At 66.1% G+C, this 56,149-nt stretch carries 54 protein-coding genes (2 of these 54 only partly in view); 26 read left to right on the top strand and 28 right to left on the bottom strand.

Annotated elements, in window-relative coordinates; all coding sequences use genetic code 11:
• Positions 1–542: the start of a U32 family peptidase gene (locus ASD94_RS03365; RefSeq protein WP_056638605.1), read on the bottom strand. The gene continues 1,471 nt to the left of window position 1, outside the view; 542 of the gene's 2,013 nt are visible here — the first part of the coding sequence; its start codon is at positions 540–542; the stop codon falls past the left edge of the window.
• A gap of 203 nt (positions 543–745) precedes the next feature.
• On the opposite strand from ASD94_RS03365, the gene ASD94_RS03370 reads away from it, so the two are divergent.
• The 4 genes from ASD94_RS03370 (at position 746) to ASD94_RS03385 (ending at position 4,807) form a co-directional block, all read left to right on the top strand.
• Complete coding sequence (locus tag ASD94_RS03370) at positions 746–1,900, top strand: branched-chain amino acid ABC transporter substrate-binding protein (RefSeq protein WP_056638608.1); 1,155 nt, start codon at positions 746–748, stop codon at positions 1,898–1,900.
• Between the two features lie 134 nt (positions 1,901–2,034).
• Positions 2,035–2,304: a hypothetical protein gene (locus tag ASD94_RS03375; protein ID WP_056638611.1), complete on the top strand. Its 270-nt coding sequence runs from the start codon at positions 2,035–2,037 to the stop codon at positions 2,302–2,304.
• 45 nt (positions 2,305–2,349) lie between these two features.
• Complete coding sequence (gene tadA, locus ASD94_RS03380) at positions 2,350–3,741, top strand: tRNA adenosine(34) deaminase TadA (protein WP_056638615.1); 1,392 nt, start codon at positions 2,350–2,352, stop codon at positions 3,739–3,741.
• A gap of 82 nt (positions 3,742–3,823) precedes the next feature.
• Entirely contained in the window at positions 3,824–4,807 is a 984-nt protein-coding gene (locus ASD94_RS03385) for an LD-carboxypeptidase (protein ID WP_056638617.1), read from the top strand.
• A gap of 70 nt (positions 4,808–4,877) precedes the next feature.
• Here ASD94_RS03385 and ASD94_RS03390 read toward each other — a convergent pair whose 3' ends face one another.
• Positions 4,878–5,237 carry a hypothetical protein gene (locus ASD94_RS03390; RefSeq protein ID WP_056638620.1) on the bottom strand — a complete coding sequence of 120 codons (360 nt, stop codon included), beginning with the start codon at positions 5,235–5,237 and terminating at the stop codon, positions 4,878–4,880.
• A 427-nt stretch (positions 5,238–5,664) separates the two neighbouring features.
• Between ASD94_RS03390 and ASD94_RS03395 the strand changes: the two genes are divergently transcribed.
• A complete protein-coding gene (locus tag ASD94_RS03395; RefSeq protein WP_056638623.1) occupies positions 5,665–6,594 on the top strand; it encodes an adenylate/guanylate cyclase domain-containing protein in 930 nt (309 codons plus the stop codon).
• A 108-nt stretch (positions 6,595–6,702) separates the two neighbouring features.
• Complete coding sequence (locus ASD94_RS03400; protein WP_056638626.1) at positions 6,703–9,255, top strand: penicillin acylase family protein; 2,553 nt, start codon at positions 6,703–6,705, stop codon at positions 9,253–9,255.
• Between the two features lie 311 nt (positions 9,256–9,566).
• Here the strand turns inward: ASD94_RS03400 and ASD94_RS03405 are convergent, their stop codons facing one another.
• Complete coding sequence (locus ASD94_RS03405) at positions 9,567–10,196, bottom strand: hypothetical protein (protein ID WP_056638629.1); 630 nt, start codon at positions 10,194–10,196, stop codon at positions 9,567–9,569.
• 197 nt (positions 10,197–10,393) lie between these two features.
• On the opposite strand from ASD94_RS03405, the gene ASD94_RS03410 reads away from it, so the two are divergent.
• Positions 10,394–11,131: a hypothetical protein gene (locus tag ASD94_RS03410; protein WP_056638633.1), complete on the top strand. Its 738-nt coding sequence runs from the start codon at positions 10,394–10,396 to the stop codon at positions 11,129–11,131.
• 5 nt (positions 11,132–11,136) lie between these two features.
• Here the strand turns inward: ASD94_RS03410 and ASD94_RS03415 are convergent, their stop codons facing one another.
• From ASD94_RS03415 to ASD94_RS03435, 5 genes are all read right to left on the bottom strand, one after another.
• Complete coding sequence (locus tag ASD94_RS03415; protein ID WP_056638636.1) at positions 11,137–12,411, bottom strand: acyl-CoA dehydrogenase family protein; 1,275 nt, start codon at positions 12,409–12,411, stop codon at positions 11,137–11,139.
• A 54-nt stretch (positions 12,412–12,465) separates the two neighbouring features.
• Entirely contained in the window at positions 12,466–13,551 is a 1,086-nt protein-coding gene (locus ASD94_RS03420) for a phosphotransferase (RefSeq protein WP_056638639.1), read from the bottom strand.
• Positions 13,552–13,595: 44 nt separating this feature from the next.
• A complete protein-coding gene (locus ASD94_RS03425; protein WP_015013747.1) occupies positions 13,596–14,315 on the bottom strand; it encodes a Crp/Fnr family transcriptional regulator in 720 nt (239 codons plus the stop codon).
• Positions 14,316–14,498: 183 nt separating this feature from the next.
• The gene (locus ASD94_RS03430; protein WP_056638643.1) at positions 14,499–15,278 is read right to left on the bottom strand and encodes an oxepin-CoA hydrolase, alternative type; all 780 of its coding nucleotides are present in this window, start codon (positions 15,276–15,278) and stop codon (positions 14,499–14,501) included.
• A 35-nt stretch (positions 15,279–15,313) separates the two neighbouring features.
• Positions 15,314–16,837 carry a 3-hydroxyacyl-CoA dehydrogenase gene (locus ASD94_RS03435; RefSeq protein ID WP_056638646.1) on the bottom strand — a complete coding sequence of 508 codons (1,524 nt, stop codon included), beginning with the start codon at positions 16,835–16,837 and terminating at the stop codon, positions 15,314–15,316.
• A 165-nt stretch (positions 16,838–17,002) separates the two neighbouring features.
• On the opposite strand from ASD94_RS03435, the gene ASD94_RS03440 reads away from it, so the two are divergent.
• On the top strand, positions 17,003–19,129 hold the full coding sequence (locus ASD94_RS03440) for a hypothetical protein (protein ID WP_235510554.1): 2,127 nt from the start codon (positions 17,003–17,005) through the stop codon (positions 19,127–19,129).
• A 110-nt stretch (positions 19,130–19,239) separates the two neighbouring features.
• Here the strand turns inward: ASD94_RS03440 and ASD94_RS03445 are convergent, their stop codons facing one another.
• The 4 genes from ASD94_RS03445 to ASD94_RS03460 are packed head-to-tail and all read right to left on the bottom strand — an operon-like array spanning position 19,240 to position 22,287.
• On the bottom strand, positions 19,240–20,136 hold the full coding sequence (locus ASD94_RS03445; RefSeq protein ID WP_056638654.1) for a thiamine phosphate synthase: 897 nt from the start codon (positions 20,134–20,136) through the stop codon (positions 19,240–19,242).
• Positions 20,129–20,938, bottom strand: coding sequence for a thiazole synthase (locus ASD94_RS03450; protein ID WP_056638656.1), 810 nt, complete (start codon positions 20,936–20,938; stop codon positions 20,129–20,131). Before ASD94_RS03450 ends, ASD94_RS03445 begins: the two co-directional genes overlap by 8 nt.
• A gap of 21 nt (positions 20,939–20,959) precedes the next feature.
• Positions 20,960–21,157, bottom strand: a complete 198-nt coding sequence (gene thiS, locus ASD94_RS03455) for a sulfur carrier protein ThiS (protein ID WP_056638659.1) — start codon at positions 21,155–21,157, stop codon at positions 20,960–20,962.
• Positions 21,154–22,287: an FAD-dependent oxidoreductase gene (locus tag ASD94_RS03460; protein WP_056638662.1), complete on the bottom strand. Its 1,134-nt coding sequence runs from the start codon at positions 22,285–22,287 to the stop codon at positions 21,154–21,156. The genes thiS and ASD94_RS03460 overlap by 4 nt, the downstream gene beginning before the upstream one ends.
• A 276-nt stretch (positions 22,288–22,563) precedes the next feature.
• On the opposite strand from ASD94_RS03460, the gene thiD reads away from it, so the two are divergent.
• A complete protein-coding gene (gene thiD, locus ASD94_RS03465; RefSeq protein ID WP_056638666.1) occupies positions 22,564–23,415 on the top strand; it encodes a bifunctional hydroxymethylpyrimidine kinase/phosphomethylpyrimidine kinase in 852 nt (283 codons plus the stop codon).
• A gap of 78 nt (positions 23,416–23,493) precedes the next feature.
• On the opposite strand, the gene ASD94_RS03470 is transcribed toward thiD, so the two are convergent.
• Positions 23,494–24,780 carry a cytosine permease gene (locus tag ASD94_RS03470; RefSeq protein ID WP_056638669.1) on the bottom strand — a complete coding sequence of 429 codons (1,287 nt, stop codon included), beginning with the start codon at positions 24,778–24,780 and terminating at the stop codon, positions 23,494–23,496.
• Positions 24,781–25,254: 474 nt separating this feature from the next.
• Positions 25,255–25,965: a TetR/AcrR family transcriptional regulator gene (locus ASD94_RS03475; protein WP_082576733.1), complete on the bottom strand. Its 711-nt coding sequence runs from the start codon at positions 25,963–25,965 to the stop codon at positions 25,255–25,257.
• Between the two features lie 107 nt (positions 25,966–26,072).
• Here ASD94_RS03475 and ASD94_RS03480 point away from each other — a divergent pair, with 107 nt between their 5' ends.
• Complete coding sequence (locus ASD94_RS03480; protein WP_056638674.1) at positions 26,073–27,131, top strand: NAD(P)H-binding protein; 1,059 nt, start codon at positions 26,073–26,075, stop codon at positions 27,129–27,131.
• Here ASD94_RS03480 and ASD94_RS03485 read toward each other — a convergent pair.
• From ASD94_RS03485 to ASD94_RS03540, 12 genes are all read right to left on the bottom strand, one after another.
• Entirely contained in the window at positions 27,098–27,979 is an 882-nt protein-coding gene (locus tag ASD94_RS03485; protein ID WP_056638678.1) for a helix-turn-helix domain-containing protein, read from the bottom strand. The genes ASD94_RS03480 and ASD94_RS03485 overlap by 34 nt on opposite strands.
• Before the next feature lie 15 nt (positions 27,980–27,994).
• Positions 27,995–28,354 (bottom strand): nuclear transport factor 2 family protein, encoded by a 360-nt coding sequence (locus ASD94_RS03490; protein ID WP_056638681.1) that lies wholly within the window; start codon positions 28,352–28,354, stop codon positions 27,995–27,997.
• Positions 28,355–28,478: 124 nt separating this feature from the next.
• Positions 28,479–29,531: an NAD(P)/FAD-dependent oxidoreductase gene (locus ASD94_RS03495; RefSeq protein WP_056638801.1), complete on the bottom strand. Its 1,053-nt coding sequence runs from the start codon at positions 29,529–29,531 to the stop codon at positions 28,479–28,481.
• 46 nt (positions 29,532–29,577) lie between these two features.
• Positions 29,578–29,907: a ferredoxin FdxA gene (gene fdxA, locus ASD94_RS03500; protein WP_056638683.1), complete on the bottom strand. Its 330-nt coding sequence runs from the start codon at positions 29,905–29,907 to the stop codon at positions 29,578–29,580.
• A gap of 114 nt (positions 29,908–30,021) precedes the next feature.
• Positions 30,022–31,398 (bottom strand): sulfate adenylyltransferase subunit 1, encoded by a 1,377-nt coding sequence (locus ASD94_RS03505; protein WP_056638686.1) that lies wholly within the window; start codon positions 31,396–31,398, stop codon positions 30,022–30,024.
• The gene (gene cysD / locus ASD94_RS03510; protein ID WP_056638688.1) at positions 31,398–32,363 is read right to left on the bottom strand and encodes a sulfate adenylyltransferase subunit CysD; all 966 of its coding nucleotides are present in this window, start codon (positions 32,361–32,363) and stop codon (positions 31,398–31,400) included. Before cysD ends, ASD94_RS03505 begins: the two co-directional genes overlap by 1 nt.
• Positions 32,364–32,382: 19 nt before the next feature.
• Entirely contained in the window at positions 32,383–33,033 is a 651-nt protein-coding gene (locus ASD94_RS03515) for a phosphoadenosine phosphosulfate reductase family protein (protein WP_369818022.1), read from the bottom strand.
• Positions 33,033–33,413, bottom strand: coding sequence for a DUF934 domain-containing protein (locus ASD94_RS03520; protein WP_056638695.1), 381 nt, complete (start codon positions 33,411–33,413; stop codon positions 33,033–33,035). The genes ASD94_RS03515 and ASD94_RS03520 overlap by 1 nt, the downstream gene beginning before the upstream one ends.
• 13 nt (positions 33,414–33,426) lie before the next feature.
• Positions 33,427–35,265, bottom strand: a complete 1,839-nt coding sequence (locus tag ASD94_RS03525; RefSeq protein ID WP_056638698.1) for a nitrite/sulfite reductase — start codon at positions 35,263–35,265, stop codon at positions 33,427–33,429.
• Between the two features lie 10 nt (positions 35,266–35,275).
• Entirely contained in the window at positions 35,276–36,079 is an 804-nt protein-coding gene (locus tag ASD94_RS03530; protein WP_056638701.1) for a sulfite exporter TauE/SafE family protein, read from the bottom strand.
• Positions 36,080–36,217: 138 nt separating this feature from the next.
• Positions 36,218–38,185 (bottom strand): FAD-dependent 5-carboxymethylaminomethyl-2-thiouridine(34) oxidoreductase MnmC, encoded by a 1,968-nt coding sequence (gene mnmC / locus ASD94_RS03535; protein ID WP_056638703.1) that lies wholly within the window; start codon positions 38,183–38,185, stop codon positions 36,218–36,220.
• Between the two features lie 332 nt (positions 38,186–38,517).
• Positions 38,518–38,790: an oxidative damage protection protein gene (locus ASD94_RS03540; RefSeq protein ID WP_056638705.1), complete on the bottom strand. Its 273-nt coding sequence runs from the start codon at positions 38,788–38,790 to the stop codon at positions 38,518–38,520.
• A gap of 168 nt (positions 38,791–38,958) precedes the next feature.
• Between ASD94_RS03540 and ASD94_RS03545 the strand changes: the two genes are divergently transcribed.
• The 13 genes from ASD94_RS03545 to ASD94_RS03605 all read left to right on the top strand — a co-directional run bounded on the left by ASD94_RS03545 (position 38,959) and on the right by ASD94_RS03605 (position 51,036).
• Positions 38,959–39,981, top strand: coding sequence for a sulfate ABC transporter substrate-binding protein (locus tag ASD94_RS03545; RefSeq protein ID WP_056638708.1), 1,023 nt, complete (start codon positions 38,959–38,961; stop codon positions 39,979–39,981).
• Positions 39,982–40,165: 184 nt separating this feature from the next.
• On the top strand, positions 40,166–40,756 hold the full coding sequence (gene ssuE / locus ASD94_RS03550; protein ID WP_056638710.1) for an NADPH-dependent FMN reductase: 591 nt from the start codon (positions 40,166–40,168) through the stop codon (positions 40,754–40,756).
• Positions 40,757–40,917: 161 nt separating this feature from the next.
• A complete protein-coding gene (locus tag ASD94_RS03555) occupies positions 40,918–41,892 on the top strand; it encodes a sulfonate ABC transporter substrate-binding protein (protein WP_056638713.1) in 975 nt (324 codons plus the stop codon).
• Positions 41,893–41,925: 33 nt separating this feature from the next.
• Positions 41,926–42,945, top strand: coding sequence for a sulfonate ABC transporter substrate-binding protein (locus ASD94_RS03560; RefSeq protein ID WP_056638714.1), 1,020 nt, complete (start codon positions 41,926–41,928; stop codon positions 42,943–42,945).
• A 47-nt stretch (positions 42,946–42,992) separates the two neighbouring features.
• Entirely contained in the window at positions 42,993–44,156 is a 1,164-nt protein-coding gene (gene ssuD, locus ASD94_RS03565) for an FMNH2-dependent alkanesulfonate monooxygenase (protein ID WP_056638804.1), read from the top strand.
• A 37-nt stretch (positions 44,157–44,193) separates the two neighbouring features.
• Positions 44,194–45,057 carry an aliphatic sulfonate ABC transporter permease SsuC gene (gene ssuC, locus ASD94_RS03570; RefSeq protein WP_056638717.1) on the top strand — a complete coding sequence of 288 codons (864 nt, stop codon included), beginning with the start codon at positions 44,194–44,196 and terminating at the stop codon, positions 45,055–45,057.
• Between the two features lie 198 nt (positions 45,058–45,255).
• The gene (locus tag ASD94_RS03575) at positions 45,256–46,071 is read left to right on the top strand and encodes an ATP-binding cassette domain-containing protein (protein ID WP_056638720.1); all 816 of its coding nucleotides are present in this window, start codon (positions 45,256–45,258) and stop codon (positions 46,069–46,071) included.
• Between the two features lie 68 nt (positions 46,072–46,139).
• A complete protein-coding gene (locus tag ASD94_RS03580) occupies positions 46,140–46,355 on the top strand; it encodes a molybdopterin-binding protein (RefSeq protein WP_015013774.1) in 216 nt (71 codons plus the stop codon).
• A gap of 218 nt (positions 46,356–46,573) precedes the next feature.
• The gene (locus ASD94_RS03585) at positions 46,574–47,182 is read left to right on the top strand and encodes a TetR/AcrR family transcriptional regulator (RefSeq protein WP_056638723.1); all 609 of its coding nucleotides are present in this window, start codon (positions 46,574–46,576) and stop codon (positions 47,180–47,182) included.
• Positions 47,183–47,339: 157 nt separating this feature from the next.
• A complete protein-coding gene (locus ASD94_RS03590; RefSeq protein WP_056638726.1) occupies positions 47,340–48,341 on the top strand; it encodes an NADP-dependent oxidoreductase in 1,002 nt (333 codons plus the stop codon).
• Positions 48,342–48,451: 110 nt separating this feature from the next.
• Positions 48,452–49,159: an SDR family oxidoreductase gene (locus ASD94_RS03595; protein ID WP_056638729.1), complete on the top strand. Its 708-nt coding sequence runs from the start codon at positions 48,452–48,454 to the stop codon at positions 49,157–49,159.
• Between the two features lie 392 nt (positions 49,160–49,551).
• Positions 49,552–49,956, top strand: coding sequence for a GreA/GreB family elongation factor (locus tag ASD94_RS03600; RefSeq protein ID WP_056638732.1), 405 nt, complete (start codon positions 49,552–49,554; stop codon positions 49,954–49,956).
• 123 nt (positions 49,957–50,079) lie between these two features.
• Complete coding sequence (locus tag ASD94_RS03605) at positions 50,080–51,036, top strand: universal stress protein (protein ID WP_056638806.1); 957 nt, start codon at positions 50,080–50,082, stop codon at positions 51,034–51,036.
• An 18-nt stretch (positions 51,037–51,054) separates the two neighbouring features.
• Here the strand turns inward: ASD94_RS03605 and ASD94_RS03610 are convergent, their stop codons facing one another.
• The gene (locus tag ASD94_RS03610; protein WP_056638735.1) at positions 51,055–52,419 is read right to left on the bottom strand and encodes an LLM class flavin-dependent oxidoreductase; all 1,365 of its coding nucleotides are present in this window, start codon (positions 52,417–52,419) and stop codon (positions 51,055–51,057) included.
• A 155-nt stretch (positions 52,420–52,574) separates the two neighbouring features.
• Positions 52,575–53,432, bottom strand: coding sequence for a TauD/TfdA family dioxygenase (locus tag ASD94_RS03615; RefSeq protein WP_056638738.1), 858 nt, complete (start codon positions 53,430–53,432; stop codon positions 52,575–52,577).
• A 268-nt stretch (positions 53,433–53,700) separates the two neighbouring features.
• On the opposite strand from ASD94_RS03615, the gene ASD94_RS03620 reads away from it, so the two are divergent.
• From ASD94_RS03620 to ASD94_RS03630, 3 genes are all read left to right on the top strand, one after another.
• Positions 53,701–54,807 (top strand): ABC transporter substrate-binding protein, encoded by a 1,107-nt coding sequence (locus tag ASD94_RS03620; RefSeq protein ID WP_056638740.1) that lies wholly within the window; start codon positions 53,701–53,703, stop codon positions 54,805–54,807.
• 283 nt (positions 54,808–55,090) lie between these two features.
• A complete protein-coding gene (locus ASD94_RS03625; protein WP_156391325.1) occupies positions 55,091–55,975 on the top strand; it encodes an ABC transporter permease in 885 nt (294 codons plus the stop codon).
• Positions 55,976–55,988: 13 nt separating this feature from the next.
• Positions 55,989–56,149, top strand: partial view of an ABC transporter permease gene (locus ASD94_RS03630; protein ID WP_056638743.1) — the 5' end (the start) only. 643 nt of this gene lie beyond the right edge of the window; 161 of the gene's 804 nt are visible here — the first part of the coding sequence; its start codon is at positions 55,989–55,991; its stop codon lies beyond the right edge, outside the window.

The following is a 56,149-nucleotide window of genomic DNA, read 5'->3' on the forward strand; positions in this document are numbered from 1 at the left end:
CCGCTGTAGGCCACGCACAGCGCGCCGTGGATGAAGAACTCGATGTTGGCGCGGCCGGGCGCATCCACCGGGCCCAGCGCCTTGTGGACTGCCGCAATCTGCTGCACCGTGAGCTCGCGCGCCAGCACGATCTGCGACAGGCCTGCGTCCTGCAGAAAGCGGGCCTTTTCGGGCGTGCGGATGTCGGTCTGGGTGCTCGCGTGCAGCTGGATGGGGGGCAGGTCGATTTCGAGCAACCCCATGTCCTGAATGATCAATGCGTCAGCGCCCGCCTCGTACACCTGCCAGGCCATCTGGCGCGCGGCCTCCAGCTCGTCGTCGCGCAGGATGGTGTTGAGCGTGATGAAGATGCGGCTGTTGAAGCGGTGCGCGTGCTTGACCAGGCGCTCGATGTCCCGGATGTCGTTGCCCGCACTGGCCCGTGCACCGAAGGCCGGGCCGCCGATGTAGACGGCGTCGGCGCCGTGGTTGATGGCTTCGATGCCAATGTCTGCGTCGCGCGCGGGCGAGAGCAGTTCGAGCTGGTGGGGCAGGAGGGACATGGGGCGTGATTATCCCAGCCTGTTCCACAAGGCGGCAGGCCCCCGGTTTATTAGCGCGGTTAATGGCGGAGCAAATTACTAAGTTTGCTTAGCAATTGAAGCAAATGGGCGCTGGGGTGGCTACGATGCTAGCTTTGAAGGTTTGTTGTGTACAAGATCGGTGCACAACACGCTGCTTTGACCGACCCAGGAGACTTTGTACCGTGCTGCGCCCCGTTTTCGCTTCCTCGCCTCTGTTCCGAATTTCTGCCCTGACCGCCATCGCGCTGGCCGCCAATCTGGCCTCCGCCCAGGACGTGCAAACCGTCAAGATCGCCCACGCAGGCCCTGTGTCGGGCGGTATTGCCCACATCGGCAAGGACACGGAAAACGGCGTGCGTCTGGCCATTGACGACCTGAACGCCCAGAACCTCGTGATCGGCGGCAAGAAGATCAAGTTTGAAATCGCGGCCGAAGACGACGCGGGCGATCCGCGCCAGGCCACCGCCGTGGCCCAGAAGCTGTGCGACCAGAAGGTGGCCGGCGTGGTGGGCCACCTGCAGTCGGGCACGTCCATCCCTGCATCGGCCATCTATGCCAAGTGCGACCTGCCGCACATCACGGCCTCGGCTTCCAACCCCGACCTGACGAAGCCCGGCCACAAGACCACCTTCCGCCTGATAGCCAACGACAACGCTCTGGGCGCTGCGCTGGCTTTGTTTGGTGCGGACCACCTCAAGCTCAAGAGCGTGGCCATCATCGACGACCGCACGGCTTACGGCCAGGGCGTGGCCTCGGTGTTCAAGGCCACGGCGCTGCAAAAGGGCCTGAAAGTGGTGGCGGAGGAGTTCACCAACGACAAGGCCACCGACTTCATGGCCATCCTCACCTCCATCAAGAACAAGAAGCCCGACGCGATCTTCTACGGCGGCCTGGATGCCCAGGCGGGCCCCATGCTGCGCCAGATGGAGCAGCTGGGCCTGGGCAACGTGAAGTTCTTTGGCGGCGATGCCCTGTGCACCGAGAAGCTGCCCGAGCTGTCGGGCAAGACCCCCGCGCTGAAGAACGTGACCTGCGCCACGGGCGGCGCGTCGGTGGACAAGATGCAGGGCGGCGCTGACTGGAAGAAGCGCTACGACGCCAAGTTCCCCGGCCAGTTCCAGATCTACAGCCCCTACGCCTATGACGCGGCCATGGTGCTGGCCGACGCGATGAAGCGCGCCAACTCGGTGGACCCCAAGGTGTTCGCACCGTTCCTGGCCAAGACCGAATACAAGGGCGTGACCGCCAACATCGCCTTCACCGCCAAGGGTGAGCTGACCACCCCGGCCGTGACCTTGTACACCTTCAAGGACGGCAGCCGCGTGGCGCTGAACTGAGGCTACCCGCCTCCGCTGCTTCAGCGGCTCCCTCCGTTACGGCCGCCCAGTGCGGCCGTTTTTGCGTGCGGGGTTTGGCTTTACAGTCAGGCCCGTAGCGAGCAGGCCATGGGTGCCTGCCAAGGAGCCAAGGTATGCGCGCAATATTTGGATTGGTCGGGCTGGTGGTGATGCTGGCCATCGTGGGGTTGCTGGCCAAGAAGCAGCTGGCGGCCACGCGTGCTCCCCTGCCTGCGTTGCAGACCGCCACCGGCGCAGCAGGGACCGCCTCGACGCCCACGGGCACGGGCACGGTGCGCGAGCAGAGCCAGCAGATGCAGCAGCAGGTCAAGCAGCAGATGGAAGGCCTGATGCAGCAGGCGCGCCCCATGCCTGAAGACGATAAAAATGAGCAAAAGCAGTAGCAAGCGCCCATATTTCATGCCTTGTTAGCTATTAAAAATATAGCAATGAACATTAACCACGATGCGCACTGGATGCGTCTGGCTTTGGCCGAGGCGCAGGCGGCTGCCAGCGCTGGCGAGGTGCCCGTGGGTGCCATCGTGGTCCAGAACGGCCAGGTCATCGCCACCGGCCGCAATGCACCCGTGGAGGGCCACGACCCCACAGCCCACGCCGAAATCGTGGCCCTGCGTGCCGCTGCACAGCGGCTGGGCAATTACCGGCTGGACGGCTGCAGCCTGTACGTCACGCTGGAGCCCTGCGCCATGTGCAGTGGCGCCATGCTGCATGCGCGGCTGGCACGGGTGGTGTATGGCGCGCTGGAGCCCAAGACGGGGGCGGCGGGCTCGGTGCTCAACCTGTTTGGGCATGCCGCCATCAACCACCAGACCGAGGTGGTAGGTGGGGTGCTGGCGGAGGAGTGTGGCCAAGTGCTGAGCGGCTTTTTTGCACAGCGCCGTCGCCAGCAACGCGCCGAGGCACTGGCCCGCCACCCGTTGCGTGACGATGCCCTGCGCACGCCCGATGCGGCGTTTGCCAACCTGCCTGGCTACCCATGGGCTCCCCAGTACGTCAGTGATCTGCCGAGTCTGGCGGGCCTGCGCATGCACTATCTGGACGAGGGCCCGCGCGATGCACCGCGCACCTGGCTGTGCCTGCATGGCAACCCGGCCTGGAGCTATTTGTACCGGCGCATGCTGCCCACCTTTCTCGCGGCAGGTGACCGCGTGGTGGTGCCCGACCTGATCGGCTTTGGCAGAAGCGACAAGCCCAAGAAGGAAGGCGCGCACCAGTTCGAATGGCACCGCCAGGTGTTGCTGGAGCTGATCGAGCGGCTGGATCTGCGCAACCTGGTGCTGGTGGTGCAGGACTGGGGCGGCATCCTGGGCCTCACGCTGCCCATGGCGATGCCTGAGCGGTTTGGCGGCCTGCTGGTGATGAACACGCTGCTGGCCACGGGCGACGCGCCGTTGCCCCCGGGTTTTGTGGACTGGCGCGCGATGTGCCGAGACAAGCCGCTTTACGAAGTGGGGCGCCTGCTATCCCGCGGCAATCCGCACCTCAGCCATGCTGAGTGCGCGGCCTACGATGCGCCTTTCCCCGACAAGGGTTACCGTGCCGCGCTGCGGGCATTTCCCGAACGTGTCCCCGTCGCTTTGGACGATTCCGGGGCGGCGCTGTCGCGTGCAGCCCGCGATTTTTGGCAGCACCAATGGCAAGGCCGCAGCCTGATGGTGGTGGGGGCGCAAGACCCGGTGCTGGGGCTGCCCACCATGCGGGCACTGCAGCACCACATCCGCGGATGCCCCGAGCCGGTGGTGCTGCCCCATGCGGGCCACTTTGTTCAGGAGCATGGCGAGGCCATTGCCGCACGGGCTGTGGAATACTTCAGCCACTGATTTGCCCGCTGGCGCCGTCTGAAAGCATGGGGCGCCGGGCATTCCCCTGTTTACGGAGCAGACCCCATCGGGCCTGAGCGCTTTGCACGATCACCATCACGACCACTCCCAGTGCGACCACGACCACGGTCCCAAGCACATCTACATCTATTCACCCTCCAGCGCAGTGCGCGACAAGGCGGCCTTCAAGCGGGGCATTGCCCGGCTCAAGGCCCAGGGCCATGAGGTGGAGGTGGATGTGGACGCGCTGGCCACGCACACGCGCTTTGCGGGTGACGACGCCACCCGGCTGGCCGCCATCCACCGTGCGGCGGCCAGCGGCGCCGATGTGGCGCTGATCTCGCGCGGGGGCTATGGCCTCACGCGCATCCTGCCGGGCATCCGGTACAAGGCGGTGGCCAAGGCCATCGAAAAAGGCACGCACTTTGTGGGCGTGAGCGACTTCACTGCCTTCCAGTTGGCCGTGCTGGCCAAGACGGGGGCCACCACCTGGGCGGGGCCCTCATTGGGGGCCGATTTTGGGGTGGAGGGCGAGCCCGACGACATCATGGAAGCCTGCTTTGACGACCTGCTGACCGGCCACGGCGAGGGTACGGGCTGGCGCATGCACAAGGAAAAGCCCCATCCCGCCACTGGCAAGCCTGCTGTGCCCAATGTCTATGTGAAGAGTGCCACCCTGTGGGGCGGCAACCTGGCGGTGCTGGCATCGCTGGTGGGTACGCCGTACTTCCCGCAGGTCAAGGGCGGGGTGTTGTTTGTAGAGGATGTGCACGAGCATCCCTACCGCATAGAGCGCATGTTGACCCAGCTGCTGCACGCGGGCGTGCTGGCCCAGCAGAAGGCCGTGGTGCTGGGGCAGTTCACCAACTTCAAGCTGGCGCCGCATGACAAGGGCTACAAGCTGCAGTCGGTGGTGGACTGGCTGCGCACCCAGATCAAGGCGCCCGTGCTGACCAATCTGCCGTTCGGGCATGTCGAGACCAAGGTGCTGCTGCCCGTGGGCGCCACGGTGTCGCTGTCAGTGGAAGAGCGGGACGCGCTGATTTACTGGGGCCACCAGCACTGAGCGCGCAGGTAGAGCGCGGCCGTGTGGCGGGAACAGGGAGCAGGCCCGTCGCGAGCCGCCGCTTCAGGGTTCAGAAATGTGCGCGGGGCGCGTGAGGCATTTGCGGAACACGCAGAGACAGCGGCAACTGGCCCTGGAACATCGGCGTAACCTCGTCCAGCACGGTCTGGGCGACGGCCTGGCCACGCAGGGGAATCAGGGTGTCGAGCAGGTCGCTGCGCAGGTACCACAGCGCCTCGATGTCGCCCGCATAGCGCAGGCGCATGTTCATGCGCGCCACTTCACAGCCGGTGAGTCCCGCTAGGCTTTGCAGCATGGCTCGCCGCACCTCTTCCAGACCCTGGTCGCGCACCCAAGCCGTCGATGACGGCTTGTCACGACCCAGGAGGTCGTGCAGGCTGCTGCGGAGATTGGGTTTGTTCCAGCGCATGGACGGAGAGCGGGGCGATTTTTGTAACAGGGTCGATCAAAGTAAGCGGGAGTGAGGATTGACGCAAGGGTGGCGCTCCTGTTTTTGTATAAAGACAACACGTCTCCTCGGTTTGTTGCGAACTTTTACGCATTCCTCGTGGATGTTTGTCATGGCACCGACCGCGTGTGGCGCATCGGGTGCGCAACGGGCGCGCGCCTTTCATACCTAGCCTGTGCGCCCTGTTTCCCTGCCGAACAGGACCCGTGCGAGATCGTCTGCATCGCACAGTTCTGTTGCGCCTCTCCCTGCACACCCCGCTGCCACAAACGGCGGTGCGCGCGGCCTCCAAAGGCCCTTGTGCAGGGCGGTTGACACTTTGATAGGTGCGTCTTCGTTGAGCTTGCACTAAACTGATTCACATGATGTTACTAATCGGCCATCGTTCATGAGTGTGTTGTCGACGGTGGTCTTCGCAGACATATCGGGCAGCACCTCGTTGTATGAAACGCTGGGCAACGAACGCGCCACCGAGGCCGTGACCCAGGTCACCCAGTGGATCAGTGACACCATCGAGGCACATGCTGGCCGGGTGGTCAAGAAGCTGGGCGATGGCGTGTTGTGTGTTTTTGGCGATGCGGCTACGGCCGTGACCGCCACCACCCAGATGCTGCGCCAGCACCAGGTGCGTCTGGACCGTTGGCCTCAGCCGCTGCGCATGGACATCCGCGTGGGCGTAGCCAGCGGCGAGGTGGTGGACGTGGATGGCGACTGCTATGGCGACGCGGTCAATGTGGCCTCCCGCCTGTGTGAACGGGCGGGCCCCGCCGAAATCTGGGCTACCGAGACAGCGGTGCTGCTGGCAGGGGCAGCTGCAGACGTTTGGTATCGCAAGCTTGGCCTGATGGAAATCCGTGGCAAGGCCGAGTTGCAGATGCTCTACCAGGTGGAGTGGCGTGAGAACGAAGAGCCCGACTCGCTCACCATGCAGGCGGCACTGGTCAGCAGTTTTGCCCCTGCCGATTCCATCCTGGGGCATATCCAGTTTTCCTGGCACGGTGTGGACATGTCGTTCACGTCGTCGGATGCGCCCGTGCACGTGGGGCGTGCCACCCATGCGCAGCTGTGCATCAACGACCCCCGGGTGTCGCGGCTGCACGCGCGCATCGACTGGCGCAACAGCGGTTTTGTGCTCACCGACATGAGCAGCTTTGGCACCTGGGTGCGATTTGACGGCAGCGACTCCCCCGTGCGGCTGCGCCGCGATGCCTGCATCCTGCATGGCACCGGGCAGATAGCGCTAGGGGTTCCGTTCACCGAGTCCAGTGCCCCGATCATGAACTTTCACGTCGCAGGGACCAGCGTTCATCTGGGCTGAGTCTTCGGCCAACATGCCGGGCTGCCGCCGGTAGGGCCGGTTCTGGCTCGGTGCTCCGGCCCCATTCACTTCCGAACAGACACGAACAACAGGCACGAGAGGCGAGACATGGCGTGGATGAAGCGAACGGCCGTCGGGCTGGTGGTGGCAGCATTGCTGGTCGGTACAGGGGCCGCGGTGTATGTGCAGCGCAGCTTTGCGACGCTGGATGGCAAGCTGGTGGTGAAGGGCCTGCGCCAGGCCGTGCAGGTGCAGCGCGATGGAGCCGATGTCACCCACATCCGCGCGCAGAGCCCGCAAGACGCCTGGTTTGCCATGGGCTATGTGCATGCGCAGGAGCGCACCTGGCAGCTGGAGTTCAACCGCCGCGTGATGCATGGCGAGCTGTCCGAGGTGTTTGGGCCCGCCACGCTGGAGACCGACAAGCTCATGCGCGCGCTGGACATCGCGGGTACGGCCAAGCGGCAGTACGCAGGTCTGCCTTTGTATGCCCGGGAGGCCCTGCAGGCTTACAGCCAGGGCATCCATGCCTTCCACCAGAACCGCCCCCAGGCGCTGCCGCCGGAGTTCCACATCCTGGGCGTTCAGCCCGGTGGGGCCACCGGTGCCGTGTGGGAGCCCGAGGACAGCGTGGGCTGGGCGCTGATGATGGCGTTGGACCTGGGCGGCAACTGGGGCAACGAGTTTGCGCGGCTGTCCATCGCCAAAACGCTGGACACCGAGCGCCTGTGGCAGCTGATGCCGCCTTACCCGGGCGAGCGCCCCGCGGCCTCGGCTGACCTGGCCGCGTTGTACCGACAGCTGGGGGTGTACCGGGTCACCGATGCCAGCGCTTCTGCTGCGCCATCCGCAGCTACAGCGTCGGCGGACCCAGGGGCTGCATCTGCCGCGCTGGGTGAAGGGCCCTTGTCCCGCCAGATCAGTGCCGGCATGCTGGCCTGGGCCGACGAGTTGACCCGCAACGCGGGCACCAACGACGGCAAGGGCAGCAACAACTGGGTGCTGGCGGGCACCCGCACCGTGAGTGGCAAGCCGCTGCTGGCCAACGACCCGCACCTGGGTCTGTCGGCACCCGCCATCTGGTACTTTGCGGGCTTGCAGGCGCCCGCAGGCCAGGCGTCTGACGGCACCCCCATGGGTGCCATCGACGCAGTGGGAGCCACCTTGCCCGGCATGCCCTTTGTGGTGCTGGGCCGCACGGACAAAGTGGCCTGGGGTTTCACCAACACAGGCCCGGACGTGCAGGACCTGTACCTGGAGCAGATCAACCCCGCCGACGCCTCGCAGTACCGCACGCCCGAGGGCTGGGCGCCCTTCACGGTGCGCAATGAAACCATCCGCGTGAAAGGGCAGGCCGATGTTGCCTTGAAGGTGCGCAGCACGCGGCACGGCCCCGTGTTGAGCGACGCGCAGAAGTCGCATGCCGACGTGCTGGACCTCGGCAAATACGTGCTGGCGCTGCGCTGGAGCGCGCTTGATGCCGACAACCAGACGGTGCTGGCGGGCCTGCAGACCAACCAGGCTAAATCGGTGGACGCGCTGTTCGCGGCCCTGTCGCACTACCACTCGCCGATGCAGAACGTGGTGGCGGCCGATGACCAGGGCAACATCCGCTTCAAGGCCGCAGGCCGCGCGCCCGTGCGAGACCCTGCCAACGACATCCGGGGCGTGGCGCCCTCGCCGGGCTGGGACACTCGGTACGACTGGAAGGGCTGGCTGCCGTACGACCAGACGCCGGAGGACAACGGCGCCCGGGGCTGGATAGCCACCGCCAACCAGCGGGTGACTGCGCCCGACTATCCCCACTACCTGACGCAAGACTGGGCCTTGCCCTACCGCTACGAACGCATTGCACAGCTGATCGAGGCGACCGACAAGCACGATGCCGCAAGCATGCAGGCCATCCACCGCGATGTGACTTCGCTGGCCACGCGCAAGCTGCTGCCCTACCTGCAGCAGGCCAGGTCATCGCATCCGCTGGCAGCGGCTGCGCAAGAGCAGCTCCAAGGCTTTGACGGGGTGATGGATGCGGGCAAGGCGGCGCCTCTGGTGTTTGCCGCGTGGACCGACGAGCTGGCGCGTGGCCTGATCGTGCCGCGCATTGGCGAGGCGCGGTTCACCGCCACCTATGGCAAACGCGACTACCGGGCCGCGCTGGAGGGCATTCTGGAGCGCAACGACCCCTGGTGGTGCCAGCCTTCCTCGTGCGCAGAGCAATCGGCCGCAGCCCTGGGCCGTGCGCTCGATCGGCTGCAGGCGGCCTACGGCTCCGACCCTGCGCGATGGCGCTGGGGCGCGGCGCACCCGGCACTCAGCGTGCACCGGCCGTTTGGCAATGTGCCCACGCTGGCCCGCTTTTTTGATGTGAGCGAGCCATCGCATGGCGATTCCTATACGGTCAATGTGGGGCAGTACAACGCGGGCGAAGCCAAGGGTCCGTTTGTGAACCGCCACGCCGCATCGCTGCGCGCGGTGTACGACCTGGCCGACCTGGAGCAGTCGCGCTTCATCTACCAGACCGGGCAAAGTGGCCTGGTGTTTTCACCGCGTTACCGCGATATGAGCAGCACCTGGGTACAGACCGGTTACCGCGCCCTGCAGCGCCAGCCCGCGCGCTGGGCGCATGCGCTGACGCTGACCCCAGCACCCGCCGCGCAGTAACCAGGGCCCGGAGGATCCCCACGGGTTTTGCTGCGCGGATCGGGGCGGCCTGGGGCTGGCTTGCCAAATGCCTGCCTTTGGAATGGGCAGTGGCGGCGGCTCACCGCAATGGCCGTGTGCAGGCGGCGCAGGCAGGTGACCCGTACACGGTCACTTTCACGCGCGCCACCATCCAGGGTTTTCAAGCCTTGCTGCAACGCGCAACGGATCGCGGGGGTTGGGTCTGAGGGGCAGCGATTGCCCGGGCGATGCCAGTTTTGCTGCGCACGGCTTCAAAGCACGGATTTTGAGAAAAATGGGCCGGTAGCGCACTATTCATATGCGCTTGCTGCTCTAAAAAATGTAGCAAAAGGCTCGGTGTCCGGCAGCACGTAAATCACGCCCGGCGCCCGTCCGAACCAGGGGGCGATGAACTGGTCGTAGAACGCTGCGGGCGCATTCACGCAGCCGTAGCTGATGCGCTTGTCACGGGCGCCGGGGCTGGCGAGGCGCTGGGGGCGGCGTTCTGCGGCGTTCACACTGCGCACCCGGTGCAGCGAGACCGCTGTGTCGTAGTCGATCCACACAATGTCTTCGCCCTGCAGGTTGCGCCCCGGCTCGGTCACAAAGCGCCCTGCAGGCGTGGTGCGTTCGTGCGGGCGAATGCGGGACAGAGGCCGGGTGCCGATGCCGGGCGCAGAGCGGTCGCCCGGCGCTGCGCCCAGCAGCACCGGCGCGCTGCCCAGCCATTGGGCCTGGGCCGAGAACACATGGATGCGCGCCGCAGGCTTGTCGATCACGGCAAAGGGCAGGCCCTGGTGATCGGCGGTTGCGGCGACCCAGCGCACCAGCTGGTGCACATGGGCCGAGGCGTCGTCCGGCAGCGCCCGGACGGACAGGGGCATGGCGAGCGCGCAAGCCAGGGCGACGAGGGCCACTCGGCGGTGAAGGGTGAGGTGCATGTCGGTGGTCCAAGGCGATGAACGCAACGCCGGTCGATGCCTTTGGCGTACGCCTACGCCCGTGCTGCTGCAAAGCCGGCTCCGCGGGCAAGGCGAACCACGCTTTTGCAGGCGTTCGGATCGTTTGCCGCAGCGGCCAATGCCCTCAATAATGCCTGCATCCGCGACTTCCGCGAAGCCCAGGGCTTCGAACCGCCATGTTTGATCGTCTCCGTAAAGCACTGCATCTGCCCGGCGGCCCGACCGCCGCACGGCCCGTGTCCAACCAGGAGGTGGTGCGGTGGGCGGCCACCCAGCGCCTGGCGATCGTGCCGCAGGCGGCGGAGGGGCATTTTGACTTGGGCGGCGACTTGAGCGGCCACCCGTGGCGTCTGGAGTGTGGCAATCCCACCCGGGACTATGTGCACGGCCTGGAGTTGCGGGGCCGCGCCGATCTGGGGGTGGACCCCGATGCGGCCGTGATGGTGCTGAACCGCCCCCTGCAGGAGTCCCTGGAGGGCAATGCTTACGACGCCATCACCGACACCCTGCAGACCACGGTGAATGCCAGCCTGCCCGAGGAAATGCGCTGGCTGGCGATGTATGAGGAGGTTGCCTGGCCGGGGCTGCCGGCCTCGTTCCGTCAGCACTTTGCGGTGGTGGCAGAGCGCATAGAGACTGCGCAGCGCTGGATCCACGCGCCGGTGGTCTCTCAGTTGCTCAACATGGTCGAAGGCGAGGGCGGGACAGAGCGGGCGCAGTCGCCGCTGCTGCTGATGCTAGTGCGTGGCAAGGTGTACCTGCGCGTGGAGCACACGCAGCGCAGCCTGGCGGAAATCGCCCAGGCTACGCAGTTGTTGCTGGCGGCCGCGCAGGGAGCGTTGCAGAATCTGCCACCCGCTGCACCCGCTGCACCCGCTGACGCGCAGGCGCAAGGCGCAGCAGGGCCGCAATAGGCGCGTCAGGCGCCGCGTGTGACCGGTACGGCGGCGTCGCGGCCGTAGTTGCCGTACTTGCCCAGCTCCCACTTGGCGATGGCGTTGCGGTGCACTTCGTCCGGGCCGTCGGCAAAGCGCAGGGTGCGTGCACCGGCGTATGCGTAGGCCAGCGGGAAGTCATCGCACATGCCGCCGCCGCCGTGCACCTGCATGGCCCAGTCGATGACCTGGCAGGCCATGCTGGGTGCCACCACCTTGATCATCGCAATCTCCGTCTTGGCGACCTTGTTGCCCGCCACGTCCATCAGCCAGGCAGCCTTGAGGGTGAGCAGGCGGGCCATGTCGATCTTGCAGCGCGCCTCGGCAATGCGCTCTTGCGTTACGGTCTGCTGGGCTACCGTCTTGCCAAAGGCCACACGCGACGATGCGCGCTTGCACATCAGTTCCAGCGCGCGTTCGGCCAGGCCGATCAGGCGCATGCAGTGGTGGATGCGTCCAGGGCCAAGGCGACCTTGGGCGATCTCGAAGCCGCGCCCTTCGCCGAGCAGGATGTTGGAAACGGGCACGCGCACGTTTTCGAAAGTCATCTCGACGTGGCCGTGGGGCGCATCGTCGTAGCCCATCACGTTCAGCGGGCGGACGATGGTGATGCCCTTGGCGTCGGCGGGCACCAGCACCATGCTCTGCTGCGAGTGCTTGGGGGCGTCTGGGTCTGTCTTGCCCATCGTGACGAACACGGCGCAGCGCGGGTCGGCGGCGCCGGAGATCCACCACTTGCGGCCATTGATGACGTACTCGTCGCCTTCCCGCGTGATCCGCGTTTCGATGTTGGTGGCATCGCTCGAAGCCACATCGGGCTCGGTCATCGCAAACGCCGAGCGAATCTTGCCCTCGAGCAGGGGCTTGAGCCAGCGGGCCTTGTTGGCCTCGTCGCCGTAGCGTGCGATGGTTTCCATGTTGCCGGTGTCGGGGGCCGAGCAGTTGAACACCTCGCTGGCCCATTGCACGCGGCCCATGATCTCGGCCAGCGGTGCATATTCCTGGTTGGTGAGACCTGCACCGTCGTAGCCAGAAGCTGCCGCGCTGTCCACCGGCAGAAACAGGTTCCACAACCCGGCGGCCTGGGCCTTGGGCTTGAGATTTTCGATGGTGTTCAACGCGCTCCAGCGCTTGCCTGCGGCGGTGTTGGCGGCCAGCTCATCCTTGTACGCGGACTCGTTCGGATAGATGTGGTCATCCATGAACTGGAGCAGCTTGGCCTGCAGTTCCTTGGTTTTGGGCGAGTAGTCAAAGTCCATGGGTTTCTTCTCCGTTGGTAATCGTGGGGCGGCGCTGAGGATTGCGTCGTGTGTTCAGCCGCGCTGGGCAAACGACCAGGCCAGCTGGGCCATGGGTCGTGCCGTGTCGCCCGAGGCCTTGGCCTGGGCGCTAGAGGCTGTGCCTGCCTCTACCCGCTTGGCAATGCCCTGCAGGATGGCTGCAATGCGGAACATGTTGTAGGCGAGGTAGAAGTTCCAGTCGGCGCGCAAGGCGTCGGGCGTGGCGATGCCGGTGCGCTCGCAGTAGCGGCGGATGTAGGTGTCTTCGTCCGGAATGCCCAGTGCACCCAGGTCCAATCCTGCGATACCGCGCCCGAGCGACGCTGGAATGTGCCAGCTCATGCAGTGGTAGCTGAAGTCCGCCAGGGGGTGGCCCAGGGTGGACAGCTCCCAGTCAAGTACGGCAATCACGCGCGGCTCGGTGGGGTGGAACATCAGGTTGTCCAGGCGGAAGTCGCCGTGCACGATGGACACTTGGCCCTCGTCCCGTGCGCTGGCGGGCATGTTGGCGGGCAGCCATTCCATCAGGCGGTCCATCTCCTCGATGGGTTGCGTGATGGACGCCACGTATTGCTTGCTCCAGCGGCCGATCTGGCGGTCAAAGTAGTTGCCAGGCTTGCCATAGCTGGCCAGGCCCCGGTCTGCAAACTTGACGGTGTGCAGCGCTGCGATCACCCGGTTCATCTCGTTGTAGATGTCGCCGCGCTCGGTGGGCGTCATGCCCGGCAGGGATTGGTCCCACAGCACACGGCCCTGCATGCACTCCATCACGTAGAAAGCGCGGCCGATGACGGATTCGTCCTCGCACAGCACAAACATGCGCGGCACGGGCACGTCGGTGCCGTACAGGCCGCTCATCACCGCGAACTCGCGCTCGATGGCATGGGCCGACGGCAGCAGTTTGGCCACGGGCCCGGGCTTGGCGCGCATGACGTAGCTGGCGCCCGGTGTGATGAGCTTGTAGGTGGGGTTGGACTGCCCGCCCTTGAACATCTCCACTGTCAGCGGGCCCGCAAAGCCCTCCATGTTCCTGGAGAGCCATGCGGTCAGCGCTTCGATGTCAAAGGCGTGCTGATCGGAAACAGGGCGGGTGCCGACGAAATGGTCAAAGTTGCTCATGGAGGCGGATGAAAGTTCGTGCAGTCGGTGATGGGGTTGGTGGCTCAGTTGTCGGCTTCTGCGATGCGCATCAGGGCTTCGCGGTCACGCACCACCAAGCCGCCCGGCTCGATGCGGATCGCGTCTTCGCGCTCCATGGCCTTGAGTTCCTGATTCACGCGTTGGCGTGATGCGCCCAGCAGTTGGGCCAGTTCTTCCTGCGCCAGTTGCAGGCTGATGCGCATCTCGCTGCCGTCCGACAGGCTGGGTACTCCATAGCTGCGCACCAGGTGCACCAACTGTTTTGCCAGGCGTGAGCGCAGTGGCAATGTGTTGAGGTCTTCCACCAGCCCGAACAGTTGGCGAATGCGCCGCGCATGCAGGCGCAGCATGGCCTCGTACAGCTCGGTGTGCACGGCCAGGATCTTGCGGAAGTCGGCCTTGGCCACACACAGGATCGTGGTGTCGCCGTGCGCGTAGGCATCGTGCGTACGCCGGTCCCCGTCGAAGATCGCCACGTCGCCAAACCAGATGCCCGGCTCCACGTACGTCAGCGTGATCTGCTTGCCCGAGATGGAGGTGGAGCTCACCCGCACCGCGCCGCGTGCGCACGCAATCCACTCCTCGGGCGGATCTCCGCGTGCGGCAATCAGGCCGCCGTCCTTGAAGCGTTTGACGTATGCACATCGGAGGATGTCGTGGCGTAGTGAGGGTGAGAGAGAAGAAAACCAGCGACCGGAGTTGATCGCTTCACGTTCTTCGATAGTAAGAATCGGGTCGTCCATGGCCTGTCTTTTGGGTGACTAGAAACAGTCCCATTGTCGCGTCAGGGACCTGCGCAATGCGTCAGGGTTGTCACCTGCGTGTCTGCGAATACGCCAATAAAAAACCCCCGGCGCTGGGTGGCAGCGTGCCGGGGGTTGATGAGCCAGTGAAAGGGGATGCCCGCAGGCATCTTCCGTGCAGCGCTATTCGTAGCGGGGCACGCGCTTTTCCAGGAACGCCGAGATGCCTGCCCCGCCGTTGATGTGGTGCAGGTTTTTCACGAAGTGGTCGCGCTCATGGGCCAGGTGGTGCGTGAGCTGGGCATGGGGGGCTTCGTTCAGCAGTTCCTTGATGCTGGCCAGTGCATTGGGTGCACGGGCATTGAGCTGCTCGGCCAGCGCCAGCGCTGCATCGAGTGCGTTGCCCGCTTCGGCGATGCGGTTGACCAGGCCCAGTGCGTGCAGGCGTTCTGCACCGATGCGGTCACCACACATGAGGATTTCGGTGGCCATCTGGCGCGGCAGGGCCTGGGCCAGGCTCCAGCTGGCACCGCCGTCAGGTGACAAGGCCACATTGCTGTAGGCCATCACAAACACGGCATTGCGGGCTGCCACGATGAAGTCGCAGGCCAGTGCCAGCGAAAAGCCCGCGCCGGCGGCCGCTCCCTCCACCGCTGCAATCACCGGCTTGGGGTAGGTGCGGATGGTCTCGATCCAGTTGTGCAGGCCTTCGATGCTCTGGGCCTGCACCTCGGGTGCTTCCTGGCGGTTGGCCAGCAGTCGCTGCAGATTGCCGCCCGAGCAGAACATGCCATCCGCGCCCGTGATGACCACGCTGCGGATGTCGGGACTGCTTTCGGCTACGCCCAGCGCCTCCACGCCTGCTGCATACATCACCGGGTCGATGGCGTTGCGCCGCTCGGGGTTACGAAGGGTCAGGACCAGGGTCTGGCCCTGGCTGGTGCTCTGGAGTTCTGCGGGCATGGGGGTCTTCCGTGGGGTGCCGTTGGGCTGGGCGATCAGTCTTCTTCGACGTGGCTCAGGCTCAGACCGATGGCGCCACGCCGGCGCAGCCAGGGGCTGGGGCGGTAGCGCGTGTCGCCATACACGGTCTGCATGTTGAACAGCACCTCGAGGATGTTGGTGGGCCCCCAGCGGTCACCCATCGTCAGCGGGCCCATCGGATAACCCAGACCCAGGGTCACCGCGGTTTCCAGGTCCTTGGGGGTGCAGATGCCTTGCTGGCAGATGTCGCTGGCGATGTTGACGATGGTGGCCACCACGCGTTGCGTGACAAAACCGCCGCTGTCGCGGATCACACTCACGGCCTTGCCGTCGCGCGCAAACAGGGCGTGTGCGGCATCGCGGATGTCCACCCGGGTGGCGGGGTTGGTGGCCAGTACGCGTCGCTTGGTGGCAGCGTCGTCGATCAGCATGTCGATTCCGACGGTGCGCGCCGGGTCCAGCCGCTCCACCACCGCGACGGTGGTCACATCAAACCCGAGTGGCGCGACCAAGGTGATGGCTTGGGGGGAGGGGGATTGCCCGGTCTCGATGGTGGCACCCAGGTCCTTGAGCAACTGGTACAGCTCGGCGCGGCGTGCCGCGCGCGGGGACACCCATACGGGGGGAATATCGTTGACCACGGGAACGGGCGCCTCGGCGGGCACCTGTGCCACGCCATCCACATAGCGGTAGAAGCCTTCCCCTGCTTTCTTGCCCACGATGCCTCCCGCCAGCCGTTGGGCCGTGATCACACTGGGGCGAAAACGCGGCTCGTCGTAGTACTGGCGGTAGATGGACTCCATGACCGGGTGAGACACGTCCAGCGCCGTCAGGTCCATCAATTCAAAGGGGCCGAGCTTGAAGCCGACCTGATCACGCAGGATGCGGTCTATGGTGGCGAAGTCGGCCACGCTCTCGCCGACGATGCGCAGGGCCTCGGTTCCAAAGCCGCGCCCCGCGTGATTCACGATAAAGCCGGGGGTGTCCTGGGCCTGTACGGGGGTATGGCCCATTTCCTTGGCATAGGCCGCCAAGGACGTGCAAACGGCCGGATCGGTCTTGAGGCCCGCAATCACCTCCACCACCTTCATGAGCGGAACGGGATTGAAAAAGTGGAACCCCGCCAGACGTTCTGGACGCTTCAGGGCTGCACCAATGGCGGTCACCGACAGGGAGGATGTGTTGGTGGCCAGCACCGCATCGGCGCGGACAACGCCTTCCAGTTCTACGAAGAGGGCTTGCTTGGCGTCCAGCCGTTCCACGATGGCTTCCACCACCAGGTCGCAGGCTGCCAGGTCTGCAGCCGTCTTGACGGGGTGGAGCCTTGCGCCCAGAACGCTGGCCTGCTCAGCCTCAATGCGGCCCTTGGCGACCAGCTTGCTCCACTGCTCCTCCAGGGCGGCCCGGGCGGCGTCGGCCGCGCCCGGGTTGGCGTCCAGCAGAAAGACCTGACTGCCTGCTTGGGCAGCAATTTGAGCGATGCCCCGGCCCATGGCGCCGGTGCCCACGATGGCGATGTTGGGAAACTGAATTTTCATAGCGGCATTATGGCTCTGGCCTTATCTGGGACTTATGTGCAAGAATCCTTCAGACCGAAAACAAAATTAATTGTGAATATCCGTAACACCATTGTTGGGCCAGGATTGTGGGCGCTCGCAGCCGGTGCTTCGGCGCTGTCTCTGGGGAGCGGCAGTGGTACGGTCGTGTTGGGCGCTCCTGTCGATCTGTCGTTCGAGCTGCAACCCGACCCGGGGACGGATGTAGCGTCCTCCTGTGTCACCGCCAAGCTGGTGGCGGGCGACAACGCCATCAGCGACAGCAAGGTGCGTGTGATTCCCCTGCCCGAGGTGCGAGGGCGTCCTTCGGGGGTCCGCGTGCTGGCTTCGGTGTCGCTGGATGAGCCCGTGCTCACCGTCACCCTGTCGGCAGGGTGCAACGGCAAAACCACACGCGGCTACACCTTCCTGTCGGAATTGCCAACGACCGTGACCCGGTCTGCTTCTGCCTCCCCGGTCGACCTTTCGCGGCTTCCCGCTGCCAGCCCTGGAGCAGTGACAGAGTCGCAGCCTGTGCCCTCGGTGGGTGGTGGCGCTGCTGCCGCCTCCGCAGCGGCGACCGGTATTGCGCAAGGCACCCGACCCAGTGGCAAGGTAGCTGTGCCTGCGAGGGCTGCGCGGCCTTCCACCGCAGCCAGCCGTGCGACGGGCTCTGCGGCAGCAGCGAAGCCCGCAGCGCGCGTGGCAGCCGCCGCTCCTGGCAAGTCAGCGGGTGCCGGCACCGCGCCCGCCGTGCGTTCCCGTCTGGTGGTCGAGCCTCTGGATACTTCGATGGACGGCCCCGTGGCGTTGCGGTCCACGTCCCAGCTGCCCGCGCCGCCGTCCGAGGAGGCATCGGCAGCGCGCACGCAGGCAGCGGCGGTATGGAAATCTTTGAATGTGCAGCCGGATGAACTGCAGAAAGACGGCGAGCGTCTGAAAGCGCTGGAATCAGATACCGCCGCGCTGCGTTCGCAGGCGGCCCAAGACCGCGCTGCCGCTGCCCGGTTGCAGCAACAACTGGCGTCGATGGAGCAGGAGCGTTTTCCCGCGACGTTGGTGTACGCGCTGGGTGGTCTGCTGCTCTTGGCATTGTTAGGCGTGGCATGGATGTGGTCGCGGGTACGCAGTGCCTCTGACAAGGCCGTGCGGGCTTGGCGAGATTCCGTGGCTTTGGGTGTGCGTGGCGATGCGGCGGCACACGAAGAGGCGCTGGGTCTCACTCCCCACCCCGGTGACACGTGGCTGCCGTCTGAAACCCAGCCCCGTGCCGCGGCAGTGAGCTCAGAGCCCGCCGCCTTGGCACCCAACACGGTGGCTACAGCAACGATGGAGCCGCGCTTTGTGGCAACCAGCCCTGCGGCGAGCGCCCCCGCTCCCTTGCAGGCCAAGCCCGTTTTTGCCCCGCCATCCGCTGCGGTGGCACCCCACATCGTCAACCCCGAAGAACTGTTCGACATCCAGCAACAGGCCGAATTTTTTGTCTCTGTCGGTGAGCACCAGCAGGCCATCGAGGTTCTGAAGCACCACATTGCCCAGCACCGCGAGACGTCACCGCTGGCTTACCTCGAGCTGTTGCGGCTGTATCACACGCTCAGCCGCGTGGATGAATTTGCGCAATTGCGCATGCAATTCATGCAGGCGTTCAACGCCCAGGTGCCGGAGTTTGCGGGCTTCCACCGCACGGGCCGCATGCTGTATCACTACACCGACGCGCTCGCCGAGATCGAGGCCGAGTGGTCCACGTCTGCGGTACTGGGATTGCTGGAGAAGTTTCTGTTCCGCCGCACGGGTGCCGAGGCTGTGGAGCCGTTTGATCTGGCGGCCTATGATGATTTGCTGCTCCTGCTGGCGATTGCGCAGACTACTCCCGCCAGCGCGCGGGGGGCTCCGCCGCCGCGCAAGCGCACGACACCGCTGCTTCCACCGCCGTCCGAGGCCTTGGTCGCGCCGCCGGCTCCAGCGCCAGTGGTGGCGCCGCACGACGACTTGCCACTGGATTCACTGGCTGCGAGTCTGGAGTTTGACTTCGCGATGAAGGCCCAGCAGGCACCTGCGCCCGCGCCCTTTGCTGCGGCGACCCCTGGTCCCCATACGTCTGTGGGCCAGGACTCGCGCGGCATTCCGCTCGACCTGGATCTGTCAGACCCCCCACACCTCACGCTGAGCGATCTGCCACCGGTGCCCGTGACGTCGCCGCCACCAGCAGGCCAAGCCGTTGGCTTTGGCATGGAGAACGACCTGATGGAACTGCGCCTCGAACTGGAGCAGATGAAGAAGGCCGATCGAAAGTAGGTAGGCCTAACGCCGGGCTGCGAGCGGCAGCCCAGGCAGGGCTGCCAGGTTGTGGGTTTTAGCTGGTAGTGAAAGTGAGGGGCGCCGATGATGGCCTCCCCGCCACACCATCAGCGCATCAGCGCCATCAACTTGTCAGCCGATGATTCAGGATCGGGCGCGTTGACCAACGCCCGCACCACCGCTACCGAGCCCACCCCGGTGGTCAGCACCTGGGGGAACTGTTCGGCACTGATTCCTCCGATGGCTACCTGCGGGTAGTGGCGCATCAGCCGCGCATATACCCCCAGCCTGCCCACGCCCTGCGGTGCGGTGGCCATCTTTTTCAGGGTGGTAGGGAACACGGCGCCCATGGCGACGTAGCTGGGGCCCACCGCATCGGCTCGCACCATCTCGGCATACCCGTGGGTGCTGACTCCCAGGCGCAGCCCTGAGCGGTGCAGCGTTTGCAATTCGTCCGCCGAGAGTGCATCCAGGTCTTCCTGGCCCAGGTGGATACCGTACGCACCAGCGTCGATAGCCGTACGCCAGTGGTCGTTGATGAACAGAAGCGCACCGGTGTCCTGCACTGCCTGCACTGCGGCCCGCACTTCACGTGCGATGGCCTCGCTGTCGTCGGATTTGAAGCGCAGTTGCACGGTGGGGACACCCGCCCGAGCCATGCGACCCACCCAGGCAGCGTCGGGCAGCACGGCATACAGGCCCAGGCGCTCGGGGCAGGGGGCGAACTGGCGGACGCGCGGCGTGGGCTGCAGGCCAAAATCTCTTGGCTCATCGGGCCAATGTGCTGCATCCATCACCCCCGTCCGCTGTGCACGCGCCTGCCAGGCGCGGGCCAGGCACTCGGCGTCGTGGGCAATGAAACCCAGGGCACTGCAGGCCTGCAACGCTGCCAGGTAGGTAGGGCCTTGTGATGTGGGGGCGGGCACGGGCTCGGGCGTGAACCCGGCAAAGGTGTCTGCATGGTGCGCAAGAATGGCTTGCGCCAGGGCGGCGGTATCAGGCATGGGCGTGGTGCCAGAACGGTGTGCCCAACACGGGCGTGCTGGGTTGCGCGGCGTCCTGCGCCGACATGGCACCAGCCCGGCGTGCGGCGCGCCCGGCATTCACCGCATCGGCGAATGCGCCAGCCATGGCCACCGGGTCTTGGGCCAGTGCTACGGCCGTGTTCAGCAGCACGCCGTCGTAGCCCCATTCCATCACTTGGCAGGCGTGCGAGGGCAGGCCCAGGCCCGCATCCACCAGCATGGGCACGTTCAGGCGCTCACGCAGTGTCTGCAGTGCGTAGGGGTTCACCGGACCACGGCCCGTGCCAATGGGGGCGGCCCAGGGCATGACGGCCTGGCAGCCCACATCGACCAGGCGCTGGCACAGCACCAGGTCTTCGGTGCAGTAGGGCAGCACCTGGAAGCCTTCCTTGATGAGGTGCTCTGCCGCGCCCACCAGGTTCAATGTGTCCGGCTGCAGGGTGTAGTCGTCGCCGATCAGTTCCAGCTTGATCCAGGGGGTGTCGAACACTTCGCGCGCCATCTGTGCGGTGGTGATGGCCTCCTGCACGCTGTGGCAGCCAGCGGTGTTGGGCAGCACGGGCACATTGAGCTTGCGCAGCAACTCCCAGAAGCTGCTGCCGCTTTCGGCCGGATTGCTGCCCTGGCGGCGCAGCGAGGCCGTGACCATGGCGGGCCGTGCGCGCTGCACCGAGGCTTCCAGCACCGCAGGCGAGGGGTAGCGGGAAGTGCCCAGCAACAGGCGGCTGTGGAAGGTCTGGCCGTACAGGACCAGGGCGTCAGGGCTTGAAGACTGTGTCATGGCGAAGGGAAAAAGAGGGGCTCAACCGCCCGTCACCGGGGAGATGATCTCCACGCGATCACCGGGTTGCAGGGGGTGCGCGGCGTAGCGGGTGTTGGGCACAAAGGTGGTGTTTACCGCCACGGCAAATGGGGGGCGCGCCTCTATCGCGGCCACGGCATCGGCCACGGTGGCGCCCTCAGGCAGTTCGTGCGGGACTTGGTTGATCGAAATGTTCATGCAAATGCGGGGGCTGAGGCTCCGGTCGGGGCTGGGGCGGTGGGCTCCAGTTCCACCCGGAGGTCAAAACGTTCGGACAACGCCGATTGTCCCGTGTTCAGCACCTCCAGGGTCACGTCCATCATGGCGGGCGCGATCATGAAGCCATGTCGGTACAGGCCATTGATCTCCAGCACGCCTGGGCGCGTCAGGCGGATGGCCGGCAGGTTGTCGGGCAGCGTGGGGCGGCACTGGGTGGCCAGCTCCAGAATGCGGCCCTCGGCAAAGCCGGGGTGCACCGCATAGGCGGCGCTCAGCAGTTCCAGGGTGGAGCGCACGCTGGCGGGGGACCGGTCGTCAGACTCGATCTCGGTGGCACCAATCACAAATACATGGTCCTGCTTGGGGGCGATGTACATGGGGTAGCGGGGGTGCACCAGCCGTGTGGGACGTTGCAGGGTGACGTCGGGCGCGTGAATGCGTGCCACTTCGCCGCGCACACCGCGCAAGGCGCTCCACTGGGCCTTGGCGCCCAGGCCCCGGCAGTCGAGCACCCAGTCAGGCTGGCCCGGCGCGCCGGTGGTGAAGGCTTCGGGCGACTGGGGCGTGTGCCAGTGCGTGCGCACGGCCAGCCGCTCCATCTCCACCACCAGCGCCGCCAGGAGCTGGCGGTTGTCGAGCTGGCCTTCGCCGGGCAGGTACAGGCCTTGCGCAAAGCGGTGGGCCAGCGAGGGCTCGGCTTGCGCGAGGGCATGGCTGTCGAGGGTCTTGAGTGCGGGGAGCTCGGGCACGGTGCGCTGGTTGCTCTCCAGCTGGCGCGTGAACCGCTGGGCTTCTGCCGCGTCCTGGCGGTGCCACACGATCAGCGTGCCTGCCTGCTGAAAAAACACGGGCTGGGCAAGGGCGCCCAGCAGCTCGGGCCAGCGGGTCAGGCCATGGTGCCCCATGCGCACCACACCGGGTTCGGTGATGGCCGATTCGGCCAGAGGGGCCAGCATGGCTGCTGCCACGGTGGCCGCCGAATTTTCGGCCGCAGGGCTGCCCGCGTCGTAGATGTCCACACGGTGTCCCTGGCGCGCCAGTTCCACGGCCAGCAAACGGCCCATCAGGCCCGCGCCCAGAATGACAAAGGAAGAAGGTTGAAGTGACATAGCTCCGTCGGTGTGTCCGTGTAGTGGCATGCAGCCATGGACAAAACGGGGGCACCGTTGGTGGAAACTCCCCACGCCAGCATGACCTGGATCGGGTAGCGGGGCTGCTGCGTGTGCCGCAGTGCGCAGGTTCTGCGCGGGCCCCAGGGTATTTCTCAGTCGCACACCATATGGCGGGACACCCCTGTTTCGTCCGGAAAATGAATTACAGCACATCCCCCTGACGTGCCGTTTTGACCTGGCGCATAGGCCATAATTTTTGCCATGATTTCATCGATGACCCCCTTGCCCTCGACGGGCCGCCGCTACGCACGCGTGCTCTCCATTGCCGGATCTGACAGCGGCGGCGGCGCGGGCATCCAGGCCGATCTCAAGACCTTCAGTGCGCTCGGTTGCTACGGCATGACCGCCATCACCGCCATCACAGCCCAGAACACCTGTGGGGTGACGGGTATCCACGGCATTCCGCCCGAGATGCTCAAGGCCCAGATCGACGCCGTGGTGCAGGACATTGGCGTGGACGCCGTCAAGATCGGCATGCTGCACTCACCCGACGTGGTGCACGTGGTGGCCGACGCCATTCGGACTTATCGGCTGCCGCACGTGGTGCTGGACCCCGTGATGGTGGCTACCAGCGGCGACCGGCTGATCGCCCAGGAGACGGTGGCGGTCTTGGTCAAGGAACTGTTCCCGCTGGCCGAGGTGGTCACGCCCAACCTGGACGAGGCCGGATGGCTGCTGGGGCGCAGCATCGAGGGCGTGGAGGCGTTGGAGGTGGCGGCGCAGGACCTGCTGCGACTGGGCGCCCGCGCCGCCTTGGTCAAGGGAGGGCACTTGCCCGGCGACTGGGTGGTGGATGTACTGAGCGTTCAAGGCGGGGCCCAGGGGCACCGGTTGCAGTCGCAACGCATTGCCACCCGCAACGGACATGGCACGGGGTGCACCTTGTCGTCCGCAATTGCTGCCCATTTGGCGTTGGGCCTGCCGCTGCAGCAGGCCGTGGAGCAGGCGCGCGCCTACATCCTTGGGGCCATTGCTGCCGGGGCGGATGTCACCACCGGGCAAGGCCACGGCCCCCTCAACCACGGCTACGCGCCGGTGGCGCAGCGGGTGTTTCAGGCGCCGTAGAGCGATTTTTGGTGTTTTGAGGCTCAAGCGCTAGGCAATCATGCGCTGAGCGCTCCTCTTTTGATAGTGTTTGGCGATTCAGCGTGCCTTGGGCCTTGTCGCCCAGGCGAGCACAAAGCTGAACGCCAACGCGGGCAGGGCGGAGCCCGCATCAGGCAGCACCTTGGGGGCCAGGTGGTACACCGCGATGCCCGCCAGCCAAATCGCAACGGGCACGCCGTGGACCTTGCGCGCCGTCGCCAGCAGGGCGGTGGCCTGGGCGCCAAACGCCAGGCGCCCCAGGATCACGCCAAACAGTGGCACAAACACCGAGCTGAGCAGCAGCAGAAATGGTTCCAGGCTGTGCATGGGCAGCACCAGCGCCAGCGCCGTGCACAACGCAGCCACCAGCAGGCCCCAGCCACGCACGCCCCAGCGCGGCAGCAGGCTGTGGGCCGACACCGCGCCCGAGTACGCGTCGCCATAGGCGTTGTCCACTTCGTCGATCAGGATCAGCGACAGCGCAATCAGCCCGCCCTGGGCCAGCAGCAGCGCCTGCACCAGGTCCTGGCTGGGCAAAGTCAGCGCCACCAGCACACCCAGGCTGTAGCACCAGATGTTGGCCAGCGCATAGCCCAGCCAGGTGCCGCGCAGCGCAGAGCCCCCGTTCTTGCCATGGCGTGCGTAGTCGGCCACCAGCGGCAGCCACGAGATGGGCATGGCGATCACCAAGTCGAGTGCGGGCAACACGCCCATGCCGCCTTCGCCCTTGCGCGTCCACAGCGCTTCAAGGCCTTGCGCTTGTGCCAGCGACAAAAACTGCCACGACAGCCACAGCAGCGACAGCACCACCAGCGGCAGCGCAATGCGCGCAATCAGCTTGCGCACCAGCTGCACCATCGACCCGCTGATGAGCAGCATCACCACGCCGCCCCATAGCAGCGTGGCCGCTACCTGCCAGTGGGCACCGGCCATGGCGCCCGACTGCTGGCCGATGGCCACGGTGGCATCGCGCATCACCACCAGCTCGAACGTGCCCCAGCCCACCAGCTGCACGATGTTCAGGATGATGGGCAGGCTGGCAAACGTGCGGCCATACACGGCGTGCATCAGGCCTGCGCTGGCCAGGCCGCTGTCGCAACCCAGCTTGGCGACCCAGCCCAGAAGACCTGCGCCCACGATGGAGCCGGCGATGATGGCAATCAGTGCCTCTTTGGTGCCCAGTGCAGGCATCAGGTAGGCACCCACCTGCATCACCAGCAGGCCCACGCCCAGACTGAACCAGAGCGAGGCGTGGTCGTGCCACTGGAAGACGCGGCGGTCGGATGAGACAGGGGCCAGCGCTTCGTTGGTGGCGGCAGCGGGCGCGGTGGTGTGGACAGGCATCGGAGGGCTCCGTAGACAGGCATACAGAGCAGGGGCGGCCCGGGCGGCTGGCACCCGGCGGCAGCGATTAGCGTTGCGGGGCGTGGCGTCGGCGGACTTGGCTTCCCTGCGCGAGGATGATCTCACGCACACCGCCGTCAGACGTTCTTACGGCCGGTGTGCAACAGGTTCAAAGGGTGTGATCTCAGCCCCGCACACGGCGGGACACCCCTAGCGTGCCGCCCGAGGGCAGCGGCGCGATTGTGCCACGCGGAAACGCTTGGTTGCATCCGTGGCGGGACAGGCGGAGCCAGCAGGGCCTCGGCGGGGCAGGGCCAATAGGATGCTGTCACGTCGGACTGCTGTCGCTGGGGGTGGGTTGCGCTCGCGCATGTTGGTCGGGGACCTGCGGGTGGGCCGGCCCGTTGCGGACACTGCGGTCTTGAAGCGCGAGCCCGTGGGCAGCAAGGCGGATTCCCCGCCGTGATGACCAGGTCAGCCCTTGGCTTGCGCGCTTGCCAGCAAGGCCTTCAGCGCGGCGCGCAACACGCCCGTGCCTTCTTCTGCGCTCAGCAGCCCAGCGCTCACGAAGGCACCGTTGACCAGCACCGCCAGTTGGGCGGCAAGCCGGTCCGGGTCGGCCGCATCCAGCCGAACGGCGATGGCACGCAGCCGCTGGCGCAGCGCCTGCATGTGCCGTTGCGAGACCAGACGGGCGGGGTGATCCTGCTCGGCAAATTCTGCCGCCACATTGATCTGCGGGCAGCCCCGGTAGTTGGAGCGGGCCAGGCGCTCGCCGATCCAGACCATGTGCGCATCCAGCTCGCCCGCCGGGTCTTCGCGGAACTGTGCGGCTACCCCATCCCACGTGGCCCAGAAGTCGACGTCTTCCCGCTCCAGAAACGCCACGATGAGGTCGTCCTTGGTGGGGAAATAGCGGTACAGGCTGGTCTTGGCCACGGCGGCTTCCAGCACCACCAGGTCCACCCCCACGGCGCGCACGCCGCGTTCGTAGAAGAGGCGCGACGCCGTGTCCAGGATGCGGGCGCGTACGTCGCCCACTTCACCCGCCGCCGTAGCGGCGCGCCGCGAACGCGCAGGAAGGGCGGAGTTGGGGCGGGTGGTGGGCGCGACGGAGGCTGGCCCAGTGTCGGCCCCGGCGGAGCGGTCGCCAGGGGGCAATGGGGCAAAAGTGGCGGAGGACATATTGACAATGATACAGACCTGTCTGTAATATTGTAAGAACAGACAGGTCTGTATCGTTTGTTGATCGCATTTCTGTTGTTTCCCTTTTTCTACTTCGAGGATTTGCCATGAACCCCACCCGTGCAGCCATCGCTATTTTCGGAGCCGCCGGTCACACCGGCCGGTTCGTCGTCCAGGAGGCACTGCGGCGCGGCCTGGTTGTCGTGGCCGTGGGCCGCGATGCCCGCAAGCTCGACGACAGTCTGCCCTCGGGCGTCGAGTGGCGCGTGGCGGATATCGCCGATCCGTCCAGCCTGGACCGGGCCTTTGCCGGCTGCTCGGTGGTCATCAATTGCGCCGGGCCCTTTCTGGACACCGCGGCCCCGGTGGGCGCCGCGGCCCTGCGGGGGGGCTGCCACTACCTCGATGTGACGGCCGAGCAGGGCAGTGCACAGGCCACGCTGGCCGACCTGGACGCCCCCGCGCAGGCGGCAGGTCGCGTGGCGATTCCGGCCGCTGCCTTCTACGGCGGCCTGGCCGACCTGCTGGCCAGCAGCGTGGCGGCGCCCGGCCCCATTGACGCGATCACCGTGGCCATCGGACTGGATCACTGGTGGCCCACCGTCGGCACACGGCGCACGGGCGAGCGCAACACCGCACCCCGGATGGTGGTGAAGGAGGGGCACCTGGCACCGCTGGTGCCGTCGCCGCAGGTGCCTGACTGGCGCTTTAGCGGGCCACTGGGCCGCCAGGCCATGGTGGAGATCCCTTTCAGCGAGGTCATCACGCTGGCCCACCACCTGCCTGTACACAACATCCGCTCGCTGCTCAACCGGTCTGCATTGCAGGACATACGCGATGCGGCCACCCCACCGCCCGTCGCAGCGGACGGCTCCGGCCGCTCGGCCCAGCAGTTCGAGATGGTGGTGCAGGTCGAGCAGAACGGTACGGCCCGCACGACCTGTGTGCGCGGTCAGGATATCTACGCGGTGACGGCGCCCATCGTGATCGAGGTGGCGCAGCGGCTCATCGACCCAGCTTTTCAACGCAGCGGTGCGCTGGCCCTGGCGCAGGCGGTGGATGCTGTGGACGTACTGCAGTCGCTGCACGACGCGGCCGCGCTGCAGTGGTGGGGCGCGGACGCCGCCTGGCGTCAGCCGGCTGATGCGTGCACAGGCACTGCATAGTGCATGACCGACTGCGCCGAGGTCGGGTGGTACCGCGAATCGTAGATTTCCAGGTCCGGCCCGAGCGTGTGCGACCGGCCCCCGGACACCATCCAGCTGCCGTAGATGTAGTTCACCGTCGCGTCCACGTTTCTGGCCTCACCACGGTGGGTGAATCGCGCGTAAGTCGACGCAGGGATCTCCATCGTGGCCATGCCCGCGGGCAGGTCGCCAGCGCCCTGGACCTCGGTGCACGCCAGGTAGCGCAATTGTTCGGTGCGCGGCCCGGCGGGCAACACGACGCCGTAGCAGACGCCGGGCACTGCGTTCGTAATCTCATTCAGGCGCGGCAGGAACTGGCCCCACAGGGGCGGCAGCTTCTGGCCCAGGTTGTTCTTTTCGGAGTCGATGCCGTAGTAGTCGGTGGGCAGGCCCACTACGCGCATGGTGGGGCGCACCTCGATCGTCGGTGCCAGCGAGACGTTGTGGCGAAGGTGCTCCAGGTAGCTCTCGTCCAGACGGACCTTGCGCACGAAGAGTGAGCGATTGCCCATGCGGCGGTACTGCGACGGCGTCAGCCGAAAGCAGTCCTTGAACGCCCGGGTGAAGCTCTCCTGGGTTTCGTAGCCGGCGGCCAGCGCAATGTCGAGCACGCTCAGCCGCGTGCTGGCCAGTTGCTCCAGCGCGTTGGCGAACCGGCGCGAGCGGATGTAGGTCTTCAGGGTCTCGTTGGTCAGGGCCTTGAAGATGCGCTGAAAGTGCCATTGGCTCAGGCCTGCAGCCCGTGCCACGTCGGCCAGATCGATGTCGGATTCAAGACGGGCTTCGATGTAGTCGATGCCCTCCTGGAGTTGTTGCAGATGCAGCACGGGCGGGCCTGTGGATCAGGGAGTGTCAAAAAAGCCGGTCATGGAGACCAGGCGGTTGTCATCGCTGTAGCGGCCGTAGCTCACGCCCTCGCCGATCACCTGCCCGCTGCCATTCACCATGTTCCATTTGGCAAGGCTTTGCTGGTTGTGGCTGGCAAAGTAGTGGGTCACAAAGTGGCCCCCCGGTACCTGGCGGTGAAAGTCGTCCATGTAGGCCGTCAGCTGCGCCCAGCCCTGGGCCTTGGCCAGCGGGTCGTTGTAGGTGCAGGCGGGGTCCAGCGACTGGGCGAACAGGGCATCGCGCTCGGCGGCCGAGTCGGTCCTCCACGACGCGGTGTAGGTGTCCCAGATGGATTGAAGAGGGTGTTGGCTCATGGTGTGCTCCTGAAGGGGGATGGAGACGCCATCGTGCCGGGCGCTTGCGCGCCTTTTGGACATTTTGTGCTTATTTGTCAGCGCGCCGTTCTGGCTGGGCGACGGTGCCCTGATCCGCCCGGGACTATGCGCTGGCGGAAGGTGTCGATGCCGGCGCCACGCCCAGCAACTGGTGCAGCCGCGGGCTGGTGGTGGTGTATTGCAGCGCCACCTTGTCGCCCTTGATGGCCTCGGCCGCGCCAAAGGCGGCCAGCGTGGCTTCGTGAAAGCCGCACAGGATGAGCTTGCGTTTGCCAGGGTAGGTGTTGATGTCACCTACAGCGTAGATGCCGGGTACGCTGGTGCGAAAGGACTCGGTGTCCACCACCAGCTGCTTGCGGTCCATGGCCAGGCCCCAGTCGGCAATGGGGCCCAGGCGGGGCGAGATGCCGAGCACGGCCACCAGCAGGTCGAGCCCAAGGGTGCGGGTGCTGCCATCGGTATCCACTACCTGCAACGCGCTCAGTTGTTCTCCAGAGGCTTCGATGCCAGTGATCTGCGCAGCCTCAACATGGATGCGCCCCGCATCGCGCAAGTGCTGCAGGCGCTGCAGCAGGGCATCGGGCGCCTGGAACACGTCTCGCCGGTGCAGCAGGCTGACGCGGGCGGCCTGGCCCTGTTCGGCCAGCTCCACGACGCGCGCCACGGCAGGCTCGTCGCCACCATGCACTACGACGTGGCGACCCGTCGCATCCACGCTGACGGGCAGGCGCTGGTAGTGCAGCTGCGTGCCCACAAACCGCTCGATGCCGTCCACCTTGAGCGTGCGGGGCACAAAGGCGCCCACCCCTGCTGCAATGAATACAGTGCGTGCCAGCAGCTGCGCACCTTGCGAGGTTTCGACCCGCAAGCGCCCATCGGCTTGTACGGTGAGGGCGGACACCAGCGTGTTGAGATGCCACTGGGTCTTGAACGGTGCGATCTGCCGCAGCAGCAGGTCGGCCAGCTCGCGCCCGGTGCACACCGGGATGCCCGGGATGTCATAGATGGGCTTGTCGCCATACAGCTCGACACACTGGCCGCCCGCATGGGGCAGGGCGTCGATCAGTTGGGCGGTGATGCCCTGCAGGCCCAGCTGGAAGACCTGGAACAGGCCCACGGGACCCGCGCCGATGACGACGGCGTCGGCTTCCACCACAGCGGGCACTTGCACAGTCTGGGTCACCAGCGGGGCGCGCGAGGGTTTACTTGATCAGCTCGTTGACTTTGCCCGGCTTGCCGTTCCACTCGTCGGCGTCAGGCAGCGCAGGCTTGCGCTTGGTGATGCTCTTCCAGCCGTCAGCAAAAGCCAGGTCGGCGTTGAGCTTGATGAAGGCGAGCTGGTCGGCCGGCAGGTCTTCTTCGGCAAAGATGGCGTTGGCCGGGCACTCGGGGATGCAGACGGCGCAATCGATGCACTCATCGGGATCGATGACGAGCATGTTCGGGCCTTCGCGGAAGCAGTCCACGGGGCACACGTCCACACAATCGGTGTACTTGCACTTGATGCAGTTTTCGGAAACGACGTGGGTCATGACAGGAGTTGTGTGGGTCGGTGAAAACCCTCAATTTTAGGGGCTTTCATCGGCCTTGGGGGAGAGGGCCCCTCTTACAGGAGGGGTGTCAGGGCGTTCAGGGGTTGATGGGGATCAGTTCACCAGCACGGCACCGGCGGTTTTGTGGCTGGCGGTGTCCACCAGGATCAGCGACCCCAGCACGCGGGCCTGGCTGAACGCAGCCGCCGGAATCGCCTCTTGCAGCACGAGCTGGACATGGCCGATCGCATTGGGGTCGAGCTGCGCGGCTGCTTCCTCGGCCAGCGTGTTGATGTTCAGCTTGTGCACCACGGCCTTCACCTTGGCCTTGACCCAGCGGTGACCGTGCAGGGCCCAGTACACACGGCCTGCAACCAGGGGCTCGTCGTCCATCCAGGCGATGGTGGTGGAGAGCTCGCGGCTGGCGGGCCAGGCAGGCGTTGCTGCGGGGGTGTCACCGAAGTCGTCATCGGCGGCAGGGGCGGCCGCTGCCGTGGGCGCCGCCAGAATCCAGTCGCCACGCGAGACATCCACCTCGCGGTCCAGGATGATGCCGGCGCTGGTGCCTGCGGGCACGTCCTGCGGGCGGCGGGCGTGGTCCAGCACTTGCGCCACCGTAGCCAGCTGGCCGCTCGGAAAGATCTGCACGGCGGCGCCGGGGGCAAAGCTGCCTGCGGCCACCCGGCCCCAGAACACGCGGCGGCCCTGGGAGGTGTCGGAGGAGGAGGACGAGGATTTCTCGACCCACTGCACCGGGAATGCCAGGGGCAGCGCCGTGTCTGCAGGGGTGTTGGGCAGTTCTTCGAGCACTTGCAGCAGCGTGGGGCCGTTGTAGCCGCACCAGCCCGCATGGGCATCGACCACGTTCCAGCCCTTCAAGGCCGAGACGGGCACCGTGGCGCGCACGCTGATGCCCGCTGCCTGGGCGAAGGCCTGCAGCGCGCCCTGGATGTGCTTCCAGGCGAGCGCGGGGTTTTCCACCGCGTCGAGCTTGTTCACGGCAAACACCAGCGAATGCACGCGCAGCAGATGGGCCAGCAGGCTGTGGCGACGCGTTTGCGGCAGCAAGGCGAGTGCGGGGTTGGTCCAGTCGAGCTTGGTGGCATCGACCAGCACCACGGCGGCGTCGGCGCTGGATGCGGCGGTGACCATGTTGCGGGTGTACTGCTCGTGGCCGGGCGCATCGCCGATGATGAACTTGCGCTCTTCAGTGGCGAAGTAGCGGTAGGCGACGTCGATGGTGATGCCTTGCTCGCGCTCGGCGGAGAGGCCGTCGGTCAGCAGGGCCAGGTCGGTCTCGCCTTGGCGCTGCACGCCGGCCAGGTGGTCTTGCAGCACGGCCTTGCTGTCCACCAGCAGGCGGCCGATCAGCGTGCTCTTGCCGTCATCGACGGAACCACAAGTGATGAACTTGAGGGCGGAAATATGGTCGTTTTGGCTGGTAGCGCTAGTGTTGTTTGCGCTGGATGCTATTGAATTGATAGCGTTCATCAGAAATACCCGTCCTTCTTGCGCTTCTCCATCGAAGCATCCGATGTCTTGTCGTCCATGCGCGTTGCGCCGCGCTCGCTCACGTCGGCGGCCAGGGTCTCGATGACGATCTCGGCCGGGGTGGCGGCGGTGCTTTCCACGGGGGCGGTGCAGGTGATGTCGCCCACGGTGCGGAAGCGCACGTCGCGCGTTTCCACCACATCGCCTTCACGCGCGGGGGTCAGCTCGGTCACGGGCATCAAGAGGCCCTTCTTGTCCACCACTTGGCGCTTGTGCGTGTAGTAGATGCTGGGCAGGCCGATCTGCTCGCGGTCGATGTACTGCCACACGTCCAGCTCGGTCCAGTTGCTGATGGGGAACACGCGGAAGTGTTCGCCGGGCTGCAGGCGGGTGTTGAACAGTGTCCACAGCTCAGGGCGCTGGGCCTTGGGCTGCCATTGGCCAAAGCTGTCGCGGTGGCTGAAGATGCGCTCTTTGGCGCGGGCCTTTTCTTCGTCGCGGCGGGCGCCGCCGATCAGCGCGTCAAAGCGGAATTCTTCAATCGCTTCGAGCAGCGTGACCGACTGGTGCACGTTGCGCGACTCGCCGGGGTGGGCCAGGCGCACGGTGCCGCGCGCCATCGAATCTTCGACGTTGCGCACGATGAGTTCGGCGCCCAGTTCCTTGGCGCGGAAGTCGCGGAAGTCCGTCACTTCGGGGAAGTTGTGGCCCGTATCGATCATGAGCAAAGGGTACGGAATGCCGCCGCCGCTGGCCTTGGTGCCAAAGGCCTTTTCAGCGCACTTGAGCATGACCAGCGAGTCCTTGCCGCCCGAAAACAGCAGTGCGGGGCGCTCGAAGGCGGCGGCGACTTCGCGCAGGATGAAGATGGTTTCTTCTTCCAGCGCGTCGAGGTGCGAGTTGTTGAGGTGGTAGCTCATGTTGTTGGTTTTCTCAAGCAGCGCTGAGTCGGTGCGGGCATTCATGGTCGGATCTGCGGTGGGTTCAATGCGCAAGGTGCAGGCCGCACTCGCGGTTGTCTTCGCCCTTGGTGGGGTCCACGTAGTCGAAGTTGTTGGGCAGTCCGTGCTTCACGCAGTATTCGTGCAGGTCTTTGGACGACCAGTGCAGTAGCGGTGCGACCTTGATCAGGCCATCGGGGTTGATGCTCACCGGGTCCATCTGTGCGCGCACGGCGGTGTCGGTGGCGCGCAGGGCGGTGAACCAAACTTGCGGCGCGGTCTCGCGCAGGGCGCGGGCAAAGGGTTCGAGCTTCACCTCTTCGGTGAAAGCGGCGTGGCGCGGGTCGTCCAGTGCGGGCGTGGGGCCGTCCACGGCTTCACGGTGGGCGCGCGAGCGCAGGGGCAGGTAGATCTGCAGGTTCAAACCCAGCTGCTTCGTCACCTCGTCGGCAAAGCGGTAGGTGGCTTCGGTGTTGTAGCCGTTGTCCATCCACACCACCGGCACATCGGGCTTCACCTGCGTGACGAGGTGCAGGATCACAGCCTCGAACGGGCGGAAGTTGGTGGTGACGATGCTGGTCTGGCCCAGGCCCAGAGCCCATTCGACCAGGGCGGGGGCATTGCGGCCCAGGTCGGCGTTGATGGCGGCGAGGTCAAGCTGGCTCATGGCGTGGGTGGTGTCTCTCATGTTCATCAGGCGGCCTCGCGGAAGTGGGGCAGCGGGTGCGTCACGTCGCCCTGATAGAAGGCCTTGAAGCGGTCAAACTGGCGCTGGGCGTCGGCCATATCCACGCCCTCGCGCAGCACCGCTACGTCAAAGCCGCAGCGGGCCATCTGCACCAGCTGGTCGATCAGTACGTCACCCGTGGCACGCAGCTCGCCCGCAAACTTCAGGCGACCGCGCAGCAGGCGTGCCTGGCTGAAGGCCCGGCCGTCGGTGAACTTGGGAAACTGCAGGTCAATGCGGTCCACGCCCGCCAGGTCCAGTTCGAAAGGGTTGGTGTCGTTGGGCAGTTCAATGATCTTCTGGCCGGCAACGTCAGTGTGGTGCTCGTGAGCAGCTATTATTTTCATAGTGTGCGATGCCTCAGGCGGCTTCGGTTTCAGCAGGGTGGCGCGCGGCATTGGCGGCGGCCTTGAAGGGGTCGAGACCGACACGGCGCACCGTGTCGATAAAGTTCTCGTGGCGCGGTCCTTCGGCGTCGCCGGCCAGCAGCAGGCGCTCTGCACGGTAGACGGCCAGCAGGGCTTCGATCACGCCCGGCACTTCGGAGGCGCTGAACGAGGGGCCGATGATCTTGCCCGGCGTGGCGGGGCCCGACAGGTCGGAGCCATCGGCCCCGCCCAGCGTGATCTGGTACCACTCCTTGCCGTCTTTGTCCACGCCCAGGATGCCGATGTGGCCGCTGTGGTGGTGGCCGCAGCTGTTGATGCAGCCGCTGATGTGCAGGTCGATCTCGCCCAGGTCCCACAGCTCGTCCAGGTCCTGGTAGCGCTCGGTGATGGCCTCGGCAATGGGCAGCGAACGGGCATTGGCCAGCGAGCAGAAGTCACCGCCGGGGCAGGCGATCATGTCGGTCAGCAGGCCGATGTTGGGCTTGGCCAGGCCCAGCGCCTTGGCGGCCTGGTACAGCGCGGGCAGCTGGTCGCGGCGCACCCAGGGCAGCAGCAGGTTTTGTTCGTGCGTCACGCGCGATTCACCCCCCGAGAAGCGGTCGGCCAGCTCGGCGGCGGCCTCCATCTGCTCGGCCGTGGCGTCGCCGGGCGCATAGCCCAGGCGCTTGAACGACAGCATCACCGCGCGCAGCTGCGGGTGGCGGTGCGGCAGCACGTTGCTGGTGAGCCAGCGGCCAAAGTCGCGGTCGTCGCTGGCGGCGGTGCGTAGCAGTTCCAGGGTTTCGGCTTCGGCGTTGGCGGGCGAGAGGTCGAGGTCGGGCTCGCGGAAGTTCGCGGCCACGCGGTCGTATTCGGCCTGGGTGATGGTGTGCGGGCCGCCTTCGTCCTCGACGATCTGGCGGAACTCTTCATTCACCTGGTCGATGTAGCTCTGGCCCTCGGCCTTCACCAAAATCTTGATGCGCGCCTTCCAGCTGTTATCGCGGCGGCCGTAGCGGTTGTACACGCGGATCACGGCTTCCAGGTAGTTCATGAGCTGGTTCCATGGCAGGAACTCGCGCAGCACCGGGCTGATGGTGGGCGTGCGGCCCATGCCGCCGCCCACGCGCACCTTGAAGCCGAGTTCGCCCGCGTCGTTCTTGACGAGCTGCAGGCCCACGTCGTACCAGCCCAGGGCGGCGCGGTCTTCGCGCGCACCGTTGATCGAGATCTTGAACTTGCGGGGCAGGAACGAAAACTCGGGGTGCAGCGTGCTCCATTGGCGCAGGATTTCGCAAAACGGCCGGGGGTCGGCAATCTCGTCGGCGGCAATGCCGGCCAGCGCGTCGCTGTTGATGTTGCGGATGCAGTTGCCGCTGGTCTGGATGCCGTGCAGTTGCACGGTGGCCAGCAGGTCCATCACGTCCGCGGCCTTGGACAGCGGAATCCAGTTGTACTGCACGTTGGTGCGTGTGGTGAAGTGGCCGTAGCCGTACTTCAGCTTGGTGCCAATACGGCGGCCGTCGGCCAGCGGGATCTCGCCCAGCTTTTCTTGCGTAGCCTGGGCCTCGGCCAGCAGGGCGGGCTCGGGCTGGTCGTATTCGCGGGCCACGCGGGCCAGCACGCGCAGCTGGGTGCTTGACAGCTCGCCGTACGGCACGGCCACGCGCAGCATGGGCGCGTAACGTTGCACATACCAGCCGTTTTGCAGGCGCAGGGGGCGGAACTGCTCCTCAGTCAGCTTGCCCGCTTGCCAGCGTTCGAGCTGGTCGCGGAACTGCTCGGCGCGCAGGCGGATGAATTGGCGGTCAAAGTCGGTGTATTGGTACATCGTGGAGCACTCAGATCAGAATCAGTTTGAAGCCCGCCCAGGCGAGCAGCAGGGAAAGGGCAGAGCGAATGAGGCGCTCGGGCGTGCGGGTGACGAGGCGCGAGCCCAGCCAGATGCCCGGCAGCGAGCCAGCCAGCAATTGTGCAAGCAAAGACCAGTCCACCGAGCCCAGCGATGCGTGTCCCAGCCCGGCCACCAGGGTCAATGGAACGGCGTAGGCAATGTCTGCGCCAATGATGCGCGGTAGCGGCAGCATGGGGTACACCAGCAGCAGCACCGTCACGCCAATGGCGCCTGCGCCCACTGAGGTGAAGGTGACCAGCGTGCCGATCACCGCGCCCAGCAGAACCGGCAGGCTCCAGTGGCGCGGGCGGGCGGGGTCGCCCACGTGGTTCTTGCGGGCTGCTGCCTCAGCCGCCTGGCGTTGGGCGGAGAAAGCAATGACTTTGTAGAGCGTTGCCGCTGCCGTGAGCAGCAGGGCAAAACCCAGCGTGGTGGTCATGATGGCCTGCGCGGTGCCGCTGGCTGGGCCCATCACCTGGAGGGCCCACAACGCCAGCAGCGCGGCCGGAATGCTGCCGGCGCACAGCTGGCCCACCACCTTCCAGGGCACCAGGCGCTGGCGCGCGAGGCTCACGGTGCCGCCCATCTTGGTAAAGGCGGCAAACAGCAGGTCGGTGCCCACGGCCATGTGGGGCTTGATGCCAAAGAAGAAGATGAGGATGGGCGTCATCAGCGAGCCACCGCCCACGCCAGTGAGTCCGACGATCAGACCCACTGCAAATCCCGCAAAGACAAACGCCAATTCATGCATGCCGGCGAATGTAGATGGCTTGCTTATGGATGCAAACTATTGTTTTGTGCTTCTAATATGCAAATATGGATATAAGGCAGTGCTGGCCTCGTGCGCCGGGCGGTGGCCGACCGCCTCTGGCGCGCACGCGGCGGCGGTTCACATCCGTTCACTGGACAGAGCGCGGGCCAGCTTGGTGTCCAGCGGTAGGGGCTCGCCGTTGAGGCGGGCGGCCAGCAACTCGCCGCACAGCAAGGCCAGCGTCAGCCCGCGCGCACCCATGGCGGTGCACACCCACAGGCCGGGCAGGGCGGTTGCATCCACCGGCCCAACGATGGGCAGGCGGTCGGGGGCCGTGCAGCGCACGGCGGCCCAGTGCTCGACGGCCGAGGATGCGGTGGTGTCCTGCTCACCAGCACCAGCGGCCAGCCGTGCCTCGAAGCGGGGAGCCAGTTCGCGGGCAGCGGCGGGGATCAGGGTCTGCACTTTGTCCCAATGCGAGCGGTGCGCAGCAAGCTGGTCGGCGGCAGTGGCGGGCAGCTCTGCCACATCGCGCTCAAAAGTGGAGCCCATGATCCAGGCGCGCTCGGTGGCCTCTTCGCCCGGGTTGCCGGGGCTGCCCACGCCGAACGACGGCACCATGTTGCCATGCCCGTTGGTCGGGAACGGCGCTGGCGCCGTCAGGTGGGCGGCATAGCGGCCCCACGACACCTGGCCCCGCACAGGTTGCAGGGGCCAGCGGTCAGCCAGTAGCGGGCTGCTGCCTGCGCCTGCGGCAATCACCACCACGGGGGCCTGGGCCAGTACCTGGCCTTGTGCATCCAGCGCCTGCCATTCGGCCGCGTTGGCGGCGGCGTCCGCAGCAGGCTGGGCGCGCAGGCTGGCCACTGGGCAATTTCCAAGCCACGTGACGCCGGGTTCTTGCAGCAGTGCCCGCACCATCTGGGGCGGGCGTATCCAGCCCGCCTGGGCATGCCAGCAGGCCACCGCATCGGGCGGCAGGTCGGCCTGCTCGCGAGCGGCTTGCGGGGCAGGGACGGTCCAGTCCGCGCCGGGGCCCCCTTGCCAGTCGGTGGGCAGGCCGGGGGGGCCGTCGGTGCGGTGTTCCAGCACGCCGGTGGGGCCCCAGTCCTGCCCGGCCTTCAGGCGCTGGCGGGCTTGCTGCAGCGTGGTCCGCACGCCGCTGCGCGACAGGCGCGACAGCACCGCATCGTCGGGCGATACATGGGGCGCAAACACGCCCGCAGGCAGGCCCGATGCGCCAGCGGCGGGTTCCGCCGCCCCGTCCAGCACCTGCACCTGCCAGCCCCGGCGGGCCAGGCTGGCGGCCGCTGCGGCACCTGCCAGCCCGCCGCCAATCACCAGGCAATGCCGGGGCTGCGGGGCGGCGGTGGGGGGCGCCTCCGGCAAGGCGGCCGTGCGGGGCCGTGGCTCCCAGTGGGGGTTGTAGGTGGCCTGCAGGTTGTCGCGCTTGGGTGGCACGCCGGGCACGCGCTGCACCTCGAAGCCGCATTCGGCCAGCGCATCGCGCACGGCGCGGGCGATGGTCCAGGTGGCGAGCTGGGTGCCCCGGCGGCAGCAGCGCGCCACGGCCTTGAGGGCGTGGGTGCTCCAGATTTCGGGATTGACGGAGGGGCTGAACCCGTCGAGGTACACCGAATCTGCCGTCGGCGCCTGCTGGCGCAGCATCTCCTGCGCGTCCCCCACATACAGGGTGAGCAGCACGCGGCCTTCGTCAAATGCCAGGCGGTGCACGCCGGGCAGCAGGCCCCACCATTGCGCGTGCAATTGCTCAGCCAAGGGCGCTAGTTCGGGGTGGGCCGCAGTGGCCCGCAGCAGGTCGGCCGCGCTCACGGGCCAGGCCTCGGTCGATACGAAGTGCAGCAGCCGGGGGCGGCGCTCGTCGGCCCGCCACGCTGCCCAGGTGACGAGAAAGTTCAGCCCGAAGCCAAAGCCGGTTTCCAGCACCCGCCACTGGGGCTGCCCGGCCCAGGCCGCGGGCAGGCCGCAGCCCTGCAAAAACACCCTGCGGGCCTGGTCCAGCCCTCCGTTTTCGCTGTGGTAGCGGTCGCCAAAGCGGGGGCTGTAGGGGGTGCCGTCGGGCAACCAGTCGATGGGCTCGGACATGGGGTGGGGGGCTGCGAAAACCAGGAGTTGCACGCATTGTGCGCACAACCCAGAAAAAGAAAGGGCGCCACATGGGCGCCGTGCTGAGGCTGGTTTTTTACAGCAAGCAGGCTGAACGTCGGTTGTTCTAGATCACTGGCCGTGAGCGCGCGAAGTGAACCGCGCTGCCAAGAAAGGGTTTGCGTAAAACCACTTTTTGCAGCGCTGCACTGCACTGCGCTTTGCTGCGTTATGCGCTGGGCGGGACGTAGCCCGCTCCGGCGTCTGCGCCGCTGCCGCAAAGTGGTTTTGGCGAAACCATTTCTTGCAGCGCGGCGCTGCGCTTTGCTGCGTTACGCGCTGGGCGGGACGTAGCCCGCCGCAGCGTCTGCGCCGCTGCCAAAGAAATGGTTTTCCATCTGGCGGGCCAGATACTGGCGGGCGCGGGCGTCGGCCAGGTTCAGACGGTTTTCGTTGACCAGCATGGTCTGGTGCTTGAGCCAGTCGGCCCAGGCCTGCTTGCTCACGTTTTCCCAGATGCGCTTGCCCAGCTCGCCGGGGTAGGGCGGAAAGTCCAGGCCTTCAGCTTCCTGGCCGAGTTTGATGCATTGGACGGTGCGTGCCATGGTGGTTCCTTCTTGTGTTGGGGTGAATGCGAAGGCGGTGTGGGCTCTGCCTTCAGATGTTTTGGGTATTAAGAACTGAAATCTTATTGGTTCCAGTTTTTAAGAGGGCCTTCCAGAATGCGTTTCATCGGTGTTTTGCACCGTCCACATTCAAAACCGAGGACCCCCATGAACTTTCGCCGCGACTTTATCAAGTTTCCATTGGCCGCAGCCTTTGCAGGCGCTTTGGCGCTGACGGCGTTGCCGTCGTTTGCACAGTCTGTGACGCTGCTCAATGTGTCCTACGACCCCACCCGCGAGCTGTATGTGGAGTTCAACCAGGCGTTTGCCAAGCACTGGAAGGCCAAGACCGGGCAGGACGTGACCATCAAGCAAAGCCATGGTGGCTCGGGCAAGCAGGCCCGCTCCATCATCGACGGGTTGGATGCCGACGTGGCCACGCTGGCCTTGGCAGGTGATACCGATGCGCTGCACACCAACGGCGGCTGGATCACCAAAGACTGGCAAAAGCGCCTGCCGCACAACAGCTCGCCCTACACCTCGACCATCGTGCTGGTGGTGCGCCAGGGCAACCCCAAGGGCATCAAGGACTGGGATGACTTGGTCCGCCCGGATGTGAAGGTGATCACGCCCAACCCCAAGACCTCGGGCGGCGCGCGCTGGAACTACCTGGCCGCGTGGGAATTCGCCAAGCGCAAATATGGCGGCGACGCCAGGGCCAAGGACTTCGTGGCCAAGCTGTATGGCAACGTGCCTGTGCTCGACACCGGCGCGCGCGGCTCCACCATCACTTTTGCGCAGCGCAACCAGGGCGACGTGCTGATCGCCTGGGAGAACGAGGCCTACCTGCTCGAAAAAGAGTTCGGTGCCAAGTTCGACGTGATCGCCCCCTCCATCTCCATCCTGGCCGAGCCTGCCGTTGCCGTGGTGGACAAGAACGTGGACAAGAAGGGCACCCGCGCCGTGGCCGAGGCCTACCTGCAGTACCTGTACACCGAAGAAGGCCAGGACATTGCGGGCAAACATTTCTACCGCCCGGCCGTGTCCGACAAAGCCAAAGCCAAGTACGCCAAGCAGTTCCCCAAGCTGAACCTGTTCACCATCAACGACGCGTTTGGTGGCTGGGACAAGGCGGCCAAGGACCACTTTGCGGACAACGCCAGCTTTGACCAGATCTACACCCGCAAGTAAGTAAGCCAGTCAGCCCACCCGCCTTTCGTGTGCGGGTGGCCGGCGCCCCGTCTCCGTGCAACAAGCCAGGCCCCAGCGGGCCGGGCGGGGCGTTGCTCGTCCTTTTTGAATGAAAACAGGCCCAAGCGCTAGTCCAACATGCGCTGCCAGCTATCAAAAACATAGTATTCAAGGAATCCACACCATGTCCGCCTTGCTCATCGCCGGCAGTCCCTCGGAGCGCTCCCGCTCCGCCGTTTTGCTCGACGCCGTGGCCCAGCGCCTCTCGGTGCGCGGTGCGCTGGTGGACCGCATCCACATCCGTGACCTCTCGCCCCAGGCGCTGTTGCTGGCCGACTTTGGCCACCCCACGGTGGTCAGCGCCATCGACCAGGTGGCCGATGCCAGCGTGCTGGTGGTGGCCACCCCCGTCTACAAGGCGGCGTACAGCGGCGTGCTCAAGGTGTTTCTGGACCTGCTGCCGCAAACAGCCCTCAAGGGCAAGACCGTGCTGCCCCTGGCCACGGGCGGCAGCCCACACCACATGCTGGCGCTGGACTACGCGCTGCGTCCCGTGCTGCAGTCGCTGGGCGCCAAAAGCATCCTGCCCGGCATCTACGCCACCGATGCTCAGGTCACGCTGACGCCAGAGGGCACCTACCACGTGCAGGCCGACATTGCCGCCCGGCTGGACGACGCGGTGAATGTGCTGGTGACCGAAACCCTGCGCCCATCGCCCGCTCAGGCCACGCGGTTTGCGCCGGTCAACTTCGCTGACGTGCGATGTAGCGTCTGACGCAGGCCCGGCGCTGCGACAGGCCCGCAGTGCCACCTTCCTTCCCCCTTCATTTCCATTTTTGATTTTTGCTGCGCCGGGTGCGCGGGCAGGGCGGTGTGCCGCCTGCTGCCAGCCCGCCCGGTGCTCCTCCCACCCGATTTGCTGCTGGAACCCGCACCATGAACGAACTGAACCGCTTCTCCCTGCAACGCCGCCACCTGCTGGCCACTAGTGCTGCCACCGCCGCTGCAGCGGCGCTCCCTGCCACCTCTTGGGCCCAGGCCTCTGGCGCGCCCCGCGTGCTGCGCGTGGGCCACCAAAAGGGCTGGCTCTCCATCCTGAAGGGCCGCGGCACGCTCGAAAAGCGCCTGGCTCCGTTGGGTGTGAAAGTGACCTGGACCGAATTCAACGCCGGCCCCGTGCAGCTCGAGGCGCTCAACGTCGGCTCCATCGACTTTGGCGACGTGGGCGAAGCCCCGCCCATCTTTGCCCAGGCTGCGGGTGCGCCGCTGGTGTACGCCGGTGCCACCGTGCCGCGCCCCGCGCTGGAGGCCGTGATCGTGCCCAAGGACTCGCCGATCCGCAGCGTGGCCGACCTCAAGGGCAAGCGCGTGGCCTACAACAAGGGCTCCAACGTGCAGTATTTCCTGGTCAAGCTGCTGGAGAAACACGGCCTGAAATACGGCGACGTGCAGTCCGTCTTCCTGGCCCCGGCCGACGCGCGGGCTGCCTTTGAGCGCGGCGCAGTCGATGCCTGGATCATCTGGGACCCGTTCTTGGCCGCCGCGCAAAAGACACTCGACGCCCGCCTGCTGGCCGACGCCACGGGTGTGGTCAACAACCGCGCCTACTACTTCACCTCGCGCGAGTTCTCCACCAAGAACGCCGATGTGCTGCGCATCGCGATCGAAGAGGTCAACGCCATCGACACCTGGGCGTCCAAAAACAAGGACGCCGCCGCTGCCGAGCTATCGGCCGTGCTGGGCCTCGACAAGTCCATCACCGAGCTGTACCTGAACCGCGCCCGTTTCGGCACCGCGCCCGTCACGCGCGAGATCCTGGCCGAGCAGCAGGCGATTGCCGACACCTTCTTCGACCTCAAGCTCATCCCCAAAAAGCTCAACCTGCTGCACGCCGCGCCGGTGGACCTTTGAGGGCCTGGCAGCACCGCACTGAAAGGAGTCACCATGGCCCACCTTCCCCTGAGCAACGAGCGCCGCCGCGCGCTGCAACTGCTGGGTGTCACCGCCTTCCACTGGGTGCTGGCCAGCCGCTACGCCCACGCACAAAGCCCGGCCGTGCAAGGCCCCGAGCAGCTGCGCATCGGCTACCAGAAGTCCGCCGTCAACCTCGTCATCCTCAAGCAGCAGGGCGTGCTGGAAAAGCGCTTTCCCGGCACCCGCGTGAGCTGGCTGGAGTTCCCGGCCGGGCCGCAACTGCTTGAAGCGCTGTCGGTCGGCAGCCTCGAATTTGGCCTGACGGGCGACTCGCCGCCCGTGTTTGCACAGGCCGCAGGCAAAGACCTGCTCTATGTGGGCGCCGAGCCGCCCAAGCCCGACAGCTCGGCCTTGCTGGTGCTCAAGGACTCGCCCCTGCGCACCCTGGGCGACCTCAAGGGCCGCCGCATTGCCGTGCAAAAGGGCAGCAGCGCCCACTACCTGCTGGTGCGTGCCGTGGAGCGCGCGGGCCTGCAGTGGGCTGATATCCAGCCCGTGTACCTGGCCCCGGCCGATGCGCGCGCCGCGTTCGAGCGCAAGAGCGTGGACGCCTGGGCCATCTGGGACCCGTTCTACGCCGCCACCGAGCTGGCCATCCAGCCCCGCGTGCTGGCCACGGGCCGCGACCTGGCCAGCAGCAACAACTCGTTCTACTTGGCGGCCCGCCCGTTTGTGCAAGCCCACCCCCAGGTGCTGCGTGTGCTGTTTGAAGAACTCAGCCGCGCCGACCGCCTGGCGCAAGAGGCGCGCAAGGACGCGATCAAGCTGATTGCCGACTTCAGCGGCCTGGACGCGGGTGTGGTGAGCCTGTTCATCCAGCGGCGCCCCTCATCACCCGTGGGCCTGCTCTCGCCCGCCACCGTGGCCGACCAGCAGCGCGTGGCCGATGCGTTTTTCAAGCTCGGCCTGATCCCCAAACCCGTGAACGTGGCCGACATCGTGTGGCGGCCTTCGGCAGCGCAGCTGGCGGCCGCCAGCGCCAAGCCCTGAGCCGCATGCGCTCGCTGAGTCCATCGAATACCTACCCCGAGGCATCCATGAAAATTTTCTGGTTCATCCCCACCCACGGCGACAGCCGCTACCTGGGCACCGCCAAAGGCGCGCGCCAGCTCAACCACGACTACCTCAAGCAGGTGGCCGTGGCAGCCGACAGCCTGGGCTACGAAGGTGTGCTCATCCCCACCGGCCGCTCGTGCGAAGACCCGTGGGTGGTGGCGTCCAGCCTGCTGCCCGTCACGCGCAACCTCAAGTTTCTGGTGGCGGTGCGCCCCGGCCTGCACCAGCCTGCGCTGGCGGCACGCATGGCGGCCACGTTCGACCGGCTCTCGGGCGGGCGCCTGCTCATCAACCTGGTGACGGGCGGCGACCAGGCCGAGCTGGAGGGCGACGGCGTGTTTCTGGACCACGCCACGCGCTACGAACAGTCGGCCGAGTTCATCCGCATCTGGCGCGAAATTCTGGCGCGCAGCCACCGGGGCGAAAGCCTGGACTTTGAAGGTCAGCACCTGTCGGTGAAGGGCGCCAAGCTGCTCTTTCCGCCGCTGCAACAGCCGTACCCGCCGGTGTACTTTGGCGGCTCGTCGCCCGCCGCGCACGACCTGGCGGCCGAGCAGGTCGAGACCTACCTGACCTGGGGCGAACCCCCGGCCGAGGTGGCCAAGAAGGTGGCCGACGTGCGTGCCCGCGCAGCCCAACACGGCCGCACCGTCAACTTCGGCATCCGCCTGCACGTCATCGTGCGTGAGACCGACGCACAGGCTTGGGCCGCCGCCGAAGAACTCATCAGCCATGTGGATGACGACACCGTGGTGCGCGCCCAGGCCGTGTTTGCGCGCATGGACTCCGAAGGCCAGCGCCGCATGGCTGCGCTGCACGCCGGTGGCGCCAAGCGCAGCCGCAAGGACCTGGAGATCAGCCCTAACCTGTGGGCGGGCGTGGGCCTGGTGCGCGGCGGCGCGGGCACGGCGTTGGTGGGCGACCCGCAGACCGTGGCCGCGCGCATCGAGGAATATGCCGCGCTGGGGCTGGACACGTTTGTGCTCTCGGGCTACCCGCACCTGGACGAGGCGTATCGCTTTGCCGAGTTGGTCTTTCCGCTGCTGCCCGTGGGCGTGCGCGAGAAGCTCGCTGGCGGCAACCCCTTGGGCCCCTTTGGCGAAACCGTGGCCAACGACTTTGTGCCGCGCGCCTCGCAAAGCTGACCCCACCTGAACCAGAACCCCCAACGGAACCTGTCCCATGACACAGACCATCAGAGAACTGCAGGTATCCCCGCTGGCCGATGCGGTAGACCTGCCCATCGAAGGGCCCTTGCTGCCCGCACCCGTGGTGCGCTTTGCCAGGCACATTGCGCAGCGCCTGCTGCCCTGGGCCGTGCCCGTGGGCCTCATCGTGCTGTGGCAGATTGCCTCGTCGCAAGGCTGGCTGTCCACCCGCGTGTTGCCTGCGCCGCTGGAGGTCGTCAAGGCCGCCTGGACCCTGGCCGCCTCGGGCGAGCTGTGGACCCACGTCAAGGTCAGCGCGGGCCGTGCACTGGCCGGGCTGGCGATTGGCGGCGGCCTGGGGCTGCTGCTGGGCCTGCTCACAGGCTCCATCAAGCTGTTCGAGACGCTGCTCGACTCCACCATCCAGATGGTGCGCAACATCCCCGCGCTGGCGCTCATCCCGCTCGTGATCCTGTGGTTTGGCATTGACGAGTCGGCCAAGCTGTTCCTCATCAGCGTGTCGGTGTTCTTCCCGATCTACCTCAACACCTTCCACGGCATCCGCAATGTAGACCCGGGGCTGATCGAGATGGGCCGCACCTATGGCCTGGGGCGCTGGCAGCTTTACAAGCAAATCATCCTGCCCGGAGCGCTCTCCAGCATCCTGGTGGGGCTGCGGTTTTCGCTGGGGCTGATGTGGGTGATCCTGATCGTGGCCGAGACCATCTCGGCGCAGGCGGGCATTGGCTACCTCACGATGAATGCACGCGAGTTTTTGCAGACCGACATCGTGCTCGTGGGCATCCTGCTCTACGCCTTGCTGGGCAAGCTGGCCGACGTGTTTGCCAAGGGGCTGGAGCGCTACTGGCTGCGCTGGCATCCCGGATACCAGGTGTGAACATCCCCCTGAGCGGCTGCGCCGCTTCCCCCTTCTCTCTCCGCGCTGCGCGCTACGGGAAGGGGGACGACGCCAGCGCGGCGGGGCGGCCCTTGCGCGGCGTCCCTGGCGTTGGGTCGCGCCCAGTGCAGCCACCGCGCCCGATTACTCTCATTTTTATAGCTGCTAGCGCTTTATGGACAGGCGCAGGAGGCCATTTTGACTACAAATTTCTCACCACAACAGCAGCACCAGGGTGTGCGCCTGGAAGTGCGCGGCGTAGACAAACGCTATGGCACACGCGAGGTGCTCCAGAAGGCCGAACTGGTCATCGAGCCCGGCGAGTTCGTCGCCATCGTGGGCCGCAGCGGCTGCGGCAAAAGCACGCTGCTGCGCCTGGTGGCGGGGCTGGAATCGGTGTCGGGCGGTGCCATCCGTATCGACGGTGACCCGGTGGACGGCCTGAGCAGCAGCACCCGCATCATGTTCCAGGACGCGCGCCTGCTGCCCTGGAAGCGTGTGCAGGACAACGTGGCCCTGGGCCTGCCGCCCGCGCAGCGTGGGGCAGCGGCCGATGTGCTGGCCCGCGTGGGTCTGGGCGACCGGCTGGGCGAGTGGCCCGCGCGCCTGTCGGGCGGCCAGCGCCAGCGTGTGGCCCTGGCGCGTGCGCTGGTGCACAACCCACGCCTCTTGCTGCTGGACGAACCCCTGGGTGCGCTCGATGCGCTTACCCGCATCGAGATGCACCGCCTCATCGAAGGCCTGTGGCGCCAGTCGGGCTTTACCGCGCTACTGGTCACCCACGACGTGCAGGAGGCCGTGGCCCTGGCCGACCGCGTGATCCTGATCGAAGACGGCCAGATCGCGCTGGACCAGCGCATCGACCTGCCACGCCCGCGTGTGCACGGCGAGGCGGCCTTTGCGCAGCTTGAAAAACGCATCCTCGACCGCGTGCTGCAAAAGCCCGACGTGGAGCCCACCCCCGAACCCACCTGGCCCGGCGTGCCCGCCCACGGGCTGCGCTGGGCGGTGTGAATTTCTCGCTTTCTCTCTCGATTTTTAACAGCGCTTCTTTCTTTCAACGGACTTTTTAGGAGAACCCCATGTCCATCCAAGCCATCAACGTTCGCAACCAGTTCAAGGGCAAAGTGCGCGAGATCATTCGCGGCGATGTCGTCTCCGAGGTCGATGTCGAAACCCCCTGGGGCATCGTCACCTCCGTCATCACCACCCGCTCGGTGGACGACCTGGGCCTGGTCGTCGGCTCCGATGTGGTGGCGCTGGTCAAGTCCACCGAGGTGTCGATCGCCAAGCTGTGATCTGATTTTTGAACTGAATAGTCAGCCTGCGCCCTGTGGACGGTCGCAGGCTGCTATTGAAAGCGTAGCGAACTTCGCAGCAAGCCAGAGCGGCTCGTACTGCGCACTTCACCTCTCAGGCCTTGTTACAACGCCTGAGTTTTTGGTGCTGACCAGGCTCGGGGCTGGCAGGGAGCAGCTGCAATATGGCCCGCTTGCAGGTGTGCCTGATAAAACGTATGATACGTGTCATGCGAAATAAACAACCCAGTGCCCGAGCCGCTGCCAAGGAGGCGACCCACGAGCGCATCGTGTCGGTGGCCGCGCGGGCGATCCGTCGCAACGGCTACCACGGCACCGGGGTGGCAGACATCATGAAGGAGGCGGGCCTGACGCATGGCGGCTTCTATGCGCACTTCGAGTCCCGCGAGGCCATGCTGGCCGAAGCGGCCACGCAGGCCTGTGCCCAGTCTGTGGCCACTGTGGCCGGCGCCGTGGCGGGGGAGCCCGCCTCGCAGGCGATGGCCACCGTGCTCAAGGCCTATCTCTCGCGCCAGCATGTCGAAAGCGTGGAAACCGGTTGCCCCCTGGCCGCGCTGGGCTCTGAAACCTCGCGCCAGTCGCCCGAAGTGCGGCGGGTCTCCACCCGGCACATCAAGGAAATGGTGGACCTGATTGCGCGCCAGTCGCCGCAGTGGGGCCAGCCAGAGATCCATGAGCAGGCGCTCGTCACCCTGTCCACCATGGTGGGCGCCCTGGTGCTTGCCCGGGCGGTGGACGATGCTGCGCTGTCCGACAGCCTGCGCGAGGCCGCGCTCAAGCACCTGTTGCCTGCGGAAGCGGCCTGACGCAAAACCACTCACCAGGCGCTGTTCTCGATTGTGATCTTCGTGCGGTGGCACGCATTTTTTTGTCTTTTTATATGATGTTTATCATTCGAATTATCGAATCCAGCCCTTCTAACCATGGGGGGCCTCTTCAGGCTCCCGCCGCAAAGGACGTCCCATGAAAGCGTTTGTTCTGGATCGTTACGCCAAGAAGGGCGCGCTCAGGCCCGCCGACGTTCCTGCGCCCTCTTTGCGCGACGACGAAGTGCTGGTGGAGGTGCATGCAGCGGGCGTCAATCCGCTCGACGCCAAGATCCGGGACGGTGAGTTCAAGCTCATCCTGCCCTACAAGATGCCGCTCATCCTGGGGCACGACGTGGCGGGCGTGGTGGTGCGCGTGGGGCCGCGCGTGCGGCAGTTCCAACCCGGCGACGAGGTCTATGCCCGGGCGGACGACTTTCACATCGGCACCTTTGCGGAACTCATCGCGGTCAAGGAGTCTTCGCTGGCCCTCAAGCCCCGCAGCCTGACCATGGAAGAGGCGGCTTCGATCCCGCTGGTGGCCCTGACGGCCTGGCAGGCCCTGGTCGAGAAGGCCCAGGTCAAAAAAGGGCAGAAGGTCTTCATCCAGGCGGGCTCGGGCGGGCTGGGCAGCATCGCCATCCAGCTGGCCAAGCACCTGGGCGCCACCGTGGCCACCACCGCCAGCGCGGGCAATGCCGCACTGGTGCGAAGCCTGGGCGCCGATGTGGTCATCGACTACCGCCAGCAGGACTTTGAAGACGTGCTGCGCGACTACGACATGGTGCTGCACAGCCAGGACGGCAAGGCGCTGGCCAAGTCCCTGCGCGTGCTCCAGCGCGGCGGCCAACTCGTCTCTGTCTCGGGCCCGCCAGACCCCACATTTGGCGAATCCATTCGTGCCCCCGGCTTTTTGCGGTTGGTGTTCCGTCTGTTGAGCGCAGGCACCCGGCGCCGCGCTCGGGCGCTGGGCATCGGCTACGGGTTCCTGTTCATGCGGGCACAGGGCAGCCAGCTGCAAGAGATCACACGCCTGATCAACGCCGGGGCCATCCGCCCGGTGATCGACAAGGTGTTTGCCTTTGACGCCACCAACGAAGCCATTGCCTACGTGGACACCGGCCGCGCCAAGGGCAAGGTCGTGGTCAAGGTGCGCTGAGCTGTTCGCTGGCGGCTACCCGCACCCACCGATTGCTCGCTGCGCATTGATCCCCGGCACGTTTGACCCGCACCTCACTGTCCATTCCCAACCCACCCCTGGAGATTCCCATGAAGATCGAAAACGCTGTTGTCCTCGTCACCGGTGCCAATCGCGGCATTGGCCTGGCTTTTGTCCGCGAGCTGCTCGCACGTGGTGCGCGCAAGGTCTACGCCGCTGCGCGTGACCCATCCACCATCACCCCGCAACCCGGCGTGCAGGCCCTGCGCCTGGACGTCAACAACCCCGAAGACGTCGCAGCGGCTGCAGCGCTGGCGTCCGATGTGACCTTGGTCATCAACAACGCGGGCATCGCCCAGCCTGGCGGCTTCATGGCGGCCGACAGCGAAGAGGTGATGCGCCGCATTTTTGAGACCAATGTCTTTGGCGTGCTGCGCGTCAGCAAAGCCTTTGCGCCTGTGCTGCAGGCCAACGGGGGCGGGGCGCTGCTCAACGTGCTGTCGGTGGCATCGTGGGTGAATGGCGGCGAGCTGGCGGCGTACTCGGCCAGCAAGTCTGCCGCCTGGTCGCTCACCAATGCACTGCGCCACGAGCTGGCAGCGCAAAAAACGCAGGTCCTCGGGCTACACATGGCGTATGTGGACACCGACCTCACGCGCGGCTTCGATGTGCCCAAGACCAGCCCGGTTCAGATCGTGCGGCGTGCGCTGGATGGCCTGGAAGCAGGTGCGGACGAGGTGCTGGCCGATGAGCTTACGCAGCACGTCAAGCTCGCGATGACAGGCACGCGCCCCAGCTACCTGCCGCAAGCTGCCTGAGAGCGCGGCGCGGGGGCCGCAGAGCTGGCGTGATGTGCGCGATGGCCCCTGCACCGCGACAAGGATCAAACGCTAAGTCGGCCGGGTATCTGGCAAGAACCCTGGGGCTATTGCCCGCCAACCCGCGCATGTTGCCTACACTCGGGGCCATGACGACCCTTCTGGTTTGCCCTTTCAACGCCCTGGCTGCGCTGCCCCATGCAGCGGCCTGCGCGCGAGCGGTGGCCAAGAAGAACGTGCGTCGTCAGCTGACGCCAGCACATTCCTGAGCCCGGCGGCACCCTCTCTCCTCATCCCTTGTAGCGCAACCATCCACCGCCGGGCACCAGCCAAGCGCGGTAGCGGCCGTCTTGTCCCCACGGGGCACAGCCGCATTCGATGGAGTGCTTTGTATGCATGCAGTTGTGGCCCCTGGCGAGCGCACGCTCACCGATCTGGACTATTCGCGCCTGACCAAACTGGTCGGCAACCGGCTGGCGCCCTTGCTCGATGACCTGCTGGCCAACGCAGACATCACCAGTCCGCGCAACGTACGAGCGGACGTGGTCACCATGAATTCGCGCGTCGAGCTGGTGGACCAGCACACCCACCGGCGCCAGGTGCTGACCCTGTGCTACCCGCAGGACGCCGAGCCTGCGGCGGGCTTCATCTCGGTGCTGTCGCCGGTGGGCATCAGCCTGCTGGGCCTGCGTGCTGGAGATGTGGCCAAGTGGCAAACGCCGCACGGCGAAGAGTGCGCAGCCACCATCGAGAGCATCCAGTACCAGCCCGAGGCCACGGGCGACTACCTCACCTAGTCGCCTCAGAATTCCGGCCCGCTGCGGGCCGTACCACCAGATCACTTCCCACCAGACCGGCGCCAATGGCATTGGCAGCCGTTGGAGGAGTGCGCGTTGTTCACCACAGAAGGACGTACCACCATGACCCCTCGCTCCATCCTCGTCGTCACCGATTTTTCTGAACTGGGAGGGCACGCGCTGGCACGCGCGGCGCTGCTGGGCGCAGAGCATCGGGCTGCGTTGCAGCTGGTGTATCTCGCCCAACCTGGCGAGGTGCCTCCCCCCGATGTGGCTGTGCGTCTGTCGCACCATGCGCTCCAGCTGCGGCAGCGCCACCAGATGGCCGTGCAGGCAGTAACACGCGTGTACTACACGGTGGCAGACATCGCCCGTGCGGCAGCCGCGCACGACCTGGTGGTGTGGGGCACGGCACCGCAGCGGGGGCTGCGGGCCTGGTGGGGCGCGCACCCCGCCCTGCAGGTGCTGCGTGCCTGCCAGCGCCCCGTGGTCGTGGTGCGCAACGCTGCGGACCGGACCTACCAGAGCCTGTTGGTGGCGGTGGACTTTTCGCTGGTATCGCACCGTTTGGTGGAGCTGGGCCTGGCACTCCACCCCCACGCACGCGTGGAACTGTTCCATGCCGTCAGCACCGCCAATGAGGGCAAGCTGCGGTATGCCGAAGTGTCAGAGCGCGCCATCCAGATCTACCGCGAGCAGTGCAGGCGCCATGCGCAAGACCGCATGTTCACACTGACCGACTCGTACGACGCGCGGCGAAATCGGCTGTCATCGTCCATAGGCCGGGGCGACCCGGCGCGGCAGGTGCTGGTGGCGCAGCAAAACGCCGGGGCCGACCTGATTGTGGTGGGCAAGCATCCCGCATCCCCGTGGGTGGATTGGCTGTTCGAGAGCGTTGCGCAACGCATCCTGCGCGAAGCCCGTACCGATGTGCTGGTGGTGCCGCATGGTTTTCAGCCCGCGTCCCGGGGGGCTGCGTTAAAGCGTCTCGCGACCGATCTGCCCATGCGCCGCGTCAAAGCCGGCGCACCGCGCCCGCCCGGCCACCCCAATCCGGCTGCGCTGTGGGGTGGGGCATGACTGGGTGGGCCTAAGGGCTCAGGCTGCCTTGGCGAGTGGTGTGGCGTACCGGCTGGCAGGGCGTGCCAAGCCCAGGTTCTCCCGCAGCGTGGTGCCTTCGTACGCGGTGCGGAACAGCCCGCGCCGCTGCAGCTCCGGCACCACCAGGTCCACAAACTCGTTGAGCGACTGGGGCAGCACGGGCGGCATCACGTTGAAGCCATCGGCCGCGCCATTCTCAAACCATTCCTGCATGCGGTCTGCAATGGTTTGTGGCGTGCCCACCACCACCCAGTGGCCGCGCGCGCCCGCCAGGTATTCGTACAGCTGGCGCACGGTGTAATTCTCGCGGCGGGCCAGCTGCAGCACCACATGCGCGCGGCTGTTGATGCCCTTGGGTGGCTCGGGGATGTAGGGCGGCGGTGCGTCCAGGTTCCATTGCGTGAGGTCTTCGCCAGGCCAGAAGGGGGCCAGCGTGGCCAGGCCCACGCTGGGGTGGATCAGCGCCTGCAGCTCGGCCCACTTCGCCTGGGCTTCTTCCTCGGTGCGGCCGATGACCGGAGAGATGCCGGGCAGTACCAGCAGCTCGTCGGGGTGGCGGCCGTACTTGGCCATGCGACCTTTCACATCTTTGTAGAACGCCTGTGCCTCGGCCAGGCTGGTCCAGGCGGTGAAGATGGCTTCGGCCGTGGCGGCGGCCAGCTCCTTGCCGTCTTCGGACGAGCCCGCCTGCACGATGACCGGGTGGCCCTGGGGCGAGCGCTCGATGTTGAGCGGCCCCTGCACCTTGAGGTGCTTGCCGATGTGGTTGAGCGTGTGCAGCTTGTCGGGGTCAAAGTACACGCCGCTGGCCTTGTCGCGGGTGAAGGCGTCGTCGTCAAAGCTGTCCCACAGGCCCTTGACCACGTCCACAAACTCGTGGGCGCGCTCATACCGCACGGCGGGGTCGGGGTGGGTGTCCAGACCAAAGTTGCCGTGCACGTTCTCGGCACTGGTGGTCACCACGTTCCAGGCGGCGCGGCCCTTGCTGATGTGGTCGAGCGACGCGAATTTGCGTGCCAGCAGGTAGGGGTCTTCGTAGGTGGTGGAGGCCGTGGCCACAAAGCCGATGTGCTTGGTGACGGCCGACAGCGCGGCCCACAGCGTGACGGGCTCGAAGTGCGAGAGGCGCCCCTGGCGGCTGAAGGACTCGCGGTCGCCCTTGTGCCACACCCCTGGGCTGTCGGCCACAAACACCTGGTCGAACAGGCCGCGCTCTGCGGTCTGCGCCAGTTCGATGTAGTGGTCGATGTTGACGCCCGCATTGGCCTGCGAATCGGGGTGGCGCCACGCGGCAATGTGGTGGCCCGTGGCCATGATGAAGGCGCCGAGGCGCAGTTTTCTGAATGTGTCGGGTTGGGTCATAGGTATTTTCAAAACGGCTGTTGAATGGGCACGCAGCTCGCGAGACTGGCGCGGCCCAGGCGAGTGCCCCCGTGGAACCGGCTTCGCCGGGCCACTGGGTGCGTCCCCCTGGGGGGATGGCGCCGAAGGCGACTCAGGGGGCTATCTCTCGGGGGTTACTCAGTGATAGTGATGCGATGCAGCTTGCGGTGCTGCGGGAAGAAGTCGCCCACTGCGTAATGCTGGGTGGAGCGGTTGTCCCACACGGCCAGCGTGCCCGGCGCCCAGCGCAGGCGGGCCTGGAACTCGGGTACCTGGGGCAGGGCAAACAGCTGGGTCAGCAGGGCATCGCTCTCCACGCGCGACAGGCCCTTGATGTGGCTGGTGAAGGTGGAGTTCACATACAGCACCTTCTTGCCCGTGACCGGGTGCACGCGCACCACAGGGTGTTCCACCGGCGGGTACTTGGCGCGGGCGGCCTTCAGCTCATCGCCGCTGGCGTCCTTGCGCAGCAGGTACTCGGTCCAGCCGCTGATCTCCCAGGTGTGTACGGCCGTCAGCGTCTCCAGGTAGGCCTGGAACGCGGGCGGCAGGCTGGCGTAGGCAGCGGTGAGGCTGGCCCACAGCGTGTCGCCGCCGCTGGCCGGAATCACCTGCGCATACAGGCTGGTTCCCAGCGGTGGCTGCTCGCGCCAGGTGATGTCGGCGTGCCAGTTGCTCGATGCCTTTGGGCGCTCGGCCGTGCTCTCCACGATCTCGATCTCGGGGTGGTTCTCCAGCCGGGGGAAGAACGCCTTGACCTCCGCCACGTTGCCAAAGCTGCGGGTGAAGTCCACCTGCTGCTGCGGCGTGATGTGCTGGTCGCGGAAGAACAGCACCTCGTGCACGGCCAGTGCCTGGCGCAGCTCGGCCTGCGTGGTGGCATCCAGCGGCTGGCGCAGGTCCAGGTCGTGGATGACGGCGCCGATGGTGGGGGTGTAGGGCTCCACTGCAAAGCGGGTGAAGGTGGGGTGCAAATCGTTGATCTTGGACATGGTGCTGCTTTCTGAAACGAGGGTGGTTGAAAGAGAACGGCCATGTCATTGGGACACTGCAAGCGCTGCACACCAACGAAGCAGTTCGCATATCGATAGTTGGAAAAACAGGCGCTGCAGCCATGCGCACGGGCAGGGCGCTTGCGCATTTGGATATCTGTTTTCGGTCGTTGGCCGCATTGCCGGGCGTGCCTAGAGTGGGGTTTGACAGGTGCAGGGCATGGCCCGCGCACCGTTCCAACGCAACCCCTACGAAAGAGCTATACCCATGACAAAAACATCCTGGAATGCAACCCGCCGCAAGGCCTTGACCGCAGCAGGCGCTGCCTTGGCGCTGGGCCTGTGGGCGGGCAGCGCCGCTGCGCAGACGGCAGAGCCGCTGAAGGTGATCCGCATCGGCATTGCCACCGGCGGCGTAGGCAGCGACCCCGTGCGCCATGGCGGTACCTCGGCTGCGCTGGCCTACACCGACAGCGCACTGGAAGAGGAGTTCAAGAAAGACGGCGTGAAAGTGCAGTGGACTTTCTTCAAGGGCGCAGGCCCTGCCGTGAACGAGGCGCTGGTCAACAAGCAGCTGGACTTTGCATGGCAGGGCGACCTGCCGTCCATCGTGCACCGCGCGAGCGACGTGAAGACCAGGATCATCCTCGGCAGTGGCGTGCGCGGCGGGCTCTACCTGGCGGTGCCGCCTGATTCCAACATCCGCCGCCTGGAAGACCTCAAGGGCCGCAAGGTGGCGGTGTTCAAGGGCACCAACCTGCACCTGGCCGCAGTGCGTGCGCTGGCCGACAAGGGCTTGAGCGAACGTGATGTGAAGCTGATGAACCTGGACCTGCCCAGTGCCGAGGCCGCGTTGGTCAGCAAGGACATTGACGCCGCTTTTGGCTACGTGGGCTTCTTCAAGCTGCGCGACCAGGGATTGGCCAAAGTGGTGTGGTCGGCCGCCGAAGACTCGTACAAGTACACCCGCCAGACCGCGCTGCTGGTGACCGACGACTTCGCTGCCCGCCACCCCAAGGCGGTAGAGCGTGTGGTCAAGACCGTGGTGCAGTACGCGCACAAGTACTCCGACGAGAACCGCCGTGCCGAGCTGTTTGCGCAATGGGGCAAGGCCGAGTACCCCGAGAAGGTGTGGCGTGAAGACTTCATCGGCCAGCCGCTGCGTGTGCGCCTGTCGCCGCTGCTCGACCCATTTCTGGTAGCGCGCTACAAGGACGCAGCCGACGAGGCGTACAAGCTCAAGCTGATCCGCAAGAAGCCCGAGATCGACAGCTGGTTTGACCGCCGCTACCTGAACGCCGCGCTCAAGGAGCTGAAGCTGGAGGCCTACTGGCCCGTGTATGGCGCCAACGGGGACTTGGCAGCCGCGCCCTAGTCGGGCGCTGCGTCAGCAGCATGGAATCCTAGGTAGGGGGACCGGGCTGGTGAAAACCGCCCTTTGCAACCCGCCGGCACCCAGTGCCCGGCGGGTTTTTTTGTGCCTGCGTCTGGCCCCGCTCATAACGTCTGCACCGCTGCTCATGCCGCAAACATCTTTGTCATTGCATATGAGTATTAACTATTTATTTTTATAACAAACGTCTTTTACATTTCTTTTGGTTGTTATTGAAGTTACCCGCCCAGCCCTGTGCGGTAGCACTTCTTCCACCCGAAAGGACATGCAAAAGATGGCGATACCTGCACTGAATGCGGCCGGGCCTGCCAGCCCCACCACGCACCCGTTGGAGCCGCGGCCGGACTTGCCCGCGCGCCGCGTTGCAGCGGCAAGAACTAAGGCTTCCTGGACCTGGGCAGGGCGCTCGCTCTGGGCTTGGCCTTTTCCGCTGGCCGTGCTGGCGTTGTGGCAGCTCTCGGCCATCTGGGGCTGGGTGCCCGAGCAGGTGCTGCCGCCGCCCGCAGCCGTGTTCAAGGTGTTTGGCGAGCTGCTGGCCAGTGGCGAGCTGTGGGGCCACTTGCGCATCAGCATGGTCCGCGTGTTTGCGGGCTTTGGCATTGGCCTGTCGCTCGGCCTGCTGCTGGGCGGTGCCATGGGCCTCTCGCCCACCTTCCGCGACTACGTGTTTCCGCTGTTCAAGGCGTTCAGCCAGGTGCCGGTGATCGGCTGGCTTCCGGTGCTGATCCTGGTGGTGGGCATCGATGAGGCATTGAAGTTTCTGCTCATCGCCAAGGCCGCGCTGGTGCCCGTGGCCATCAACACCTGCCAGGGCATCCAGAACGTGCCCAACCGGTTGGTGGAGGTAGCGCGCGTGTATGGATTTACCCGCTGGCAAATGCTGCGCAAGGTGGTGTTTCCGGCAGCCACGGCGCCCATCTGGAACGGCGTGCGCTATGGGCTCACCCATGCCTGGCTGGCGCTGGTGGTGGTGGAGCTGCTGGCATCGTCCGAGGGCATCGGGTTCCTCATCGTCTATGGCCGCCAGCTCTTTCAGCTGGACGTGGTGCTGGCCGCCGTGCTGGCCGTGGGCATCGTGGGTTTTGTGATCGACAAGCTGCTGGCCGTGTCCGAGGCGTGGCTGCTGCGCTGGCGCAAGCCGGGGCTGTGAAAGGGGTGTGCAAATGTCTTCTGTGAACGTGCAACGCAACCTGTTCCAAAAAGTGCCACCACGCCTGCGGGGCTGGGTGCTGCCGGTGCTGATCCTGGCCATGTGGTGGGCGGTGGTGGCCTCGGGTGCGTCCGATTCGCCCTTGCTGGTGTCGCCGCTGGCCGTGTGGCAGCG

Source organism: Acidovorax sp. Root70 (genome assembly GCF_001428225.1).
GTDB lineage: Bacteria > Pseudomonadota > Gammaproteobacteria > Burkholderiales > Burkholderiaceae_C > Acidovorax.

Coding starts and splice junctions, on each gene's coding strand:
- ASD94_RS03530 (WP_056638701.1), bottom strand. CDS start 36,079: ATGCATGAATTGGCGTTTGTCTTTGCGGGATTTGCAGTGGGTCTGATC.
- ASD94_RS03480 (WP_056638674.1), top strand. CDS start 26,073: ATGAACCCCACCCGTGCAGCCATCGCTATTTTCGGAGCCGCCGGTCAC.
- ssuC (WP_056638717.1), top strand. CDS start 44,194: ATGACACAGACCATCAGAGAACTGCAGGTATCCCCGCTGGCCGATGCG.
- ASD94_RS03540 (WP_056638705.1), bottom strand. CDS start 38,790: ATGGCACGCACCGTCCAATGCATCAAACTCGGCCAGGAAGCTGAAGGC.
- ASD94_RS03435 (WP_056638646.1), bottom strand. CDS start 16,837: ATGAAAATTCAGTTTCCCAACATCGCCATCGTGGGCACCGGCGCCATG.
- ASD94_RS03390 (WP_056638620.1), bottom strand. CDS start 5,237: ATGCGCTGGAACAAACCCAATCTCCGCAGCAGCCTGCACGACCTCCTG.
- ASD94_RS03475 (WP_082576733.1), bottom strand. CDS start 25,965: ATGTCCTCCGCCACTTTTGCCCCATTGCCCCCTGGCGACCGCTCCGCC.
- ASD94_RS03615 (WP_056638738.1), bottom strand. CDS start 53,432: ATGTCCAAGATCAACGATTTGCACCCCACCTTCACCCGCTTTGCAGTG.
- ASD94_RS03470 (WP_056638669.1), bottom strand. CDS start 24,780: ATGCCTGTCCACACCACCGCGCCCGCTGCCGCCACCAACGAAGCGCTG.
- ASD94_RS03625 (WP_156391325.1), top strand. CDS start 55,091: ATGCAAAAGATGGCGATACCTGCACTGAATGCGGCCGGGCCTGCCAGC.
- ASD94_RS03420 (WP_056638639.1), bottom strand. CDS start 13,551: ATGAGCAACTTTGACCATTTCGTCGGCACCCGCCCTGTTTCCGATCAG.
- ASD94_RS03430 (WP_056638643.1), bottom strand. CDS start 15,278: ATGCCCGCAGAACTCCAGAGCACCAGCCAGGGCCAGACCCTGGTCCTG.
- ASD94_RS03605 (WP_056638806.1), top strand. CDS start 50,080: ATGACCCCTCGCTCCATCCTCGTCGTCACCGATTTTTCTGAACTGGGA.
- mnmC (WP_056638703.1), bottom strand. CDS start 38,185: ATGTCCGAGCCCATCGACTGGTTGCCCGACGGCACCCCCTACAGCCCC.
- ASD94_RS03445 (WP_056638654.1), bottom strand. CDS start 20,136: ATGCCTGATACCGCCGCCCTGGCGCAAGCCATTCTTGCGCACCATGCA.
- ASD94_RS03555 (WP_056638713.1), top strand. CDS start 40,918: ATGAACGAACTGAACCGCTTCTCCCTGCAACGCCGCCACCTGCTGGCC.
- ASD94_RS03490 (WP_056638681.1), bottom strand. CDS start 28,354: ATGAGCCAACACCCTCTTCAATCCATCTGGGACACCTACACCGCGTCG.
- ASD94_RS03375 (WP_056638611.1), top strand. CDS start 2,035: ATGCGCGCAATATTTGGATTGGTCGGGCTGGTGGTGATGCTGGCCATC.
- tadA (WP_056638615.1), top strand. CDS start 2,350: ATGAACATTAACCACGATGCGCACTGGATGCGTCTGGCTTTGGCCGAG.
- cysD (WP_056638688.1), bottom strand. CDS start 32,363: ATGAATGCCCGCACCGACTCAGCGCTGCTTGAGAAAACCAACAACATG.
- thiD (WP_056638666.1), top strand. CDS start 22,564: ATGACCCCCTTGCCCTCGACGGGCCGCCGCTACGCACGCGTGCTCTCC.
- ASD94_RS03405 (WP_056638629.1), bottom strand. CDS start 10,196: ATGCACCTCACCCTTCACCGCCGAGTGGCCCTCGTCGCCCTGGCTTGC.
- fdxA (WP_056638683.1), bottom strand. CDS start 29,907: ATGACCCACGTCGTTTCCGAAAACTGCATCAAGTGCAAGTACACCGAT.
- ASD94_RS03505 (WP_056638686.1), bottom strand. CDS start 31,398: ATGAACGCTATCAATTCAATAGCATCCAGCGCAAACAACACTAGCGCT.
- ASD94_RS03600 (WP_056638732.1), top strand. CDS start 49,552: ATGCATGCAGTTGTGGCCCCTGGCGAGCGCACGCTCACCGATCTGGAC.
- ASD94_RS03585 (WP_056638723.1), top strand. CDS start 46,574: ATGATACGTGTCATGCGAAATAAACAACCCAGTGCCCGAGCCGCTGCC.
- ASD94_RS03425 (WP_015013747.1), bottom strand. CDS start 14,315: ATGGACGACCCGATTCTTACTATCGAAGAACGTGAAGCGATCAACTCC.
- ASD94_RS03595 (WP_056638729.1), top strand. CDS start 48,452: ATGAAGATCGAAAACGCTGTTGTCCTCGTCACCGGTGCCAATCGCGGC.
- ASD94_RS03395 (WP_056638623.1), top strand. CDS start 5,665: ATGAGTGTGTTGTCGACGGTGGTCTTCGCAGACATATCGGGCAGCACC.
- ASD94_RS03400 (WP_056638626.1), top strand. CDS start 6,703: ATGGCGTGGATGAAGCGAACGGCCGTCGGGCTGGTGGTGGCAGCATTG.
- ASD94_RS03415 (WP_056638636.1), bottom strand. CDS start 12,411: ATGGACTTTGACTACTCGCCCAAAACCAAGGAACTGCAGGCCAAGCTG.
- ASD94_RS03590 (WP_056638726.1), top strand. CDS start 47,340: ATGAAAGCGTTTGTTCTGGATCGTTACGCCAAGAAGGGCGCGCTCAGG.
- thiS (WP_056638659.1), bottom strand. CDS start 21,157: ATGAACATTTCGATCAACCAAGTCCCGCACGAACTGCCTGAGGGCGCC.
- ASD94_RS03580 (WP_015013774.1), top strand. CDS start 46,140: ATGTCCATCCAAGCCATCAACGTTCGCAACCAGTTCAAGGGCAAAGTG.
- ASD94_RS03525 (WP_056638698.1), bottom strand. CDS start 35,265: ATGTACCAATACACCGACTTTGACCGCCAATTCATCCGCCTGCGCGCC.
- ASD94_RS03450 (WP_056638656.1), bottom strand. CDS start 20,938: ATGACACAGTCTTCAAGCCCTGACGCCCTGGTCCTGTACGGCCAGACC.
- ASD94_RS03520 (WP_056638695.1), bottom strand. CDS start 33,413: ATGAAAATAATAGCTGCTCACGAGCACCACACTGACGTTGCCGGCCAG.
- ASD94_RS03560 (WP_056638714.1), top strand. CDS start 41,926: ATGGCCCACCTTCCCCTGAGCAACGAGCGCCGCCGCGCGCTGCAACTG.
- ASD94_RS03610 (WP_056638735.1), bottom strand. CDS start 52,419: ATGACCCAACCCGACACATTCAGAAAACTGCGCCTCGGCGCCTTCATC.
- ssuD (WP_056638804.1), top strand. CDS start 42,993: ATGAAAATTTTCTGGTTCATCCCCACCCACGGCGACAGCCGCTACCTG.
- ASD94_RS03545 (WP_056638708.1), top strand. CDS start 38,959: ATGAACTTTCGCCGCGACTTTATCAAGTTTCCATTGGCCGCAGCCTTT.
- ASD94_RS03460 (WP_056638662.1), bottom strand. CDS start 22,287: ATGTCACTTCAACCTTCTTCCTTTGTCATTCTGGGCGCGGGCCTGATG.
- ASD94_RS03410 (WP_056638633.1), top strand. CDS start 10,394: ATGTTTGATCGTCTCCGTAAAGCACTGCATCTGCCCGGCGGCCCGACC.
- ASD94_RS03620 (WP_056638740.1), top strand. CDS start 53,701: ATGACAAAAACATCCTGGAATGCAACCCGCCGCAAGGCCTTGACCGCA.
- ASD94_RS03515 (WP_369818022.1), bottom strand. CDS start 33,033: ATGAACATGAGAGACACCACCCACGCCATGAGCCAGCTTGACCTCGCC.
- ssuE (WP_056638710.1), top strand. CDS start 40,166: ATGTCCGCCTTGCTCATCGCCGGCAGTCCCTCGGAGCGCTCCCGCTCC.